Source organism: Actinoplanes sp. CA-015351, assembly GCF_050955685.1.
Lineage (GTDB): Bacteria > Actinomycetota > Actinomycetes > Mycobacteriales > Micromonosporaceae > Actinoplanes.
The window spans coordinates 738,872-796,542 of sequence record NZ_CP192102.1; the positions used below are offsets into that span (position 1 = coordinate 738,872).

At 69.3% G+C, this 57,671-nt stretch carries 45 protein-coding genes (2 of these 45 running past the window's edge); 20 read left to right on the forward strand and 25 right to left on the reverse strand.

Annotated elements, in window-relative coordinates:
• Window positions 1-341, reverse strand: partial view of a chorismate mutase gene (locus tag ACQP2E_RS03380; protein ID WP_433828411.1) — the 5' portion only. The gene continues 22 nt to the left of window position 1, outside the view; only the first 341 of its 363 coding nucleotides appear in the window; its start codon is at window positions 339-341; the stop codon falls past the left edge of the window.
• Between the two features lie 407 nt (window positions 342-748).
• A complete protein-coding gene (locus tag ACQP2E_RS03385) occupies window positions 749-2,578 on the reverse strand; it encodes a bifunctional metallophosphatase/5'-nucleotidase (RefSeq protein WP_433828412.1) in 1,830 nt (609 codons plus the stop codon).
• A 204-nt stretch (window positions 2,579-2,782) separates the two neighbouring features.
• Between ACQP2E_RS03385 and pcrA the strand changes: the two genes are divergently transcribed.
• A complete protein-coding gene (gene pcrA / locus ACQP2E_RS03390) occupies window positions 2,783-5,233 on the forward strand; it encodes a DNA helicase PcrA (RefSeq protein WP_433828413.1) in 2,451 nt (816 codons plus the stop codon).
• Here pcrA and ACQP2E_RS03395 read toward each other — a convergent pair.
• Together ACQP2E_RS03395 and ACQP2E_RS03400 are read right to left on the reverse strand one after the other, a co-directional pair.
• Entirely contained in the window at window positions 5,230-6,126 is an 897-nt protein-coding gene (locus ACQP2E_RS03395; protein WP_433828414.1) for a M23 family metallopeptidase, read from the reverse strand. The genes pcrA and ACQP2E_RS03395 overlap by 4 nt on opposite strands.
• Before the next feature lie 157 nt (window positions 6,127-6,283).
• The gene (locus ACQP2E_RS03400) at window positions 6,284-7,030 is read right to left on the reverse strand and encodes a M23 family metallopeptidase (RefSeq protein WP_433833750.1); all 747 of its coding nucleotides are present in this window, start codon (window positions 7,028-7,030) and stop codon (window positions 6,284-6,286) included.
• Window positions 7,031-7,440: 410 nt separating this feature from the next.
• Here ACQP2E_RS03400 and ACQP2E_RS03405 point away from each other — a divergent pair, with 410 nt between their 5' ends.
• From ACQP2E_RS03405 to ACQP2E_RS03420, 4 genes are all read left to right on the forward strand, one after another.
• Window positions 7,441-7,845 (forward strand): cobalamin B12-binding domain-containing protein, encoded by a 405-nt coding sequence (locus ACQP2E_RS03405; protein ID WP_433828415.1) that lies wholly within the window; start codon window positions 7,441-7,443, stop codon window positions 7,843-7,845.
• A gap of 560 nt (window positions 7,846-8,405) precedes the next feature.
• Window positions 8,406-9,584, forward strand: a complete 1,179-nt coding sequence (gene sucC, locus ACQP2E_RS03410; RefSeq protein WP_433828416.1) for an ADP-forming succinate--CoA ligase subunit beta — start codon at window positions 8,406-8,408, stop codon at window positions 9,582-9,584.
• Window positions 9,585-9,588: 4 nt separating this feature from the next.
• Window positions 9,589-10,470, forward strand: a complete 882-nt coding sequence (gene sucD, locus ACQP2E_RS03415; protein WP_433828417.1) for a succinate--CoA ligase subunit alpha — start codon at window positions 9,589-9,591, stop codon at window positions 10,468-10,470.
• Window positions 10,471-10,575: 105 nt separating this feature from the next.
• Window positions 10,576-11,985 carry a cell division protein PerM gene (locus tag ACQP2E_RS03420; RefSeq protein WP_433828418.1) on the forward strand — a complete coding sequence of 470 codons (1,410 nt, stop codon included), beginning with the start codon at window positions 10,576-10,578 and terminating at the stop codon, window positions 11,983-11,985.
• Between the two features lie 5 nt (window positions 11,986-11,990).
• Here the strand turns inward: ACQP2E_RS03420 and ACQP2E_RS03425 are convergent, their stop codons facing one another.
• Window positions 11,991-12,323 carry a DUF4190 domain-containing protein gene (locus ACQP2E_RS03425; protein WP_433828419.1) on the reverse strand — a complete coding sequence of 111 codons (333 nt, stop codon included), beginning with the start codon at window positions 12,321-12,323 and terminating at the stop codon, window positions 11,991-11,993.
• A 105-nt stretch (window positions 12,324-12,428) separates the two neighbouring features.
• Between ACQP2E_RS03425 and purN the strand changes: the two genes are divergently transcribed.
• On the forward strand, window positions 12,429-13,046 hold the full coding sequence (gene purN, locus ACQP2E_RS03430; protein WP_433828420.1) for a phosphoribosylglycinamide formyltransferase: 618 nt from the start codon (window positions 12,429-12,431) through the stop codon (window positions 13,044-13,046).
• Window positions 13,043-14,608 (forward strand): bifunctional phosphoribosylaminoimidazolecarboxamide formyltransferase/IMP cyclohydrolase, encoded by a 1,566-nt coding sequence (gene purH / locus ACQP2E_RS03435; protein WP_433828421.1) that lies wholly within the window; start codon window positions 13,043-13,045, stop codon window positions 14,606-14,608. The genes purN and purH overlap by 4 nt, the downstream gene beginning before the upstream one ends.
• 116 nt (window positions 14,609-14,724) lie before the next feature.
• Here purH and ACQP2E_RS03440 read toward each other — a convergent pair whose 3' ends face one another.
• Entirely contained in the window at window positions 14,725-15,654 is a 930-nt protein-coding gene (locus tag ACQP2E_RS03440) for a type IV toxin-antitoxin system AbiEi family antitoxin (RefSeq protein ID WP_433828422.1), read from the reverse strand.
• A 195-nt stretch (window positions 15,655-15,849) separates the two neighbouring features.
• Between ACQP2E_RS03440 and ACQP2E_RS03445 the strand changes: the two genes are divergently transcribed.
• Window positions 15,850-16,182 carry a hypothetical protein gene (locus tag ACQP2E_RS03445; RefSeq protein WP_433828423.1) on the forward strand — a complete coding sequence of 111 codons (333 nt, stop codon included), beginning with the start codon at window positions 15,850-15,852 and terminating at the stop codon, window positions 16,180-16,182.
• On the opposite strand, the gene ACQP2E_RS03450 is transcribed toward ACQP2E_RS03445, so the two are convergent.
• Entirely contained in the window at window positions 16,183-17,838 is a 1,656-nt protein-coding gene (locus ACQP2E_RS03450; protein WP_433828424.1) for an alkaline phosphatase D family protein, read from the reverse strand.
• Window positions 17,839-18,058: 220 nt separating this feature from the next.
• Here ACQP2E_RS03450 and ACQP2E_RS03455 point away from each other — a divergent pair, with 220 nt between their 5' ends.
• Window positions 18,059-19,273: an NADP-dependent isocitrate dehydrogenase gene (locus ACQP2E_RS03455; RefSeq protein WP_433828425.1), complete on the forward strand. Its 1,215-nt coding sequence runs from the start codon at window positions 18,059-18,061 to the stop codon at window positions 19,271-19,273.
• A gap of 45 nt (window positions 19,274-19,318) precedes the next feature.
• On the opposite strand, the gene galT is transcribed toward ACQP2E_RS03455, so the two are convergent.
• From galT to ACQP2E_RS03475, 4 genes are all read right to left on the reverse strand, one after another.
• Complete coding sequence (gene galT, locus ACQP2E_RS03460) at window positions 19,319-20,410, reverse strand: galactose-1-phosphate uridylyltransferase (RefSeq protein ID WP_433828426.1); 1,092 nt, start codon at window positions 20,408-20,410, stop codon at window positions 19,319-19,321.
• Window positions 20,407-21,183 carry a DeoR/GlpR family DNA-binding transcription regulator gene (locus ACQP2E_RS03465; protein ID WP_433828427.1) on the reverse strand — a complete coding sequence of 259 codons (777 nt, stop codon included), beginning with the start codon at window positions 21,181-21,183 and terminating at the stop codon, window positions 20,407-20,409. The genes galT and ACQP2E_RS03465 overlap by 4 nt, the downstream gene beginning before the upstream one ends.
• Before the next feature lie 70 nt (window positions 21,184-21,253).
• Window positions 21,254-22,186 carry a glycosyltransferase family 2 protein gene (locus ACQP2E_RS03470; protein ID WP_433828428.1) on the reverse strand — a complete coding sequence of 311 codons (933 nt, stop codon included), beginning with the start codon at window positions 22,184-22,186 and terminating at the stop codon, window positions 21,254-21,256.
• Window positions 22,183-23,118, reverse strand: coding sequence for a sulfotransferase (locus ACQP2E_RS03475; RefSeq protein ID WP_433828429.1), 936 nt, complete (start codon window positions 23,116-23,118; stop codon window positions 22,183-22,185). The genes ACQP2E_RS03470 and ACQP2E_RS03475 overlap by 4 nt, the downstream gene beginning before the upstream one ends.
• A 62-nt stretch (window positions 23,119-23,180) precedes the next feature.
• On the opposite strand from ACQP2E_RS03475, the gene ACQP2E_RS03480 reads away from it, so the two are divergent.
• Entirely contained in the window at window positions 23,181-23,978 is a 798-nt protein-coding gene (locus ACQP2E_RS03480) for a WecB/TagA/CpsF family glycosyltransferase (protein ID WP_433828430.1), read from the forward strand.
• On the opposite strand, the gene ACQP2E_RS03485 is transcribed toward ACQP2E_RS03480, so the two are convergent.
• From ACQP2E_RS03485 to cysC, 9 genes are all read right to left on the reverse strand, one after another.
• Window positions 23,948-24,478, reverse strand: coding sequence for a DUF4262 domain-containing protein (locus ACQP2E_RS03485; RefSeq protein WP_433828431.1), 531 nt, complete (start codon window positions 24,476-24,478; stop codon window positions 23,948-23,950). The genes ACQP2E_RS03480 and ACQP2E_RS03485 overlap by 31 nt on opposite strands.
• A 39-nt stretch (window positions 24,479-24,517) precedes the next feature.
• Window positions 24,518-25,510: a glycosyl hydrolase gene (locus ACQP2E_RS03490; protein WP_433828432.1), complete on the reverse strand. Its 993-nt coding sequence runs from the start codon at window positions 25,508-25,510 to the stop codon at window positions 24,518-24,520.
• On the reverse strand, window positions 25,503-26,237 hold the full coding sequence (locus ACQP2E_RS03495; RefSeq protein WP_433828433.1) for a methyltransferase domain-containing protein: 735 nt from the start codon (window positions 26,235-26,237) through the stop codon (window positions 25,503-25,505). The genes ACQP2E_RS03490 and ACQP2E_RS03495 overlap by 8 nt, the downstream gene beginning before the upstream one ends.
• Entirely contained in the window at window positions 26,234-27,775 is a 1,542-nt protein-coding gene (locus tag ACQP2E_RS03500; RefSeq protein WP_433828434.1) for a lipopolysaccharide biosynthesis protein, read from the reverse strand. Before ACQP2E_RS03500 ends, ACQP2E_RS03495 begins: the two co-directional genes overlap by 4 nt.
• Window positions 27,772-28,650: a sulfotransferase family protein gene (locus ACQP2E_RS03505; protein WP_433828435.1), complete on the reverse strand. Its 879-nt coding sequence runs from the start codon at window positions 28,648-28,650 to the stop codon at window positions 27,772-27,774. Before ACQP2E_RS03505 ends, ACQP2E_RS03500 begins: the two co-directional genes overlap by 4 nt.
• Before the next feature lie 4 nt (window positions 28,651-28,654).
• Window positions 28,655-29,884 carry a hypothetical protein gene (locus ACQP2E_RS03510; protein WP_433828436.1) on the reverse strand — a complete coding sequence of 410 codons (1,230 nt, stop codon included), beginning with the start codon at window positions 29,882-29,884 and terminating at the stop codon, window positions 28,655-28,657.
• Window positions 29,881-31,248 (reverse strand): hypothetical protein, encoded by a 1,368-nt coding sequence (locus tag ACQP2E_RS03515; protein ID WP_433828437.1) that lies wholly within the window; start codon window positions 31,246-31,248, stop codon window positions 29,881-29,883. Before ACQP2E_RS03515 ends, ACQP2E_RS03510 begins: the two co-directional genes overlap by 4 nt.
• Window positions 31,245-32,921: a Wzz/FepE/Etk N-terminal domain-containing protein gene (locus tag ACQP2E_RS03520; RefSeq protein ID WP_433828438.1), complete on the reverse strand. Its 1,677-nt coding sequence runs from the start codon at window positions 32,919-32,921 to the stop codon at window positions 31,245-31,247. Before ACQP2E_RS03520 ends, ACQP2E_RS03515 begins: the two co-directional genes overlap by 4 nt.
• A gap of 89 nt (window positions 32,922-33,010) precedes the next feature.
• Window positions 33,011-34,531, reverse strand: coding sequence for an adenylyl-sulfate kinase (cysC, locus tag ACQP2E_RS03525; RefSeq protein ID WP_433828439.1), 1,521 nt, complete (start codon window positions 34,529-34,531; stop codon window positions 33,011-33,013).
• Window positions 34,532-34,766: 235 nt separating this feature from the next.
• Here cysC and ACQP2E_RS03530 point away from each other — a divergent pair, with 235 nt between their 5' ends.
• From ACQP2E_RS03530 to ACQP2E_RS03560, 7 genes are all read left to right on the forward strand, one after another.
• Window positions 34,767-36,104, forward strand: coding sequence for a glycosyl hydrolase (locus tag ACQP2E_RS03530; RefSeq protein ID WP_433828440.1), 1,338 nt, complete (start codon window positions 34,767-34,769; stop codon window positions 36,102-36,104).
• Window positions 36,105-36,192: 88 nt separating this feature from the next.
• Window positions 36,193-37,107 (forward strand): ABC transporter ATP-binding protein, encoded by a 915-nt coding sequence (locus tag ACQP2E_RS03535; RefSeq protein WP_111648392.1) that lies wholly within the window; start codon window positions 36,193-36,195, stop codon window positions 37,105-37,107.
• Window positions 37,100-37,969, forward strand: a complete 870-nt coding sequence (locus ACQP2E_RS03540) for an ABC transporter permease (protein ID WP_433828441.1) — start codon at window positions 37,100-37,102, stop codon at window positions 37,967-37,969. The genes ACQP2E_RS03535 and ACQP2E_RS03540 overlap by 8 nt, the downstream gene beginning before the upstream one ends.
• Window positions 37,966-38,916 (forward strand): ABC transporter ATP-binding protein, encoded by a 951-nt coding sequence (locus tag ACQP2E_RS03545; RefSeq protein ID WP_433828442.1) that lies wholly within the window; start codon window positions 37,966-37,968, stop codon window positions 38,914-38,916. The genes ACQP2E_RS03540 and ACQP2E_RS03545 overlap by 4 nt, the downstream gene beginning before the upstream one ends.
• On the forward strand, window positions 38,916-39,626 hold the full coding sequence (locus ACQP2E_RS03550; protein ID WP_433828443.1) for an ABC transporter permease: 711 nt from the start codon (window positions 38,916-38,918) through the stop codon (window positions 39,624-39,626). Before ACQP2E_RS03545 ends, ACQP2E_RS03550 begins: the two co-directional genes overlap by 1 nt.
• A gap of 339 nt (window positions 39,627-39,965) precedes the next feature.
• Entirely contained in the window at window positions 39,966-41,288 is a 1,323-nt protein-coding gene (locus tag ACQP2E_RS03555; protein ID WP_433825281.1) for a hypothetical protein, read from the forward strand.
• A gap of 104 nt (window positions 41,289-41,392) precedes the next feature.
• Window positions 41,393-42,040: an SMI1/KNR4 family protein gene (locus ACQP2E_RS03560; RefSeq protein ID WP_433828444.1), complete on the forward strand. Its 648-nt coding sequence runs from the start codon at window positions 41,393-41,395 to the stop codon at window positions 42,038-42,040.
• Window positions 42,041-42,697: 657 nt separating this feature from the next.
• On the opposite strand, the gene ppc is transcribed toward ACQP2E_RS03560, so the two are convergent.
• The 5 genes from ppc to ACQP2E_RS03585 all read right to left on the reverse strand — a co-directional run bounded on the left by ppc (window position 42,698) and on the right by ACQP2E_RS03585 (window position 52,200).
• Window positions 42,698-45,493 carry a phosphoenolpyruvate carboxylase gene (ppc, locus tag ACQP2E_RS03565; protein ID WP_433828445.1) on the reverse strand — a complete coding sequence of 932 codons (2,796 nt, stop codon included), beginning with the start codon at window positions 45,491-45,493 and terminating at the stop codon, window positions 42,698-42,700.
• Window positions 45,494-45,619: 126 nt separating this feature from the next.
• Complete coding sequence (locus ACQP2E_RS03570; RefSeq protein ID WP_433828446.1) at window positions 45,620-46,636, reverse strand: glycoside hydrolase family 6 protein; 1,017 nt, start codon at window positions 46,634-46,636, stop codon at window positions 45,620-45,622.
• 3 nt (window positions 46,637-46,639) lie between these two features.
• On the reverse strand, window positions 46,640-48,589 hold the full coding sequence (locus ACQP2E_RS03575) for a galactose oxidase-like domain-containing protein (RefSeq protein WP_433828447.1): 1,950 nt from the start codon (window positions 48,587-48,589) through the stop codon (window positions 46,640-46,642).
• Window positions 48,586-50,286: a glycosyltransferase family 2 protein gene (locus ACQP2E_RS03580; protein ID WP_433828448.1), complete on the reverse strand. Its 1,701-nt coding sequence runs from the start codon at window positions 50,284-50,286 to the stop codon at window positions 48,586-48,588. Before ACQP2E_RS03580 ends, ACQP2E_RS03575 begins: the two co-directional genes overlap by 4 nt.
• Before the next feature lie 99 nt (window positions 50,287-50,385).
• Entirely contained in the window at window positions 50,386-52,200 is a 1,815-nt protein-coding gene (locus ACQP2E_RS03585; RefSeq protein WP_433828449.1) for a hydrogenase maturation protein, read from the reverse strand.
• Between the two features lie 208 nt (window positions 52,201-52,408).
• Here ACQP2E_RS03585 and mfd point away from each other — a divergent pair, with 208 nt between their 5' ends.
• The 3 genes in view from mfd to ACQP2E_RS03600 are tightly spaced (at most 38 nt apart) and all read left to right on the forward strand, a layout consistent with a single transcriptional unit that may run on beyond the window.
• Window positions 52,409-56,029, forward strand: a complete 3,621-nt coding sequence (gene mfd / locus ACQP2E_RS03590; RefSeq protein WP_433828450.1) for a transcription-repair coupling factor — start codon at window positions 52,409-52,411, stop codon at window positions 56,027-56,029.
• 38 nt (window positions 56,030-56,067) lie between these two features.
• Window positions 56,068-56,805 (forward strand): hypothetical protein, encoded by a 738-nt coding sequence (locus ACQP2E_RS03595; protein ID WP_433828451.1) that lies wholly within the window; start codon window positions 56,068-56,070, stop codon window positions 56,803-56,805.
• A protein-coding gene (locus tag ACQP2E_RS03600) for a nucleoside triphosphate pyrophosphohydrolase (protein WP_433828452.1) crosses the window boundary here: on the forward strand, window positions 56,802-57,671 show its 5' portion. Its footprint extends 90 nt past the window's final position; the window shows 870 of its 960 coding nt (coding positions 1-870); its start codon is at window positions 56,802-56,804; the stop codon falls past the right edge of the window. Before ACQP2E_RS03595 ends, ACQP2E_RS03600 begins: the two co-directional genes overlap by 4 nt.

Genomic DNA, 57,671 nt, shown 5'->3' on the forward strand with positions numbered 1-57,671 from the left:
CGCAGCAGCAGGAGTGCCACCTGGGTGCCGTCCGGGCCCAGTGCGCTGCGGAAACGCTCGACGATCTCGCGCTCGCGCGCCAGGACGAGGCGGGTGCCGCCGCTGGCCATGCGGGTCTTGCCGACCTCCTGAGAGAGGCTCGCGCGCTCCAGCCAGAGGTCGATGATCGCCTGATCGATCGCGTCGATGCGCTCACGTTTCGCGCGGATCTCCGCAGCGGCGGGCGCCGCGCCGGCGCCGGTCTTCTGGTCCAGATCCTCGCCGGTCGTCTGCCCAGCGGTCTGGCTGCTCTGCTGGCTGCCCGTCTGGCCGCTTTGCTGGTCCACCGTCTCGGCGGTCATGTCGTGCTCCTCGGGTGCTCGCGCCCCGGTCGACCCGGCCCGGGCAGCAGCAAGCCCCGAGCTGGAAGGCCCGGGGCTTGATGTAGGTCTGTGGATCAGACGCGACCTACGGCTGCCGGACTTCCGGTGCCGTAGTAAAAAAATCGCGCCCGCTGGATCACGAGCCGAGTATGCCCCGGTCGCGGACCAGCTCGCAAGGAAACCGCCCGAACCGTGGGACACCGTGCTCCGGGCGTACCGAAAAGAGCCGGAAGCAAGCCGCCCACCGCGACCAAAGGCACACGGTGGGCCCGCGGCTCGGCGGGATGAGGGCACACGGTGGGCCTGCGGCTCGGCGGGATGAGGGCACACGGTGGGCCCGCGGCCAAGGGGGATGGGAACCCACCGTGGGTTCCCATCCCCGTTGGTCAGGGCGTGGTGCTGATGCGGTTGGCAAGGCCGGGGGCGATCGGGCCGGTGGCGAGGTGCGCCACGAGGGCGTCCACGTCGAAGCCCGGAGCGGTGACCCGGCCGGTGCCCTGCGCGAGGTAGCTGAAGCCGTCGCCGCCGTTGGCCAGGAAGTCGTTCGTGGTGACCAGGTAGCTGGCGGCGGGGTCGATCGCCACGCCGTTGAGTGCCAGGTTGCTGATCTTCGAGCCGGCGGCGGCCGAGGCGCTCCAGGTGTATGTCAGGCCGGCCGAAACCTGGAGGATGCGCTGGGCGGTCTGGCCGCTGAAGCCGACGAACTGCTGCTCCAGCACGTTCTTGATCTGCGCGCCGGTGAAGGTCTGTGTGACCACCAGGTTGTTGAACGGCTGGACGGTGAACGCTTCGCCGTAGGTGACCTGGCCGTACGCCTCACCGCCGGACGTCTGGTCGGCGTCCAGGTCGGCGCGGATGCCGCCCGGGTTCATCAGCGCGATCTGGGCCCCGCCGGCAGACGTGTACGCCAGCTGCGCGTCGGCGATCACGTCGCCGAGCGGGCTCTCGCCGGCCGGGGTGGTGGCCCGGACGATGTCCGCGCTGATGCTGCCGACGATCTTGTTGGCGATCGGGGCGACGGCGGTGCGGTACTTGTCGGCCACCTTCTTCGCGGCGGCGTCGACGGTGTCCGGGTTGCGCAGGTACGCCCCAGCCGCGTCACGCAACCAGCCACCCTTGCCGTCCGAGACGCCGTTCTCGACGATCACGTTCTTCGCGGTGATCTCGGTGAACCGGCCGGTCCGCTTGTCCAGCGAGTAGTCGATGTCGGTCACGATCTGGCCGTTGGTGCCGGCACTGGTGACGACCGTGTCGGCGCCCTTGCTGTTCGGCAGCTTGCACGAATAGAAGCGGTGCGTGTGCCCGGAGATCACGATGCTGATCTCGGGGTTGAGGCCCGCGACGATCGGCACGATCGGCCCGGTGAAGCCGGTGCAGTCCGAGACGCCCGGCGTCGGGGTGGCCGTGCCCTGCGAGCCACCCTCGTGCAGGAGCAGCACCTGGGCCTTCACGCCGAAGAGCTTGAGCAGGTTGCTCCACTTGTTCGCGGTCTCGACCTCGTCGGTGAAGCGCACGTTCTGGATGCCGGCCGGGTTGACGATGCCGGGGGTGCCCTCCAGGGTCATGCCGATGAAGCCGACCGGCACACCGCCGATGTACTTGATCTCGATCGGCGGCAGGATCGGCAGGTTCGTCTTCTTGTCGATCGTGTTCGCCGCGAGGTAGCTGAACTCGGCGCCCCCGAAACCGTCGCCGTCCTGGCAGCCGTCGGTCGGGTGGCAGCCGCCGCGCTGGATGCGCAGGAGCTCGGTCACGCCCTCGTCGAACTCGTGGTTGCCGACCGAGCTGACCTGCAGCCCGATCTCGTTCATCAACTCGATCGTCGGCTCGTCGTGGAACGCGGCGCTGACCAGCGGCGTCGCGCCGATCAGGTCACCGGCGCCGGCCGTGATCGTCTGACGGCCCTCGGCCGTCGCCTCGGCGCGCAGCTTCTTCAGCCAGGTCGCGAGGTATTCCACCCCGCCGGCCGGTGTGCTGGTGCCGCTCGCGTTCACCACCGCGCCGCTGCCGGTCGGTGGGTCGATCGCTCCGTGGAAGTCGTTATAGCTCAGGAACTGACCCTTTACGACCTTCCCCGTGGGTACGCCGAACGAGGCGGAAACCGGGTTGAACTCGGCCGGAGGGGCGGCGACCGCGACCGGGGCAGCCGGCAGCGCTGCGAGTGTGGCGACGGCGGCCAGCGCGGCCGCCGGTAGGGCGAGACGCAACCGTTTCATGGGGTCCCCCGATCGGAGTGATTTTTTGGCCGACCTGGACAGCCTGGTGGATCAGTTGATTCATCGCTACCACTTCGCGGTGACAAATAGATTGTTTGCGACCGATGCGACGGGCGGGTCGGCGGAGAATTCTTGTCGGGGGGTCGGCATACACTTGCTCCCGCGATGCGACCTTCCTCAGAACCTGCCGAAACCCTGTTCTCCATGCCTGCTGGCCGGGTGCCGGATGGGCCCGCTGGCCGGGTGCCGGATGGGCCCGCCGTGCGGGTGCCGGAGAAGCCTGCGCGGACGAGCGCCCAGCCCGCCGCGCGGCCGAGCCCACGCAGGCTCGACCCGGAGGCCCTGCTCGACGGGCTGAACGGTCCTCAGCGCGACGCCGTGACCCACTCCGGGACACCGCTGCTGATCGTGGCCGGCGCCGGCTCGGGTAAGACCCGGGTGCTGACGCACCGGATCGCGTACCTCTTGGCTGAGCGTGACGTGCATCCCGGGGAGATCATCGCGATCACCTTCACCAACAAGGCCGCCGGCGAGATGAAAGAGCGGGTGGCCGAGCTGGTCGGCCCGCGCGCCCGGCTCATGTGGGTGTCCACGTTCCACTCGGCGTGTGTGCGGATCCTGCGTGCCGAGCACGAGCACGTGGGTCTTAAGAGCACGTTCTCGATCTACGACGCCGACGACTCGCGCCGTTTGATGCAGCTCGTCGCCCGCGAGCTCGACCTGGACCCGAAGCGTTACACCGCCCGCGGCCTGGCCGCTCAGGTGTCCAACCTGAAAAACGAGCTGACCGACCCGCAGGAGTTCAAGGCCAAGGCGACCGGGCCCAACGAGCGGGCCGTCGCCGAGGCGTACGAGCTTTATCAGCGTCGGCTGGGCGAGGCGCACGCGCTGGACTTCGACGACATCATCATGACGACGGTGCACCTGTTCCAGTCGCACCCGCTGGTGGCCGAGGCTTACCGGCGGCGGTTCCGGCACGTGCTGGTCGACGAATACCAGGACACCAACCACGCCCAGTACACGCTGATCCGCGAGCTGGTCGGTCTCGACCAGTCGGCCGAGTTGCCGCCGTCCGAGCTCTGCGTGGTCGGTGACGCCGACCAGTCGATCTACGCGTTCCGTGGCGCGACCATCCGCAACATCCTGGAGTTCGAGCGCGACTACCCGGACGCCCGGACCATCCTGCTGGAGCAGAACTACCGCTCGACGCAGACCATCCTCTCCGCGGCGAACGCGGTGATCGACCGCAACACCTCCCGCAAGCCGAAACGGCTCTGGAGCGACCAGGGCGCCGGCGAGCAAATCGTCGGTTACGTGGCCGACACCGAGCACGCCGAGGCCGACTGGGTGGCCCGGGAAATCGACAGGCTCAGCGACAACCACGAGGTGCGCCCCGGTGACGTGGCGGTGTTCTACCGGACCAATGCGCAGTCGCGAGTGTTCGAAGAGGTGTTCATCCGCGTCGGCCTTCCCTACAAAGTGGTCGGCGGAGTGCGCTTCTACGAGCGCAAGGAGGTCCGGGACGCCCTGGGCTACCTGCGCGCGATCGTGAACGACGACGACACCGTCAGCATCCGCCGGGTGCTGAACACTCCTCGCCGCGGCATCGGCGACCGTGCCGAGGCCTGCGTCGAGGCACTGTCCTCACGCGACCGCGTCTCGTTCGGCCAGGCCCTGCGCCGGGCGAAAAACGCGCCGGGCATCTCGACCCGCTCGGCCAACAGCATCGCCGACTTCGTGCAGCTCCTGGACGACCTGCGGGAACTCGCGAAAACCGCCCCGCCCGAGGAGGTGCTGGAAGCGGTCCTGCAGCGCTCCGGCCTGCTCGGCGAGCTGGAGGAGAGCCTCGACCCGCAGGACCAGGGCCGGGTGGAGAACCTTCAGGAGCTGGTGAGCGTCGCCCGGGAGTACACCGAGCGCGTCGAGTCATTGGCCGAGGAGGAGGACGCGCAGGTGGCTACCCTCGCGGGCTTCCTGGAGCAGGTGGCCCTGGTCGCCGACGCCGACCAGATCCCCAGCGACGACCCCGACCACCAGGGCGTGGTCACCCTGATGACGCTGCACACGGCTAAAGGCCTGGAGTTCCCGGTGGTCTTCCTGACCGGGCTCGAGGACGGCGTCTTCCCGCACATGCGGGCGCTCGGCGACAACACCGAGCTGGAGGAGGAGCGCCGCCTCGCCTACGTGGGGATCACCCGCGCCCGGCAGCGGCTCTACCTCTCCCGGGCGGTGACCCGCTCGGCGTGGGGCCAGCCGCAGTACAACCCGCCCTCCCGCTTCACCGACGAGATGCCTCCCGAGTTGCTGCGGTGGGAGCGCACCGGAGGGTCGTACACGTCCTGGTCCGGCACCGGCGGGGGCGTGGGTGGTCGCGCTGGGGGAGACCGCCAGCGCGGCGGCGGCTTCGCCGGGGGTACGCCCAAAGCCCAGCGCATCGCCGAACGCCTCGGCATCGACGCCAGCAAACTCGCCACGGCCAGCGACCTGAAATCGGTGCCGAAGGTGGAGCCCGGCGAACGGGTCAACCACCAGCGGTACGGGTTGGGCCGGGTGCTCGCGGTGGAGGGGCACGGCCCGGGCGCCCGAGCCCAGATCGACTTCGGCGACCAGGTGATGTGGCTCGTGCTCCGGCACGCACCGATCGAAAAGATCTAGCCGGCGCAGCCGGAGATCTCGACGCCCTGTGCGTGCATCCAGGCGGTCGGCTCGATCGGGTTCTTGTAGTGCCCCTTGTGCACCTCGAAGTGCAGGTGCGGGCCGGTCGAGTGCCCGGTCGAGCCCTCCAGGCCGATCCGCTCGCCGGCCTTGACCTGCTGGCCGGCGACGACCAGGACCTCGGACATGTGACCGTAATGGGTCAGGTACCCGTTGGCGTGCTGGATCAGCACGGCGTTGCCGTACCCGCCCTCCGGTCCGGCGGTGATCACGACGCCCGCGCCGGCGGCGACGATCGTGGTGCCGAACGCCGCGGCCAGGTCGACACCGGCGTGCAGACGGCCCCAGCGGGGTCCGAAGCAGGAGGTGACCCCGGCCGAGGGGATCGGGTGCACCCACGCCGCATTGGAGCCGGTGCCGGTGCTGGCCGCGGCCCCGGTGATGGCGGCCTTCGCGACGACGGCGGGGCGCTTCTTGAGGCGGACTGCGGCCCCGGTCGGCGTGGCTGATTCCTCGGCCAGCCCGAGCCCGAGCCGGCCCGCGTGCCCGGAGCCGGGCTCGGTGCTGCGCGGGAACTGTTTGCCAGGGGCCTCGTCGCCGGGCGGCGCCACGATCGGCGCTTCGGCGTACGGATGTGAGGCGGTGACGTGGGCGATCGGGTTCGGCACAACGTTCGGCACGACGTTCGGCACGACGTTCGAAACGACACTTGGCACGACATTCGGCGCGGCTGATGCGGCGACACCGGCGGCGCCCACTCCGGCGACGATGGTGGCGCTCAGCGCGGTGACCGAGAGCGCGGTACGGCCCCGGGTGGCGAAGAGAGCGGGGAACGCGGGTGCGCGGTGACGATGCAGTCGTTCCTGACGGTGCCGTCCTGACTGCTGCCCCACGCGTGTGCCTCCCGACGGACGTGACTTTTTCCTGTCACGTTTCCTGTCGGCCTGGCGAGGCGGGTTCGTGAAGCCTGAGGGCGCTTTTCTACCGGAATGCAACCGGGCTGAGTTTGATCACCGGCTTGCCGGGTAGCAATCGATATGGCGGGGAAGGTCAGGAAGCCGCTTCGGCAGCTGCGAGGCCCGCGTACACCGATTCGATCTGAAGCTTGATGTCGACGCCGCGTTCCTTGAGGAAGACGATCGGGTCGACCGGGGTGCCCTTTTCGTGGATCTCGAGGTGAAGGTGCGTCCCGTACGAGTATCCGGTGTTGCCGACCTCGGCGATGACCTGGCCGGCTTTCACCTCGTCGCCCTTTTTCACCAGCAGGCGGCGCGAGTGCGCGTAGATGATCTCGGTGCCGTCGTCCTGCAGGACGGTGATCGAATAGCCGTAGCCGCCGTTGTAGCCGGCGCTGGTCACCGTGCCGGCGTGAACCGCCTTGTACGGCGTCCCGTCGGCGGCGGCCAGGTCGATGCCGGCGTGCAGCTTGCCGAAGCGAACCCCGTAGGCCGAGGTGAACTGGTAGTCGTCGAGGGGCAGAAGGTAGATGTCCTCCGCCGAGACATCGGCACTGACCTCTTCGGCGCCCTCTGACCGGTCGTTGCTCCGGGAGGCGCGGTTCGCGTCGTCGGTGCGGCTGTCCAGTGCGTCGGCCGCGATCTGCGAACTCTTGAGGTTCTGCAGGACCTCGGGGCTGACGTCTTTCGCGTCCGGGAGGTTCGAGGCGGCGCCGAGAGCGACGACACCGGCGCCGACGAATGCTGAAGTGACAACCGCGGCGTAACGGCTGCGGGGAGGGGTCGGAACACGGCGACGGCCGCGATATCGATCGGGCTCAGACGACAAGCGCTGGCGCACGAACAACCCTCCGGTCAGTGGCATTGCGGCGGCATCACGCACCAGGAACAACGGTGAACGGTGGCTTGCCGGGCCATCGCTTTGGAGTGAACCTGTGCGACAGCCGTGGGCCACGGTAACGAAACGGCAGCCGAGTCACAAGTCGCAGCGCCATTTTCCTGACAGTTCCTGGTCAGGGTTGATCAGTGATTGTCCGAATTGGTTACCTTTCCAGGTTGGTGATATGGCGACGGTGTGTAATGGCTCGGATTGCAGAAAGTAATGTGACCCGAGGAACTATTTCGTCAGCCACCCGCCCGGGCTGACCGCTACCCTGCTCCGGCGCTGGGGGGTTACCGTTCGTTCAGGTGACCGCGGGGGCTGCCCGTACCAGGCGCTCGGCACCGGGGTCGGAGCCCGAAGGGGTCAGGATGCAAGCACGGATCAGAGTCGTGGTGGCGAAGCCCGGACTGGACGGGCACGACCGCGGCGCCAAGGTTGTGGCGCGGGCGTTGCGTGATGCCGGCATGGAAGTCATCTACACCGGGCTGCATCAGACGCCCGAGCAGGTGGTGGAGACCGCGATTCAGGAGGACGCCGACGCGATCGGTCTCTCGATTCTCTCCGGGGCGCACATGACGCTCTTCCGGAGAGTAATTGAGCTGTTGGCGGAACGTGATGCACAGGACATCGTCGTTTTCGGCGGAGGCATCATTCCCGAGGACGACATCAAGGAATTGGAAACACTCGGCGTAGCGAAGCTATTTACTCCGGGTGCGACCACCGGATCCATCGTCGAATGGGTTCGCGCCAATGTCGCCACCCCGGTGTCCTGAACGACAGGACCCCTGGTGGCACCGGCTGCCACCGCAAGGGGAGAGGCCGGACGCACCCCTCACACGTCCGGCCCCTCTATGCGCGATGCCCCGCCGCCACCCCTCGACCGACAGGGCATCGGCCGCTTTCCTTGCGGGCGCCTGAGCGCTCCGACATCACACTCAACGACGTCCTTCTCAGCCGGGTTACGCACGGCAGCGTGGCTTTTTCCGTTCACTCTCCCGTGCATGCTGATCTTGATTGGATCGATCTACCGAGCCCCTGTGGACGACCTGTGGACAACGCTTCGCGAGTTCTCTGTGTGCACACCGTGCACGACCGTCCCAAGCGCCCAGGAGCTGCGTTTTCGTACCTCTGGTGTGTGGTCTTGCACACCGCGCACCCGCGCGCTCACAAGGGTCCAAACGGTCGCTAGTCTGCGGATGACGACCGTTCCGTAATCCTGCGGAAGGTCGAACGATCCTCACGCTGGCGGCGCAGCTGCGACGCGCCGCGCACACAGGTCGGGACGCAACGGTGCGGCTTGCCGGCGCTTGGCGTCGCGAGCGAAAGGAGACACGTGGACCTGTTCGAGTATCAGGGGCGCGACCTGTTCGAACGGCACGGGCTGCCCGTGCTGGGCGGCGGCGTCGCCGAGACCCCGCAGGAAGCCCGGGCCATCGCTGAGCGGCTGGGCGGCAAGGTCGTCGTCAAGGCGCAGGTGAAGGTCGGTGGCCGCGGCAAGGCCGGCGGCGTGAAGCTGGCCGACGGCGCGGACGAGGCCGAGGCCCGCGCGACCGACATCCTGGGCATGGACATCAAGGGCCACACGGTCCACAAGGTGATGCTGGCCGAGACGGCCGACATCAAGGAGGAGTACTACTTCTCCTACCTGCTGGACCGGGCCAACCGGACCTTCCTCTGCATCGCCAGCGTCGCCGGCGGCATGGAGATCGAGACCGTGGCCGAGACCGACCCGGACCGGGTCGCCAAGGTCGCCATCGATGCCAGCAAGGGCGTGGACGAGGCCAAGGCGCGGGAGATCGTCACCCTCGCCAAGTTCCCGGCCGACGTCGCCGAGCAGGTCGTCGACATCGCGGTGAAGCTGTGGCAGGCATTCGTGGCCGAGGACGCCCTGCTCGTCGAGGTCAACCCGCTGGCCAAGGTCGGCGACGGCCGCGTGCTGGCGCTCGACGCCAAGGTCACTCTGGACGAGAACGCCGGTTTCCGGCACCCCGACCACGAGGCTCTCGAGGACAAGTCCGCCGTCGACCCGATCGAGCAGGCGGCCAAGGACAAGAACCTCAACTACGTCAAGCTCGACGGCGAGGTCGGCATCATCGGCAACGGCGCGGGCCTGGTCATGTCGACCCTCGACGTGGTGGCGTACGCGGGCGAGCGGCACGGCAACGTGAAGCCCGCCAACTTCCTCGACATCGGTGGTGGCGCCAGCGCCCAGGTGATGGCGAACGGCCTGGAGATCGTCCTCGGCGACCCGGCCGTGAAGTCCGTCTTCGTCAACGTCTTCGGTGGCATCACCGCCTGTGACGCGGTCGCGAACGGCATCATCCAGGCTCTCGCCCTGCTCTCCGAGCGCGGCGAGGCCGTCACCAAGCCGCTCGTGGTCCGCCTCGACGGCAACAACGCCGAAGAGGGTCGTGCCATCCTCGACGGAGCGAACAACCCGCTCGTCACGCGGGTCGACACGATGGACGGAGCGGCAGAGAAGGCCGCCGAGCTCGCGGCTGCGGGGAAGTGAACTAATGGCTATCTGGCTCACCAAGGACTCCAAGGTCATCGTCCAGGGCATCACCGGTGGTGAGGGCTCCAAGCACACCAAGCGGATGCTCGCCGCGGGCACCAACGTGGTCGGCGGTGTGAACCCGCGCAAGGCGGGCACGAAGGTCGACTTCGACGGCACCGAGCTTCCGGTGTTCGCCACGGTCGCCGAGGCGATCAAGGAGACCGGCGCCGACGTATCGGTCATCTTCGTACCGCCGGCGTTCACCAAGGCCGCCGTGCTCGAGGCGATCGACGCCGAGATCCCGCTCGCCATCGTGATCACCGAGGGCGTGCCGGTTCAGGACTCGGCGGCTTTCTGGTCGTACAACGTCGCCAAGGGTGAGAAGACCCGGATCATCGGGCCGAACTGCCCCGGCATCGCCTCGCCGGGTGCGTCGAACGCCGGCATCATCCCGGCCGACATCACCCCGCAGGGCCGGATCGGCCTGGTCAGCAAGAGCGGCACGCTGACCTACCAGCTCATGTACGAGCTGCGCGAGTTCGGCTTCTCGACGGCCGTCGGCATCGGTGGCGACCCGATCATCGGAACCACGCACATCGACGCGCTGAAGGCGTTCCAGGAAGACCCGGACACCGACGCGATCGTCATGATCGGTGAGATCGGTGGCGACGCCGAGGAGCGTGCGGCCGAGTTCATCAAGGCCAACGTCACCAAGCCGGTCGTGGGCTACATCGCCGGCTTCACCGCGCCGCCCGGAAAGACGATGGGCCACGCCGGCGCCATCATCTCCGGCTCGGCCGGTACCGCCGACGCGAAGAAGACCGCTCTTGAGGCGGCCGGGGTCAAGGTCGGCAAGACGCCGAGCGAGACCGCTCGCCTCATGCGCGAGATCATGAGCTGAAGCAGCACAAATGGCGCGCCGCCGGACAGGTCGAGAAGACCCGATCGGCGGCGCGCCGCTGTTTCTGCATCGCCGGAACCGCCGCGGCGTGAAAAAGTAGTCGCGATGCCCAGCACAACCGACCGGCCTGATGGCTCGGAAGACCCCTTCGCGGTCGCCGAGGCGCTGCCGTCTGTCGTGCGGGACACCGAAGCCGTGGAGATCGACCGCGACAGACCAGCCCGGGACACCGTGATCGTCGACGACGAGCTGCTCGGCCGCCGGGACACGGTTCGCCTGCCCAGCCAGCGCCGTCCCGCCGCGCCGCCGAAACGGGCGCCGATGGCGGTGGCGGCAGCGTTCGCGACCCTCTGGGCGGCGCTGCTGAGCTATCTGCCGATCGCGGCCGTGATCGGCCTGGCTCGCACCGTCGAGGGCGCCGGTGGCCTCGGAGGCGCCGCCAAGGCCGGGCTGGCCGGCTGGCTGCTCGGGCACGGACTGCCGATCGGCACCTCGATCGGCCCGCTCGCGGTCACCCCGTTGCTGCTCACCCTTTTGATCATCTGGCGGCTCAACCGGGCCGGGCTGCACGTCACCCGCGCGGTGGGCGCCCGCCGGACCGGCTCGATCGGCAAGGCGCTTGCTGTCGCCGGTGCCATCGCTCTCGCGTACGCACTGGTGGGAGCGCTGGCAGCGGTCCTGGCTGACGGTCGCGGCACGCAGATCTCGGCCGGCCGGGCCGCGCTGCATTTCTTCGTCATCGGCATCGCCGGGGCGCTGATCGGCTCGCTGCGCGGCACCGACGCCCTCGTCGCGCTGGCCCGGCGCTCCCCGCCGGTCCTGCGGCACGCGCTGCGGGCCGGGCTGGTCGCCGCGTTCCTCATCCTCGGCGCCGGAGCGGTCGCCGGTGGGCTCTCGGTCGCGCTCGGCGGCGGCCAGGCAGCCGAGATGATCGCGGCCTATCAAACAGGGGTGGCCGGCCAGGCCGGCATCACGCTGATCAGCATCGGGTACGCGGTGAACGCCTCGGTCTGGGCGGCCGCATATCTGCTCGGGCCGGGATTCGCGCTCGGCACCTCGTCGGCGATCAGCATCACCGAGGTCTCGGTGGGCCCGCTGCCGATGCTGCCGCTCGTCGCCGGCCTGCCGGAAGGCCCGGTCGGCGCGGCCGGCACGGCGTTGCTGCTGCTGCCGGTGATCGCCGGCGCAGCCGCGGGCTGGCTGCTCACCCAGCGCCTGCGGCACGGGCGCGGAGACGCCCGGCGGACAGCCCGGCGCGGCGGCGGTTCCGCGGACGAGCCGCCGTGGTCGCTGCTGATCGGCGCAGGTGTGCTCGCCGGCCCGGTCGCCGGACTCACGCTCGGCGTCTTCGCCTGGCTCTCCGGCGGCTCGCTGGGTGCCGGACGGCTCTCTCAGATCGGCCCGGACCCTCTTGCCATGGGTGTCGTCGGCGCGATCGTTGCCGGTGTCTCGATCGTGATCGGCGCGGCGGTGGCCCGGATGTTCCGGCCGTCGTCCCGCCGCGCCAACCGCTGATCAGATCAGGAATTATCCTGGATGTACTGATTCCAGTCGAAGTCCGACGGGAATGTGAAGGCCAGGATCGCGAACGCGATGCTCAGCAGCAGGCCGGCGATGCTGGTGGCGAGGCCCGCGATGGCTATGCCCCGGTTGTTCGCCAGGCCGATGTCGGCCTTTTTCTTGCCGAGCACGCTGAAAACCAGGCCGACGATGCTGAGCAGAGCGCTGACCGGCCAGCAGCAGGAGATCGGGATCGAGATGATGCCGAGGATCATCCCGGTGAGGCCGAAGGCGTTCTGTGGCTGAGCCGGAGGCCCGGCCGGCGGTCCGTAGGAAGGGGGCGGATATGCCACGGTTCATCTCCTCCACGTTTCGCTGCGGGCGCAAGCGTAATGGCGAAAATCTATCCTCGCTGCCCTGCAAACGGCGGGTCCCGGCTGCGGCGATAGGGTGCACAGGTGACTGACCCCGCGCCCGCCCGCCTGGTCGTCCTCATCTCCGGATCGGGCAGCAACCTGCAAGCTCTTCTCGAAGCGACGAAGGACCCGGCGTACGGTGCCGAGGTGGTCGCCGTCGGCGCGGACCGGGACGGCATCGCCGGACTCGATCACGCTACCGCCGCCGGCGTTCCGGTTTTCGTGGACTCGGTGAAGGCGTACCCGACCCGCGACGACTGGGATGCCGCCCTGGCTGAACACGTCGCCGAGCACCGGCCCGACCTGGTCATCTCGGCCGGCTTCCTCAAGCTGGTCGGCAAGAAGTTCCTGGACGCGTTCGGCGATCGGTACATCAACACGCACAACGCGCTGCTGCCGGCGTTCCCGGGCATCCACGGCCCGCGGGACGCTCTCGCGTACGGCGTCAAGATCGCCGGGGCGACGCTCTTCTTCGTCGACGCCGGCGTCGACACCGGCCCGATCATCGCCCAGGTCAGCGTTCCCGTGCTCGACGACGACACGGAAGAGACACTCACCGAGCGGATCAAGGTGGCCGAACGAGCCCAGCTGGTGGATCACGTCGGCCGGCTGGTCCGGGACGGCTGGACCATCGAGGACAGAAAGGTACGGATCCCGTGAGCACGTCTTCTGACGAGGGACGTCGTCCGATCAAGCGGGCGCTGCTGAGCGTCTGGTACAAGGACGGCATCGTCGAACTCGCCCAGGCGCTGCACGCCGCCGGTGTGGAGATCGTCTCGACCGGTTCGACCGCCGCGACCGTGGAGAAGGCCGGCGTGCCGGTCACCCGGGTTGAGCAGCTCACCGGCTTCCCGGAGGTCCTGAGCGACCGGGTCAAGACGCTGCACCCGCGCGTGCACGCCGGTCTGCTGGCCGACCTGCGGCTCGAAGGCCACGTGCAGGAGCTGCGCGAACTCGACATCGAGCCGTTCGATCTGCTGGTCAGCAACCTCTACCCGTTCACCGAGACGGTCGCGTCCGGTGCCGGCGAAGAGGAGTGCATCGCCAAGATCGACATTGGCGGACCGGCGATGGTCCGGGCAGCCGCCAAGAACCATGCCTCTGTCGCTGTTGTCACGGCCGTTTCCGCGTACCCACTGGTCCTGGAGGCCTTGACGAACGGCGGCTTCTCGCTGACGCAGCGCAAGCTGCTGGCAGCTCGCGCTTTCGCGGACATCGCGGAGTACGACGTGGCGGTGGCGAACTGGTGTGCGACAGTGCTGGCGCCGTCCGAGTGGCCGGAGTTCGCCGGGCTCGCGCTGCGTCGGACCTCGGTTCTTCGGTACGGGGAAAACCCGCACCAGCAGGCCGCGCTGTACTCCGACGCCGAGGCGCCGGTCGGGCTCGCCCAGGCCGAGCAGCTGCACGGCAAGGAGATGTCCTACAACAACTACGTCGACGCGGACGCCGCGTGGCGCAGTGCGAACGACTTCACCGAACCGTGTGTGGCGATCATCAAGCACGCCAACCCGTGCGGCATCGCGATCGGGGCGGATGTGGCCGAGGCGCACCGGAAGGCGCACGCGTGCGACCCGGTGTCGGCCTTCGGTGGCGTGGTCGCGGTGAACCAGCTGGTCTCGCTGGAATTGGCGCAGCAGCTCTCCGAGATCTTCACCGAGGTGATCGTGGCGCCGGCCTTCGCTCCTGAGGCGCTCGCGCTCTTCAAGGAGAAGAAGAACCTGCGTGTGCTGGTCGCACCGGCCTGGAACCCGCCGCCCGCGGAGATCAAACAGGTCGGTGGCGGTGTGCTGGTGCAGATGGCCGACCGGATCGATGCTTCCGGGGACGACCCGGCGAACTGGACGCTGGCAACCGGCTCGCCGGCGTCACCCTCACTGCTGGCGGATCTTGCTTTTGCCTGGCGGGCGATTCGCAGCGTGAAGAGCAACGCGATCCTGCTGGCGTCCGGTGGGGCGACAGTGGGTGTGGGCATGGGGCAGGTGAACCGGGTCGACTCGGCTCGGCTCGCGGTGTCGCGGGCGGGTGCGGAGCGGGCTGTGGGGAGTGTGGCGGCTTCGGACGCGTTCTTCCCGTTCCCGGATGGGCTCGAGGTGTTGATCGAGGCCGGGGTCAAGGCTGTGGTGCAGCCGGGTGGCTCGATCCGGGACAACCTGGTGATCGAGGCGGCGGAGAAGGCTGGGTTGACGGTCTATTTGACGGGGACGCGGCACTTCTACCACTGACGAAGTCGCGGCTCGCGGTTTTGGCGAGCCGTAGCGTATGTAGGTCATCCGGCCCGATGACCTACGTGAGCTACGGCTCGCGCTTGGCGTTTTGGGCCGGCCGTAGCCCAGAGAGGTCATCCGGGCTGATGACCTCTCTGGGCTACGGCTCGTGCAGGGTTGAGGCCGGTGAGTGCGGCCTTGACCATCGCCGCTGTCCTGTCCGGCCGGCGCAGGACGTCGTCGGCGGTGAACCGCAGGACCGTCCACCCTGCCATGCGCAGTTTGTTGAACCGTTCCACGTCCTGACGGAACTGGTCCCGCTGCCGGTGGTGATCACCTTCGTACTCCGCGGCCAGCCGTAACTCCGGCCAGGCCAGGTCGGCCCGTCCCAGCAGCACACCACGCGCGTCGCGGATCTCGAACTGGGCGACCGGCGGCGGCACTCCCGCGTCGACGAGGACCAGCCGCAGCCGGGTCTCCATCGGTGACTCGCTGCGGGGTTCGGCCAGCGGAAGCAGTGCGCCGAGACGGGCCGTGCCGGGCCAGCGTTCTCGCCTGCCGATCATCTTTCGCAGCGCCGCCGGGTCGATCAGGTGGCGGTGCAGCATGGCGTCGAGCGTCACGAGCGCGTCGGCACGACCGGTCCGGCGACCAAGGTCGAAGATCGTCCGCTCAGGCGTGGTGAGCCGGAGTCCATTTCGTACGCACACATCGGCGGCGGCAAGCCCCGTGTAATGCACGACGATCCGCGGATCGCGGTGCAGCCGGATGCCGCGGGGCGCGACCACGTGCACCGTAGTGGGATCGAGTGGTGTGGAAACTCCCCACAGGCAGGCTGCGCTAGCTCCGCCGATGGCCGTGGATGCCGGTAAGGCCAGCATCGCCGCCGTGCACCAGCCGCGATGATCGAGTGCCAGGTCCTCATGTGCGTAGACGTCGCGGAACAGCCGGCGCCACACCGGCCCGGACAGCATCGCCCTGGTGATCAGGCCGGCTGCCACAGCCGACGAGGCGCGGAACGGTACGCCGATCAGTTCGGGCGGGATGCGGGACGCGATGGACACGGCGGCGAGCATGGCGGAGTTCGGCAGGATCCCGCTGGGGGCCTGTGGACAAGTGCCTGTTGTTTCGCGGGTTGTGGATATTGACGGTGATCCAACTGCGGGCTTACCGTGGGCCGCGGCGGAAAGCGCGTTCCTGCTGTCGGCAATTAGGCTGGTCAGTGCATCGGTTGGGCTGACGTGCCGTGGGGGGTCCCGATGGGCTACGAACTCTTCGTGTGGCACGAGGCGGCTCCGATCAGCGCGGACGCGGCCGAGGCGAAGGTGCGTGAGGGCACGTTTCACTCGCACCCGGCCGTGCCGGCGCTGCGTGCCGAGTTGCTCCGGCACTTTCCGCCGCAGCAGGCGCCCGGGGTCTGGGCCGCTACGCCGCAGGAGTCCGATTCGGTGCTGGAGCTCTCCTGTGTGTGGTCGCGCGCCGGCGAGTTCGGCGATGCGGTCCGCACCCTCGCCGCCCGGCACGGCCTGGTCTGTTACGAACCGGCGAACCGGCTTCTCGACCCCAATGCCCCGGCGTCCGGCGGGCGCTGATCACTTCCGAAGTGGATGGCTGTCCTCGTGGTCGTCCACGTCGTAGATCGGACCGTTCACCCGGCTCAGCGCGAGCGGTGACACCGATTCGGCCGAGACCTCGGCGATGCCCGGCCGTCCCGCCTCGACGGTGAACTGGGCAGCGGTCCGTACCGTCGCGGTCGGCGCCCAGACCGTGTCGACCAGGCGCAGGCTGCTCACCATCCGCTCGGCGGTGACCTCGCAGCGCACGTAACCGCGCTGGTTGTCGATGTACCGCCAATGCGGGCTCTCCGCCATGATCGGGTCGTAGGTCGCGTGGAACGACGCGACGTTCGGGTTGCCGCCGGACGTGATCGACGTCCCGGTGATCTCGGCACCGACGATCGGGCTGGAGAGGTCGTCGAAGTCCGGGCGCAGATCGGCGACCCAGGTGCAGTGCCGGTCGCCGGTGAGCACCACCGGGTTGTCCACCTGGCCGCTGCCGAAGAGTTCGAGCAGCCTGCGGCGCTGAGCGCGGTAACCGTCCCAGTTGTCCAGGTCGAAGACCTGCTCGGGGCCGGCCTTGCGGTCGTTCTGCGCCCACATCACCTGGTTGGCGAGCAGGTTCCAGCGGCCGCCACTGGTACGCAATCCGTTGACCAGCCAGCGTTCCTGCTCGGGGCCGGTCATGCTGAGCGCCGGGTTCTGCGCGTCGGCGAGGGTGGCCGGCTGGTCGCTGCGGTACTGCCGGGTGTCGAGGACGTGCACCGAGGCCAGGTTGCCGAACCGGAAACGCCGATACAGCTGAAGGTCCAAACCGGACGGCAGTGAGCTGCGGCGTAACGGCATGTGCTCGTAGTACGCCTGGAACGCGGCCATCCGCCGGGCACGGAACGCCTCCGGGGTCTGCAGCGCCGGGTCCTGCGGAATCTCGTCGGCCCAGTTGTTGTCGACCTCGTGATCGTCGAAGGTGACGATCCACGGGAACGCGGCATGCGCGGCCTGGAGATTCGGGTCGGTCTTGTACTGCGCGTGCCGGTTGCGGTACTCGGTCAGTGAGTACGGCTCACCGGTGCCCTCATGAAGCCGAGCCGCGGCCGGGTTCGGCGTGTTCTCGTAGATGTAGTCGCCGAGAAACGCCACGAACGCGAGATCCTCGTCGGCCAGATGCTGAAAGGCGGTGTAATGCCCGGCTTGGTAGTCCTGGCAGCTGGCGAACGCGAATTTCAGCTCCCGCGGCCGGGAGCGGGCTGCCGGCGCGGTCCGGGTGCGGCCCACCGGCGAGATCTGCCCGGCGACCCGGAACCGGTAGTGGTATCCGGTGCCCGGGCGCAGTCCGCGTACGTCGACGTGGACGGAATGGCTCAACTCCGGCCGGGCGAGGGCGACGCCGTGGCGGCGGCCCCGCCGGAACCGCTCGTCCTCGGCGATCTCCCATTCGACGGGTACTACGTGACCGGGCATGCCGCCGCCGGCCAGCGGGTCGGGTGCCAGCCGGGTCCAGAGGACCACCGCGTCGGCAAGCGGGTCCCCGGAAGCGACACCTAGGGTGAAGACTCCGGTGGGGACCGCAGGGCTTTGCGCGTACCCCTTCTCGGGGTTGAGAAGGAGCGGACCGGCCGCGGCCGCGGCAGCAGCGCCGGAGACCAGCAGGCGGCGGCTGATGGGTTGGTCGGAAATCCTTGGTAGTGACATTCTTCGATGCCACTACGGTGGGGTTGCCGGAATGCCAACACCGGCGGCCAATGCGGCGGAGGTCCCGTGACGGACGGGTATCGCCGATTTGCCCGTTCGGGCTCGGTGGCCTGAGATGGTGGGGGATGGACTGCTGACCCGGGGCCGCCCGGTGATCTTCTACGGGTGGGCAGTACGCTCGTACTGCTAAGCATGTGTTTCGGGAGAGGAGCGCCGGCCGATGGCGAAAATCAAGGTCAAAAACCCGGTCGTTGAGATCGACGGCGACGAGATGACCCGGATCATCTGGAAGCAGATCCGTGAGCAGCTGATCCTGCCGTACCTCGATGTGAACCTCGAGTACTACGACCTGTCGATCCAGTACCGCGACGAGACCGACGACCAGGTGACGATCGATTCGGCGAACGCCATCAAGCGTCACGGCGTCGGCGTCAAGTGTGCGACGATCACGCCGGACGAGGCCCGGGTGGACGAGTTCGGCCTCAAGAAGATGTGGCGGTCGCCGAACGGCACGATCCGCAACATCCTCGGCGGCGTCGTCTTCCGCGAGCCGATCATCATGAGCAACGTACCGCGCCTGGTACCGAGCTGGACCAAGCCGATCATCATCGGCCGTCACGCGCACGGTGACCAGTACAAGGCAACCGACTTCGTCGCGCCGAAGGCCGGCAAGTTCACCGTCACCTTCACGCCGGAGGACGGCTCCGAGCCGCTGGAATTCCACGTCGCGGACTTCCCGGCCGGTGGCGTCGGCATGGCGATGTACAACTTCGACGAGTCGATCCGCGACTTCGCGCGCGCCTCGTTCCGGTACGGCCTGGCCCGCAACTACCCGGTCTACCTCTCCACCAAGAACACGATCCTGAAGGCCTACGACGGCCGCTTCAAGGACCTGTTCGCGGAGATCTTCGAGACCGAGTTCGCGGACCAGTTCAAGGCCGCCGGCATCACCTACGAGCACCGCCTGATCGACGACATGGTCGCCGCCGCGATGAAGTGGGAGGGCGGCTACGTCTGGGCCTGCAAGAACTACGACGGCGACGTGCAGTCCGACACCGTGGCGCAGGGCTTCGGCTCGCTCGGCCTGATGACCTCGGTGCTGATGACCCCGGACGGCAAGACCGTCGAGGCCGAGGCCGCGCACGGCACTGTCACCCGGCACTACCGGCAGTGGCAGAAGGGCGAGAAGACCTCGACGAACCCGATCGCGTCGATCTTCGCCTGGACCGGTGGCCTCAAGCACCGCGGCAAGCTGGACGGCACCCCCGAGGTGACCGAGTTCGCCGAGACGCTGGAGCGGGTCTGCATCGAGACCGTCGAGGGCGGTCAGATGACCAAGGACCTCGCGCTGCTGATCAGCCGGGACGCCCCGTGGCTCTCGACCGACGAATTTATGAACGCGCTCGACGAGAACCTGTCGCGCAAGCTCAGCTGAAAAATGGGCCCGGGCGAAAGCCCGGGCCCATTTTTAATACGCGAGTCAGACAGCGTCGCGCAGCATCTGGGCCGCGATCTCCGGGACCACGTCGTTGACGAAGGCGCCCATCGCGGACTCCGAGCCGGCCAGGAACTTCAGCTTGTCGGCGGCCCGGCGGATGCTGAACAGCTGCAGGTGCAGATATCCCAGCTCACGGCCCTCGCCGACGACCGCCTGGTGCCATGCCGAGATGTACGGCATCGGCTTGCCGAACAGCCCGTCGAAACGCTTCAGTACGTCGAGGTAGAGCGGCCCGAACGCGTCTCGCTCGGCGTCGGTGAGCCCGGGCAGGTCGGGCACCTGCCGGTTCGGCGCCAGGTGAACCTCGAACGGCCACCGAGCCGCCGCCGGCACGTACGCGGTCCAGTGCTCGTTGGACGCGATGACGCGTACCTTCGCTGCCTGTTCCGCGGCCAGGACGTCCGCGTAGAGATTGCGCCCGCCGGTCTTTTCAAAGTGCTTCGATGCGGCCCGCAGCATCGCAGCGGTGCGCGGCGGCACGGTGGGGTAGGCATAGATCTGGCCGTGCGGGTGGTGCAGGGTCACGCCGATCTCGACGCCGCGGTTCTCGAACGGGAAGACCTGCGCGACGCCCGGCATCTGCGAGATCTCGGTGGTCCGGTCGGCGAGAGCGTCGATCACGGTACGCACCCGCGACGGCGGCAGTGAACCGAACGCGCTGTTGTGATCGCTGGTGAAGCAGACCACCTCGCAGCGGCCAAGGCCAGGCTTGACCGGTACGAGATCGGTCAGCTGAGTGATCTCGTCGGGCGAGATCCGGTCGCTGAACGAGGGGAACTGGTTCTCGAAGACGGCCACGTCGTAACTTGGCGCCGGGATCTCGCTCGCGAAGTGCTCGTTCGTCGGGCAGAGCGGGCAGGCGTCCGAGGGCGGCAGGAACGTCCGGGTGTTGCGGTGCGCGGCGATCGCGATCCACTCGTTGACAAGCGGGTCGTAGCGCAGCTGCGAGGCGGGCGGGGGCGGGGGCAGGTGCCGGGTGTCGGCGTACGCCGACCGGCCACTGTCCGGGGTCTCGTCGTAATAGAAGAGGTCCCGGCCGTCGGAGAGCTGGACGGTCGAGCGGATGGGTGTCACTGGGGGGTCACCACCACGAGTTCAGGAACGGTTTCCGAGAGGAGGGATAACGCGTCCTCCTCCAGCCCGGCGTCCGTGATCAGGACATCCGCGCGGCTGAGGGGAACGATCGAGGAGATGCCGACGGTGCCCCACTTGGTGTGGTCGGCGAGCACAACGAGGCGCTCGGACGCCTCGACAAGTGCTCGGTTCGCGTCGGCTTCCATCAGGTTCGGTGTGGTGTATCCGGCGCGCTCGCTCATCCCGTGCACACCGAGGAAGAGCAGGTCGAGGTGCAGGGAACCGATCGCGGCCACCGCCACCGGGCCGACGAGCGCCTCGGACGGCGTACGCGTACCGCCGGTCAGCACCACTGTCTGGTCGGGCCGGCCGCCCCGGTAGAAGACGTCGGCGACCGGGATCGAGTTGGTCACCACGGTCAGCGCCGGCACGTCGACGAGACGCTGGGCGAGCTCGGCCGTGGTGGTGCCGGCGGAGAGCGCGATGGCGTCGCCGGGCGAGACCATGGCAGCTGCCCGCATCGCGATCGCGGTTTTCTCACCACGCTGGCGCACCGATTTCGCCGCGAAGCCGGGCTCGTGCGCCGAACCTGGGCTGACGGTGGTCGCTCCGCCGTGTACTTTCGCGAGCAAGCCCCGGTCGGCGAGAGCCTCCAGGTCGCGGCGGATCGTCATGTCGGAGACGTTGTATTCCGCAGCGAGCTCGCTGACCCGGACGCCGCCGGTGGAGCGCACCCGATCGAGGATCGCGGACTGACGCTGCTGGGCCAACATCAGCGATACCGCACTAATTCGAACACACTCGAACACTACCGCGTGATCGGGTCAGTGCGAAAGGGTGAGCCTAGATACCTCGGCCGCGCCTGTGCAGGGCGGACAGCACGTTCTCCACCTTCACCGCGCCGGTCATCGCGGCCAGGGCGATCGCGGTACGCGGTTCCCGCCAGTTCGCGCGTACCGCCTCCTTGCTGTACTGCCAGGCCTGGCTGCGGTTGCCGGTCGCGGCCGACCAGCAGGCCAGCTGGCCGTAGACCCGGGCTGCACCGGGGCGGCAGCCACTGATCTCCGGGTGCCGGCGCATCATCCAGCGCAGCGAAGTGATCTTGGTGGCGTACTCGTAGGCGTAGTGCGAGGAGCGGCCCCACAGGACCTGGACCAGCGGTTCGTCGAGGTGCACGATCGGCGCCCGGCGGGCCGCCCGCAACAGCAGGTCCCAATCCTCGTTCTGGCTGCCCGGCGCGTCCTCGGCGACCAGGCCGACCGCGCCGTCGACCAGGGAATCCCGGCGGATCAGGAACGACGACGAGTGCAGCATCGCCATCCGGGACCGCGCCAGGTCGTCCACTGTCACCCGGCTGCGTCCGGCGAGGCGGGCGGTGGTGTGACCCTCGTACTCCACCTCGATCGCACACGTCGCGAACTCGGCGTCCGGGTCGGCCAGCAGTGCGGCGACCTGGCGGCGGAGCTTGTCCGGCAGCCAGCGGTCGTCGTCGTCGCAGAACGCCACCAGCTCGGTGTCGAGCGCCAGCAGGCCGGTGTTGCGGGCGCCGGCCAGGCCGGACGCGCGCCAGTTCGTCAGGACCAGCACCGGTACGCCCTCCGAGGAGGCGGCAGCCGGAGTGGAGGCGAGCAGGTAATCCGGCTCGGTCTGGTCGTACACCACGACGATCCGGATCTCGCCGGGGTACCGCTGTTCGCGTACCGCGGCGATCGCGCGGCGGACCAGCTCGGGGCGGTTGCGCGTCGGGATGACGACCCCGACGGACGGCCAGTTCATGGTGCCTCCGATGCGACGTTGATCGGGTAGCCGTAGGCGCGCAGCATCGGGCCGCAGACGGCGCCGACCAGCCGGCGCTGGGAGCTGGGCAGTGCGCGTACCCAGGCGTCGTCGTGGCGCAGCGGCAGGCGGCCGACGGTGAACCGCATCGGGTTGCCCGCGGCGCTGTGCCCGGGTCGCAGGTCCGCGTGCTCCGGGCGGAGGAAGTCCAGGTCCTCCGGGTGCAGCGAGACGCCGGCGAAGTCGGCGAGCCGGATCAGCCCGGCGCGCGGATCGGCGAGGAACTCCTCGTACCGGATCCGGCGTACCGGGACACCCCGGCGGGCGAGCAGCCCGAACGCGGCGTTGTGCGCGTTCCAGAGCAGCGCCGAGCGGCCGGGGGAGTACCGGGTCATCTCGTCGGTGCCGTCCGACTCGGGTCGGGACACCTTCTTGGTCCACGAGTACGCGACACCTCGCGCGTCCCGGACCACGTGCACGACGCGCAGATCGATGTCGTCGGCCCAGCGCAGGACATGGGCGAGAGCGGAGTGCTTGGACGAGTCGATGACCACCTGTGCACCGGAGACCTCGGCGGCGGCGGCGTAGACCTTGGAGTAGAAGGAGGCGTACTCGCGGACCTCGGCGCTCGCGGTGGTGGCCGAGGCCAGGCGAGGGATGTGCCGGGTACGTTCGACGGCCTCGCGCAGCCGGTGAACCCGGTCCACATCGACGTTGTCCCATCCGTCGAAGGCGCTCTTGCCGACCCGCTTCCAGAACTCGCAGGCGGAGAAGCGGTCGCCGCAGCCGCATCGCTCGTCGTCGCGAACATCGCGTTGCCACAGGTGAACGACCTCGCCAAGAGCGCACATCCCGGGCAGTTCGCCGAGCAGGCGTTCCACGAGCGTAGTTCCGCTTCGCCCTAATCCGCCCAGAAAAAGCACCTGTGCCACTTTGGCCTGCCTTCGCTCGTTTCGCTCTGGTAACGAGTGAAGCAGGCAAAAGGAGGCGTTACGTGTCTATCGAGGCTTTCGACCGCGTCCACCTGGACGGCACCGGGATCGACCGGATCACCGAGGACGAGGTCGTGGCCGTGGTGAGGGACGCTCTCGCGAACGGGCGAGGCGGCCGGATCATCACCCCGAACATCGACATCCTGCGTCGCGCGGCGGCCGACCCGAGGGCACGCCGCCATCTCGACGACGCCGATCTGATCGTGGCCGACGGCATGCCCCTGGTCTGGGCGAGCCGGCTCGGCGGCGCCCCGCTGCCCGAACGTGTCGCCGGCAGCAGCCTCATCTGGTCGCTGTCCCGGGGTCTCGGCCGTGACCAGCGGTCGATCTTCGTGATCGGCGGGTCTCCGGCCGGCGACGGTGTCGCCTGCGGCGCGACCCGTGCGGCGGCCCGGCTCGCTGCCGAATCGCCCGGCCTGCGGATCGCCGGGGCGGTCAGCCCGCCGTTCGGCTTCGAGCGGCGCGAGAGCGGGTACGCGCGATTCCGTACCGAAGTGATCGAAGCCCGCCCGGACCTGGTCTTCGTCGGCCTGGGTTTCCCCAAGCAGGAGCACGTGATCGAACGGCTCCGGACACAATTGCCGTCCACCTGGTTCATCGGGTGCGGTGCCGCGGTGAACTTCGTCGCCGGTGACGTGCACCGGGCGCCGCGCTGGATGCAGCGCACCGGCCTGGAATGGGCACACCGCCTCGGCGCCGAGCCACGCCGGCTGGCCGGGCGTTATCTGCGGCACGACGCGCCTTATGCCCTGCGGCTGCTGGCACGTTCTCAAAACCTCACACGGCGGGTGCGGCCCTGAGGGAAGCCACGGAAGCCGGCGCATCGGCGGGCCGCCCGGACGGGTGCCACGCCGATCGTCGGCTGCGGCCACTCCGCCATCTGGTAACCCAGCTGCCAGGGAAAACGGCCGTCCGGATCGGGCCAGACCACCTGGCAGAGGCGAACCCGGTCCTCGCCGTACCGATACATCGCGGCGCCGGGGAAGACCTCGTCGGTCGGCTCGCCGGCCACGACCAGCAGGTCGTGGCCGGCGATCAGGCCGGTGAGCCGCCGGCCGTGGCCCACCCGCAGACCCTCGTGGCGGATCTGCCAGGCCACCTCGTTCAGCAAGGTGCCGGTGACGTCGAGGGTGACCCCGGCGATGGCGATCTCGGGATGCCCGAGCTCGGTGAGGCCGACCGTGTAGCCGAACGGGGCCGTCTCGGGCGGATCCTCCTCGGTGGGCTCGACGTGCACGACGGTCCACCCGTATTTGTCGATCAGCCTGCTCTGCTCGTCAAAGAAGTCGTCCAGGTCCATGGGTTCATCTTGGAACAGGTGTACGACACTTTTCGAAGATCACGGGTTGAAGTACGGGTCCTTCACCATCGAGTGGAACGCCTTGAACGCCGGACCGTCCCCGGTCAGCTGGAAGTGCTGGTTCTCCTTGTTCCGATCCGGGTTCGACTCGAAGTACGCGATCGCCTTGATCTGCGGGTTCGCCTTGAAAGTGCGCTCGGCGTCCGCCAGCCACGCCGCCCGGCCCTTCGACCCCCACACCTTGGCGACACCGAACTCGCCGATCACGATCGGTTTCGGCCGCTTCGCCGCCCAGTCCAGGAACGGGCCCATCAGCGAGCCGATCGGCTGGAACTGCGCGCCCGCGTAAACGTCCACGCAGGTCCAGTCCACCTGGTCGTCGCCGGGGTAGAAGTCCGGCGCCTCGCCCCGCATGAACCCCTCGGCCGTCGGGCACCACACCCACGACACGTTGTTCGTCTTCTCCTCGCGGAAGATGTTCCGGACGTACTTCCAGGCCTCGATGTAATCGGCGCCGGACCACATGGTGGCCCGCAGGTTCGGCCGGTCCATCTCCCAGCGCATCCGCAGCATCACCGGCTTCTTGATCCGCCGGACCGCCCGGGCCTGCTTGCGGATCAGCTTGTCGTGATCACCGGCGAGGATCGACCGGTTGTCACCGGTCGCCCAGCTGATCATGAGGTTCGCGCCCTGTGCGAGAAACTCCTTGTCCGAAGGAGTGCCCATCATCTGATCGAAGCGACGGTACGTGTTGAGGAAGTCGAGCCGCCGGCCCAGCGACTCCTCCAGACCGCCGACCGCCGCGAGCCGGCCCACGTGGGTCAGCTCGTCCGGCTTGATCCAGGCACCCAGGTACGCGCCCTTCTCCGGCGGCTCGAAGGGCCCGTTCTCGTACGGTCCCGGGTTCACCGCGACGGCCGCCGGCGGGCGCTTCAGATCCGGTGGCGCCGGCTCTGGCTTCCTCTTGTCGCCGCCGGTGCAGCCCGCCAGCAGCAGCGACAGCAGGACCACGGCGACCGCTCCCTTACGCATGGACCCGCCGAGCCGTGTAGAGCACGTTCACGGCGTAACCGTCGGTGCCGGGCAGCCTGCGGCCCACCGCGTCGGCGAACCGGGCCACCCGGTGATCGTGCAGCGACGGCGTCAGCATCGAGAAACCACGCCGCTCGACGATCTCGAAACCGTGCCGGGCCAGCAGCCGCTCGACCTGCTCGTGGGATAGCTCGGCGAACCAGCGCTCGCCGTTGTGCCGGCGGGCGCGCAGGTGCCGCAGCGAGCCGGCGTTGCCGTGGTTCTCCACGACGAGCAGGCCGGAGCCGCGGTGCGGCAGCGCTTTCGCGGCGAACGCGAGGGCGCGGTCGCGTACCCCGTCGTTGACGTTGAGCAGCAGCCGGAAGATGGTGACAAGCGACGGGAAACCGGCCGTCACCGGGCTCGGCACCGGGCCGTCCATCGGGATCTGGTGCCAGTACGCCCGGGATCCCACGTCAGCGGCCTTCGCCATCATCTCGGCCGAGGTGTCGTACCCGTGCGCCTCCCGGACCAGCCCGTGCAGCGCCCGGACCGCCCGCCCGGTGCCACATGCGAAGTCGTGCTGGACCGGTGGATGTTCGGGAAACTCGCGGCGCACGAGCGTACGCAGGTAGTTCCGCTGTCGTTCGTTGATCCGCGACGCGTAACTGTCCGGTGCGTAGGTGACCGTCTCGTACTTCTCGACCGCGTCGGTGTCCTGGAACACCTGGGTGTAATCGCTTGTCAACTCTCCTCCAAATGAGATCGTCGGGCGAACGCGGCGAGGCACAGCTCGCGGCGCAGCAACCAGGCGCCCACGCAGTAGGCCGGCACGGCCACCACCAGCACCGGCAGGAGACCGGTCAGAGGGCCGGCCACCGCCGGCAGCACTCCGAAACAGCCGAGTGAAAGCAGCGCGGCGGCACGGGTGCCGGGTCCGAAGGGGTGCAGGCGCGCGCTGCGATAGATCTGGGTGAGCGGCAACAGGTTGTTCACGACCATGGCGCAGGCCAGGCCGGTGGCCGCGCCGAGCGCACCCCAGCGGGGAATCAGCAGCAGGTCGATGCCGACCATCACGATCAGCGCGGCCAGCACGTTTCCCAGGTTCAGCGAGGTGCGGCCGGCCATCGCGAGCACCATGTCGACCATCCCGCAGCCGGTCGCCACCAGCATCGCGCCGGCCAGCACCCGCACCACCTGCTGCCCGGCGGCATAACCGTCGCCGAAGAGCCGCAGGTACCAGGGCGCGCACGCGATCACCAGCAGGTTGATCGGCCAGGTGACCAGCACCAGCCAGCCGGTCGCGGTCTGGTACAGCCGGTTCGCGGCCACCTGGTCACCGGTGCTCAGCGCCTCGGCCAGCCGTGGCTGCACCGACTGGGACAGACCCTGATTGGCGAACTGGATCAGCACCACGAACCGGCCCGCGACCGCGTAGACCGCCGCCGGCGCGAGGCCGCCGAGAGCGGCCACCAGCAGCACATCGACCCGCTGCAGGGCGAGCTGCGCGACCGCCGCGACCGCGCGCGGCCCGGTGAAGAGCCAGAACTCCCGGCGCAGCCGGCGGCGTTCCTCCGGGCGGGTGGTCACCGTTTCCGGACGACCCTCACGGTACGCACGACGAGCGGCCCACCCGGCGAGGATCGCCACCGGAAGGTACGGCGCCGCCCAGGCCAGCGCGAAGACCGGAAGCGACGCGGTGATCCAGAGTGTGGCCACCCCGGCCGCCGTGACGGCCAGCAGTTGCAGCCCGCTGCGCAGCACCCGATCCAGCAGCACGGTCGGTCGCATGATGCGGTAACCACGGGTCACCGTCAGCAGCACGTCGGTCATCGCCTGCAACGGAATGAAGACGGCAAGCACCCGCAGACCGGCGGAGTGGTCGGCCACCACGTGCGGCGACTCGGCCGCGGTGAGCCGGGCGATCTCCGGGGCGGCGTACCACATCACCACGGCCAGCAGCAGCGAGAACACGGCCACCGGCGGGATTCCGGTGCGCAGGCAGGCGCCGAGCAGATGGCTGCGCCCGGTCGCGCGCAGTTGGGCCGGCCAGTACACCAGGCCGGTCTGTGTCCCCAGTTTCGCCAGACCGCCGGCCAGCACGAACGCGGCGGTGGCAGCGAAGAACGCACCGGCCGGTTCGGGCCCGAGGGTACGGGCGACGATCCAGGTGACGACCACGCCGGTGCCGCCGGCCAGCGCCGAACCCGCCATGTTCGCGAGCCCGCCCCGCGCCGCGCCCCGAGCCGCCCGGTCCGGATCCCGGGATCGGACTGTCACCGTCACGCGCGGCGCCAGATCGGAGTGTGCCCGAGCCAGCTCGCCAGCGCCTCGTCGTGCGGCTGGTAGTACGCGCTCAGCTCCCGGCGCAGGCCGGGATCCATGTCGCCGGCCCGGGGACGGGCGTTGTGCCGCTCGAACGCCGGCTTCTCCAACCCGGCGGGCAGGCCGAGGAACGCGCAGATCTCGTCGTAGACCGGCTCCGGGTCGGTGAAGAAACGCTCGCTCTCCACCACGTGGATGCGCTCGCGCCCGACGTGCTGGGCCATCACGCTCAGGTAGCGGGCGTACTCGCCGCGAGCCCGGTACGCGTGGTGCTGGTGGGCGAAGCTGTAGTAACCCGGGTCGATCGTGAGCCGCTCCTCCTGGCGGTGCAGCCGGGCCGGCTCCAGGGCCAGCGCGGCGCCGAAGTCGCGTTCCGTCTCGAACGCCCGCGCCACCTCGTGATGGTGCTGCGAGTACGCGCGCTCGACCGGGTCGCGGACCAGCACGAGCAGCCGTGCGTACGGCAGATCGCCGGCGATCCGGGCGGCCGCCTGCGGGTGGTACATGTAGTACGGGCTCGACTCGAAGGTGCGTGCCGGTACCCCGTACCGTTCGGCGATCTTCTCGGCGCTGCGCAGCAGTGGGAAGTGCGCGCGATACCAGTCGAGCCCCCGGCGATAACCGGTGTCGAAGTAGTGCACGCCCTTGTGCAGCACCGCCTTGAGCACCACCGGGTGCGCGGCGAGAGCGCGGTACAGCGAGGTGGTGCCGGCCCGCTGACCGCCGCAGATCAGGAACGACGGAAGCATCCGGTTCTCTGAGGTGAGCCGGCCGTACGAGCGGGAGCCCAGATGGACGACCCGCTTCATCGGTGCGGGCAGTTTGCGTACGTCCATTGTCTTAGAGCTCCTCTACACGGCGGATGAGCACCGGCAGCAGCCACGTGCCGAGCACGCCGAGTCGCGCACCGGCCTCCGCCTGCCGGTCGGTCAGGTAACGGACGGCCAGGTCGACGAGGTAGAGCAGCGCGGTGATCTCCCGGGACACCGGCGCGACGCCGAACGGGGCCAGCAACGCATCGCTGCTGTGCACTGTCGCCTCGACCGCGGCCCGGGCATCGCCTGTCGACTGGATGCGGCGCTGCAGCTCGTGGTGCACGGCGTCGAATCCGGCCGGCACACCGGTGGCGAACCGTTCCCAGTCCCAGACCAGCAGCGCGTTCTCGAGGTTCGCCATGTTCCACGGTGCCCAGTCGCCGTGCCATGCGCCGTACCGCAGCGTGGTGTCGCCGGAGTGCGCGGCGAGCACGTCCACCGCCGCCGCCAGCCCGGCGCCCTCCGGCCGGTCCGCCACGGCGGCCAGCCGCGCCCGCAGCTTCTGCCAGTAAGCGCTGCCGGTCAGCGGCCCGGACGTGAATCCCTGGCAGCCGGCCACGTCGATCATCGCGGCGGTCAGGCGTTTCGAGGTGAGCGGCGCCCGGGGCAGCCAGACCGGCAACGCCGACTGGACCAGCACTTCGAGGCCACGCCACTGCCCGGCGTGCAGGACGCGCGGCACGGCCAGTTTGGTCAGCTCGCAGTCGTTCAGGAGGGAGAGGGCGGTGGTCTCGGCACGTACCAGGCCCTGGGTCAGCGGCCCGGTGCCGATCTTGCCGAAGGCGAACGTCTCGCCCTCGGTGCTGAGCAGCTGGAGAACCGGTTTGCGGTTGGCACGGGCCGGACCGATGTGGATGCTCACCGCCAGGTCGCGCCGCAGGGCGTCGCTCAGGTACCCGTCGATGCCGGCTGACGACGGTCCGGTGATCTTGATCCGGTCGCGGAAGAAGAGGCCGGTGGCGCGGGTGTGCACGGCGGCCACCACGGCGTCACGTTTGAGCCGGGCCAGGCGGGACTGCGGTTCGGCGTACCTGCGGACGGCTGCCGCCGCGACAGCGGGGTTCAGCGACGGTACGAGCAGCCGGGGCCGGCGGGCGTTCGGGACCACCAGATATTCGGTGATCACCGGTCCGCCTCCGCCGCCGGTGTCGCACGGCGCCGGGTACAGGAGCCCGAGCACCTCGTTCAGGTACTGGGTCCGCAGCGCGGCGTCGCCCGCGCTCAACTCCGCCGGTGCCGTCCTCACTGGACTCATGTTCGGTCGATCCCCTCGATCCAGTCGCGCCAGAGCAGCGCGTACGCCAGAACCATGAAGGCAAGGGGGGTGACCAGGGAGTTGTACCAGAGCATCGCCGAGAACGAGGTGACGATCGCGCCGCTCGCGGCCACCCCGATCGGGCTCCGGTCGCGGCGGAAGCGCCATAGGCCGTACCCGAAGAAGCCGAGATATCCGACCGTGCCCACCGCGCCGTGCGAGTAGAGCAACTGCCAGATCTGTCCGTTGCCGCCCACCGTGAAGTTGCCGCAGCGCTCGCATCCGGCGCTCTCGCCGACCGTGATCGAGTTGCGCCCGCCCAGGGTGTTCCGGGTTCCGCCGTACCCGATCACCGGTGACGCGACGAAACCCTCGACGGCCTTCTCGATGAGGAACGAGCGGACCCCGTTGGACTTGCCGTTGTCGAGACGGGCCTGCACGGTGCCGCCGAGCGGGGTGGCGACCATGGCGGCCCACAGCGCGCCGCCCGCCACCAGCACCGCTGCGATGATCCAGAGCCGGCCGGCCAGGACGTACCGGATCGCGACGTACGCGACAAGCACGCCGATGCCGATCCAGAGGCCCCGGTTGAGCGACGCCACCGCCGGGACGATCGAGATCGCCACGCAGAGCAGCGCGAGGGTCTTCTTGCCGGCGCTGCGGCTCGCCCAGGCGGCCACCAGCATGAATCCGGCAAGCAGGCAGAAGTTGTTGCCCCAGGTGTTTGTGTAACCCCAGGGCGCGGCCGGTCGCGGTTTCTCGCCGCCGACCAGGTCCATGATCTGCGCGGCGTACGGGTGCACCAGCGACCGCACGAATCCCTTGCTCCGGACACCCGAGGGCAGCAGCCACTCGACCGGCGAGGTGAACTCGAAATTGCCGGCCACCATGCCGAGCAGGCCGCCGGCCACGGTCAGGACGAACATGCCGCCGAGAAGGCGTACCAAACGGTGGCGGGACAATTCCGCCTCGGTGAGGTTGCCGGCGTAGATCAGCAGAACGGTGAGCGAGAGGTACATCGAAAGCTTGTAGGCGACGGCCGGCAGCCGGGCACTCGCCCGTTCGGCCACCGTGCCGGCCGGATCGGCGCCGAGCGCGGCGATGCTCACCACCACCGCGATCAGGAAGATCGCCCACCAGGCGAAGCCGGGTGGCAGACGCACCGGACGGCCGGCCGCACGGCGGCGCACCAGCATGAACAGCATCGGCGCCGCCATCAGCGGAAAGATCAGCACGCCCAGCCCGAGCGCCCACCAGAGCGGGTAGAGCAGCAGGATGCCGGCCACCGGCCAGGCCGGCAGAGAGCGATTCTTGACGCTGCGTGGGGCCGGCCCGGCGAATGGAACCGCCGCGACCGCTGTCACTTCTCGTCGCCGTCCGCGGAGCCCGGAATACGTTCGATGATGGCTGTCTCGTCCATGGCGCTCTCGGCGGGGCGCTGGCGGGGCGAGCCGACGAACTGCAGCCGCTGGGTATGGCCCTCCTCCGGCGTCAGGGTCACCGCCGGGGCCACGAAGTCACCAGGCTTCATCGGAGCGAGCCTCGGCATGACGACCGCGCCGAGCAGGCGAGTGCCGACCCGCTGCAGCTGCTCGGTCGCGTCGATCAAGGCGGGATTGCGCGACCGGCGCAGCTCGACCGCGAGGATTGCCGCGTCGGCCAGGCTGGCCAGGCTCTGCGCGTCGGCGCTGCTGCTTGTCGACGGCGCCTCGATCACCACGTACCCGCCCTGCTGGCGCAGCGCCGACAGGGTGTCCCTGAGCCGCTGCGACTGCATCAGCCCGGCGGCGGTGGCGGCGCCACCGGTGGTGATCACCCGCAGCGACGGGATGCGCGGCGTGCGTTGCAGCACCCGGGCCAGCGTGACCCGGCCGGCCAGCAGGTCGGAGAGGCCCGGCATGGCGGAGACCCCGAGCATCCGCGCCAGCGGCGCGGCGTCCACCACGCTGTCCGGCAGGTGCGCCCCGATCAGGATCACATCACTTCCGGTACGCGCCAGCGCGGCAGCCAGGTTCGCGGCGACAAGCGTGCTCGCCGATCCACGGCTGATGCCGGTGACCACGATGATCTGGTCACCCTCGCGCAGGCTCGCCAGCACCTCGTTGCGGAGCCGGTTGAAGACCCGGCCGCCCGGACCGTACGGCTGCACCACGTCGTCGAAGTGCGGGGTGCTCCGGTCGTCCAGAGCCGCCAGCACCGGCACCCGGCCCCGATCCCGCACGTCCGCCGCGGTGACCAGGCGCCTGTCGAAGCGCTCCCGCAGGTACGCCAGACAGAGCCCGATCAGCAGCCCGATCATCCCGCCGGTACCGATGTTGATCATCGTGTTCGGGCTGGTCGGGCGGTCCGGAAGCCGGGCGTCGCTGATGATGCTGCCGCCGCCGACCATCGTGGTGGTCAGCTCGTTCAGGCGGCCGGTCAGCGAGTTCAGCTGGTTCTGCGAGTTGTTCCGCAGGCTCAGCAGGTTGCTCTCGGTGGAACTGCCCGCAGCGGCGGCCGCCAGCTTCGTGTTGATCCCGGTGAGCGCGCCGGTCAGCTGCTTGACCTTGAGGTTCAGCGACTTGATCTGCCGGTCCAGCTGGGCCCGCGCGGTCTCCTCCCGGTTTCGCAGGTACGCCTCAGCGAACGCGTGCGACCCGAACTGAGCGTTCTGCGGGCTCTCCGCCTTGAAGGTGATCACCAGAACCGTGGTGTTCGCCGGCACCTGCACCGACACCGAGCGGGCCAGCTCGATCGGTGACAGGCCGGAGCGCATCAGGGTGGCCGCCTTCACGGCCACCGCCCCGGAACCGACCAGCTGTGCCTCGGTGTCCAGGTTGACCGCGCCCTTGGTGCGGCCGCCCTGGGCGTTGGTGTCCTGGTCGACGGACTGGACGAGCACGGAGGTCGATGACTCGTAGACCTTGGGCATGGTCTGTGACAGGGCGGTGCCCGCGCCCAGTCCCGCACCCGTGGCCACCAGGGCGATCCACCAGTGCCGGCGGAACGCTCCCAGGTACTGAGAGACATCGGTGGATGCAGGACGAGACGCTTCCATCAGAGTTCGGCGGCCCTTCCGGGTATAGGAGTGTTTCGGGCGTTTCGCCCCAGGGGGCTAACGTCACACTCCTGCCGCGAGTGATGGGTTTACGCCAGTTTCGGCTCCACCCAGCCGTTCTCCACCAGGTGCGCCAGCACGACCTCGACCGCCTCCGGGACGGTCATGGTGGTGGTGTCGATGGTCAACTCGGCGTTGCCGGGCTCCTCGTACGGGTCGTCGATCCCGGTCATCCCGCGCAGCTGACCGGCACGTGCCCGGGCGTAAAGGCCCTTGCGGTCGCGTCGCTCGCAGACCTCCAGCGGGGTGGCCACGTGCACCAGGACGAACCCGGCACCGGCCTCCACCGCCATCCGGCGGGCCGCCGCGCGCGCCGCTTCGTACGGCGCGATCGGGCAGGCCACGGCCATGCCCCGGTGCCGGCCCACCTCGGCCGCGACCCAGCCGATCCGGCGCACGTTCGCGTCCCGGTCGGCCTTGCTGAAGCCGAGGCCGGCGGTCAGCTCGCGGCGCACCACGTCACCGTCGAGCAGGGTGATGGTCCGATCGCCGTTCTCCCGCATGGCGTCGGCCAGGTTGCGGGCGATCGTCGACTTGCCGGAGCCGGAGAGGCCGGTGAAGAAGACCACCAGGCCGCGGTGCCGGCGCGGCGGGCGAACCCGGGCCAGCTCCTTCGCGACGGCCGGCGGGGTGTGCCACTCGGGCAGCGGGAAACCGCGGTCCAGCAGGTCGTCGATCTCGGCCGGCGTCATCGCGAGGCGGCGGTTGCGCGGCGGGATGTCGTCGCGCCAGCGCCACTGACCGTCCCGGTTGTCGTACGCCAGCTCCCGGGGCACCAGCACCCGCACCCCGGCGCCGGAAAGGGTGTGCTCGGTGGAGAGGACGTGGGTCACTCCGTACGCCTGAGCGACCTTGGCGCGCAGCAGAGCGTCACGCATCTCGTCGCCGCGGGTCAGCAGCGGCACCGCCACGATCGTCGCCGGGGGCATCCGGTCGCGGGCCGCGAAAACCGAGCGGACCAGTGACTCCGGCGGCAGGCCGTCCGGTCCGGGTCCGCTCACCGGAACGAGGATCAGCAGGTGCGCGGCGAGGGTCTTGGCCGCGTGCGCGATCTGCGCCAGCTGTGGCCGGTGCAGCGGCCGGTCGGCGATCACGCCGAGCACCCGGCCCGGCGGGAGCAGCGCGATCACCTCTTCGGGCGTACGCCGCAGGCGCTGGAACGGGCCGTGCCCGCCGTCGCCCATCCGGCGCACCTGGCCGCCGACGCCGAACCGGTTGACGCCCGTCTGCCAGGCGTCGCTCACCTCGATCGCCGCGACCGGTGCGCCCTCCGGGTCGGTCAGCACGACCGTGCGCCGCCGCGGGTCACCCGGATCCAGCGTCTGTGCCAGCTCGCCGGGGATCTCCAGCGTGACCGGAACCGGCCACGGCGTGCCGTCCGCCAGCCGGCCGGTGCGGGACAAGGACACCAGGTCAGCGCGTCCGAGAAAGCCGGTCAGCGGTGTGTAGGCACCGGAGAGCAGCAGTTCGAGGTCCGCCAACTCGTACGGACGTGGTGTGAAGGACGGAGCGTCCCTCAGCACGTCCTCGGGCAGTACCGAACCATTCACCTTCGCATCCCCCTGCTCCCGACTTGGGGGACAGTTTCGCAGCCTCGATCGAGTCGGTCGAGATGGGCTCTCCACCTTCTGCGGATCTTCTTGACCAGAAGCCGGGCAGGGGCAGTGAAAACGACTTAAACCAAATAACACGTTATTTCGCGTCATATCTGGACAAGATGGGGCGATCGTTTGATACTGCGTGGTTGTGAAACCCAACCGCTCCCGGCTCGCGCATCTTGCCGTGATGACCACGGCCTTCGCCATGTCGGTGACCGTCACGCTCTCCTGGGCTTGGACCGGTGGCATCGACCAGCTCGGCCTCCGGGACCACCCACCCGGCGACCCGACCGTCAGCGTCCCGGCAGTCAGTGCTCCGGCAGTCAGTGCTCCGGCGGTCAGTGCTCCGGCGGTCAGTGCTCCGGCTGGCAGTGCTCCGGCCGATGATGTGCGGCTCCCCGACATGCTGGCCCCGCTGGAGGCGCCGTACGCCCCACTGCCGGATGGGTACGGCGGATTCGGCCCGGACTCGGCCGGCTTGCCCGGCGCGGGTCCACGGCCGTTCCAGGCCCCCGTGCCGCAGGGGCGGGACGCCCGAGCAGGTGTCCGGAACGTGGCTGACCGGCTTGAGGGGCGGCGCTGCCAGACCGGCCCGAAACTCGTGCCGACCTGCGGCGTGCTGTGGGGCGTCGCCCCGGGTGCCAAGACCGAGTCGCGGGGGCTTCAGGCGCTGCGTCAGTTCGAGCGCAAGACCGGGCGGCATCAGGCGGTGTTCCACGCGTACCACCGGGGGATCAACGGGGTCTTCCCGACCGAGCAGGAGATCTCGATCTCCCGTGAGCCGGGTCGTAAGCGGATCCTGCTGCTGAACTGGAAGCCGGAGAGCACGACCTGGGCACGGATCGCGCGGGGCGATCGGCGTACCGATGCCTTTCTTGATCGTCTCGCTGTTCATCTGCGGAAGAACTATCGGGAACGGTTCTTCTTCGCGATCCACCACGAGGCCGAGGACCAGGTACGCGAGAGGCCCGGCTCCGGTTACACGGCACGCGATTACGCGGCGATGTTCCGGCACGTGGTGAACCGGCTGCGGGCCAGGGGAGCGACGAACGTGGTGACCGTGCTGATCCACATGGCGTACGTCCCGCACACCACGAAGAGCTGGTTCACCCAGATGTACCCGGGTGACGACGTGGTCGACTGGATCGGGTTCGACACGTACTCGTACAGCGACCCCGGTTACGGACACGGCGGTTTCGAGGAACTGCTCAACCGCCGGTCGGCGAGCAAGCCGGGCTGGCCCGGCTTCTACAACTGGGTCCGCGCCAAGCATCCTGGCAAACCGGTGATGGTCGCCGAGTGGGGCGTCTGGTTCTCGAAGCGGAACCCGGGGCACATGGCCCGGTTCTATCGCGAGGTGGGCCGGGGGATCACCCGGTACCCAGGAATCAAGGCGATGGTGCACTTCGAGACCCCGCACAATCACAAGGGGCAGAACTCGTCGGTCGACAGCACCCCGGCCGCCCTGCGTGAATACCGCAAACTGGGCAAGTTGCCGGTCTTCCAGGTGGCGGTCGGTGGTTAGCTTTGCTGTGAGGAGCCTGAGAGACCCTGAGAGCGCTCAGGGTTACTTCCGGATCCATTGGGGTGCGATGCCTTTCTAGGCTGAGGCCGTGACCATCATCGCTACAGAGGCGCTGACCAAGACGTACGGCGGCGGGGTGACCGCCCTCGCCGACCTGACCGTCTCCGTCGATGCAGGAGTCATCGGGCTCGTCGGCGCCAACGGCGCCGGCAAGAGCACCTTCATCAAGATCATGCTGGGGCTGATCGCGCCCAGCTCGGGCTCGGTCCGGGTCTTCGACCTGGACCCGGTCGTCCAGACCGACCAGGTCCGTGCGCGCGTCGGATACATGCCGGAAAATGACTGCCTGCCACAGGACGTCTCGGCCGCCGAGTTCGTCACCCACCTGGGGCGGATGAGCGGGCTGCCACGCACGGCAGCCCGCGAGCGCGCCTCCGAGGCGCTGCGCCACGTCGGGCTCTACGAGGAGCGGTACCGTCAGATCGGCGGTTACTCGACAGGCATGAAACAGCGGGTGAAGCTGGCCCAGGCGCTGGTGCACGACCCCGACCTGCTGCTGCTCGACGAGCCGACGAACGGCCTCGACCCGGCCGGCCGCGACGCCATGCTGGCGCTCATTCACCGCATCGGCACCGAGTTCGGCATCTCCGTGGTCGTCTGTTCGCACCTGCTCGGCGAGGTCGAGCGCATCTGCGATTCGCTCATCGCGATCGAAGGCGGCCGGCTGCTTCGCGCCGACCGCATCTCGAGCATGACCGAGGCCTCCGACGTTCTCGCGGTCGAGGTCAGCGAGGGTACGGACGAACTGGCCGCAGCCCTCAGCGAAAGGGGCATGGCCGTGACCCGTGACGGGCGGATGCTGCTCGTCCCGCTGGACTCGGACGCCGCTTACGACCAGATCCTGCGCGCGGTGAGCGACCTCGATCTGTCCCTGCACCGCCTGGACCAGCGCCGGCACCGGGTGGCCGAGCTCTTCACCACGAAGGAGACGGCCGATGTCTGATACCGGCGTCATCCACGACATTGGATACCAGCGGTACGACGGGCCACGGCTGGGCCGCAGCGCCGCCGTGCTCGCTCTTTACGTGCACGGCTTGCGTGCCTCGTTCGGTTTCGGCCGCTCGGCCAAGGCGAAGATCTTCCCCTGGATGGTGGCCGGCATCATGCTGCTGGTCGCGGTGATCCTGGCGGCCGTCCGCTCGCAGACCGGCCAGACGATCTTCACGTACGTGCAGTTCGACGACCAGATGGCCTGGCTGATCATCTTCTTCGTGGCGATCCTCGGGCCGGAGCTGATGTCCCGCGACATCGGGTCGAACACGCTGCCGCTCTACTTCAGCCGTCCGTTGCGCGCCGCCGATTACGTGGCTGCCAAGTTCGCCGCGATGGTGACCGCCGTCTGGCTCCTGCTCGGCGTTCCCCAGCTGATCATGTTCCTGGGTGCCGCGTTCACCACCGACGACGGCGCGAAAGGCGTGTGGAACGAGTTCCTCGACCTGGCCCCCGGCTGGGGTTACAGCCTGCTCTGGGCGTTGCTGTTCAGCAGCATCGGCCTGCTGGTCGCGTCACTGACCGGCAAGCGGGCGTTCGCCGCCGGCGGCATCGTCGCGATCTTCCTGCTCACCACGCCCGTCGTGGTGGTGCTCAGCGTGCTGCCGTCCAGCGCCGCGAACCACATGGCCGGCCTGGCCAGCCCGATGTCGCTGATCGCCGGCGTCGGCCAGTGGCTCTCCAACGAGCCGGAGACCATGTCCGGCCTCGACCTCGGCCGCTTCGGCCCGATCTACGGCATCGAGGCGGTCTGCCTGATCGCCGCCTGCCTCCTGCTGCTGCTCGCCCGTTACCGGAAGGTGGCCGCGCTGTGACGACCGAAACTCTCACCGCCGAGACCGGCACCGGCACCGACGTCGTCAATCTGACGAACGTGACCCGCTGGTACGGCAACGTCGTCGCGGTCAACGACATCACCATGTCGCTGGGCAGCGGCGTGACCGGTCTGCTCGGCCCGAACGGCGCCGGCAAGACCACCGTGCTGCACATGATGGCCGGATTCCTGGCGCCGTCGCGCGGCACCGTCACCATCGACGGCAAGCCGACCTGGCGCAACCCGTCCGTCTACCGCGACCTCGGCCTGGTCACCGAGCGCGAGGCGGTCCACTCGTTCCTCACCGCCGAGCAGTTCGTGCTGGCCTGCGCCAAGATGCAGAAGCTGAAGGACCCGGCCGGCGCCGCCCGCAAGGCCCTGGAACTGGTCGAGATGACCGGCGCCGCGAACCGGCGGATCGGCACGTTCTCGAAGGGCATGCGGCAGCGCACCCGGGTTGCCGCCGCGCTCGTGCACGACCCTCGGGTGCTGCTGCTCGACGAGCCGTTCAACGGCATGGACCCGCGTCAGCGGATGCACATGATGGAGCTGCTGCACTCGCTCGGCGACCGCGGCCACACCATCCTGTTCAGCTCGCACATCCTGGAAGAGGTCGAGCAGGTCGCCGGCCTGGTCCAGGTGATCGTGGCGGGCCGCCTCGCCGCCTCCGGCGACTACCGCAAGATCCGTCGCCTGATGACGAACCGGCCGCACGTGTTCGCCGTGCGCAGCTCCGACGACCGCCGGCTCGCGGTCGCGCTCATCGGTGAGAAATCGGTGAGCGGTATCGAGATGGAGGCCGGCGGCATGACCGTCCGGGCCTCCGATTACGGCAGCTTCACTCGCGCGCTGCCGCGCATCGCCCTGGAGCAGGGCATCCGGCTGCACAAACTGGTGCCGTCCGACGAATCCCTGGAGAGCGTCTTCTCCTATCTGCTGGAGGCCTGATGTCGACCGTCGCACTCATCACGGCGCGCGGCCTCTTCGGCCGGCGCCGGGCACTGATCCTGCTGCCACTGCCCCTGCTGCTGATCGGCCTCGCGGCGATCTGCCGGGCGTACGACCTGCCCGGCGACCAGTGGGGCGAAGCGGTCATCGTGGGCCTCGGCTTCGCCGTGGTGCTGCCGGTGGTCTCGCTGATCGTCGGCACCGGCGTCCTCGGGTCGGAGGTGGACGACGGCACGCTGGTCCACATCCTCACGAAGCCGTTGCCCCGCCGGGACATCATCCTGGCGAAATACGCGGTGGCCGCCGGCGCCTCCGCGGTGACCTCAGCCGTACCGCTCTTCGTGGCCGGCGTTCTGGCCGACTCGGCCACATTCGGAGCGGCCCTGGCCGTGGCGGCGGTGGTCGGCGCTTTCGCGTACTCGGCCCTGTTCGTCCTGCTCAGCCTGGTGACCCGGCGCCCGGTCCTGCTGGGCCTGGTCTACATCCTGGTCTGGGAGGGCCTGCTGGGCCGCTTCCTGAGCGGCACCAGGGTCCTCTCCATCGAGCAGTACGTCATCACCATCGCCAACAAGATCGACCCGTCGACCATCCTCGATGCCGAGGTGGGCCTGGGCACAGCGGTGGTCATGAGCGCCGTCTTCGTCATCGGCTGCACCCTGGCCGCCATCAACCGCCTGGGCAGCTTCAGCCTCGCCGGCGAAACCAGCTGACCCACGCCACCACCACCACCCGCTGCCGCCACCACCATCACCCGCTGCTGCCGCTGCCGCTGCCGCTGCTGCTGCCGCCGCCCCGCCGCAGATCTTGAGCGATCCTCCACTCCAAGGAGTCTTCTTCTTGAGGGCTGGTGGGGTTGTTGTCGATGCCTTGTTGGGGTGGTTTCGGGTCCCTCGTTGGGGTGGTGGGGTGGGAAGTGGTGGGTGTGAGGGCGTAGAGCGGCAGGTATGGGACGTCGTTTTCGTGGGCCTGAGCAGCCGGTGTCTGAGCAGGTGCGGGGGTGGGCGGATCCGGAGATCTTCCGGTTTCTCGCGTTGGCGCAGCGTGTTGACATGTCGGGGTTCGAGCAGGATTACCGGGCTGATGGGGTGGGCGGGTTGCCGTATGACCCGCGGTTGATGCTGGTCACGGTGTGGTGGTGTTACCGCCGGCAGTGGCGTAGTCCGCAGGACATGGCCCGGGCGTGTCGGGAACAAGCGTCGTTGCGGGTGGTGTGGCAGCGCGAGCAGGTGCCGTCGGCGGCGTGTCTGCGCCGGTTCGTGCAAGGTCATCGCCGGGGCTGGCAGACGGTCGCGGACTCGCTGATCAGGGTCTCTGGTCAGGCGGGACTGGTCGATGTATCGGTGACCGCGACGGATAGCACTCCGGTGATCGCGCCGGCCGCGTTGTCGAAGACGATGACGGCCCCGCTGATCACTACCCGTATCGACGCGGCGCGTCGTGAGCTGGCCGGGTTGCAGCAACGCCGTCAGGACATGCTCGACGATCCTGATCTGGCGAGGTTCCTCGAGCACGGCTACGCAGAGATGATCCGCGCGGAGCAGTTGCTGCTGGTCCGGTTACGGCGTCTGGAACAGGCCGAGGCCGAGGCCCGCGAACGCGGACGGCCGGCGGCCGCACGACATGACGAGCAGATCACCCGTTGGCAGGCCCGCGTCGATCGGCATACCGCTGAACTGGCCGAGATGACCCGCCGCCAGCAGGACAAGTACGACACCTATCAAGCGCGAGCCGCCGCCGGGCAGCCGCCGCGCGGCGGGCCGCCGTGTCTGCCCGAGCAGCACATCCGTATCCGCGGCAAGCAGCAGGCTCTGGCCCGGGCTCGGAGCCGGCTCACTCAAGCCCAGGCCGGCTCCGGTACCGCTCGCGACGGCCCGGCCGCCCGGGCCAACCTCACCGACCGGTCCGCCCGGATCCTGAAAGGCAAAGCGAACACACCCGCCTGGATTCTCGGCTGGCTACTGACCATCACCGTGATCAGCGGACAGTTCATCATCGCCGGGCTGCTGTCGCAACACGGCAACGACGCCCACGGGCTGCTGCCCAACCTCACCGCCGCTGCCGGCACCTGCCGCCAAGCCGGGATCATCGAGCCCTTCGGCCACCACCTCGCCGACGGCGCTTTCCTCGCCCCCGCAGTACCCGCGACCATCACCGGCATCCCACTAACTGGCGTGACCAGCAAAGACAGCGACACCGACCAGCAGCTCTACACCCGCCGCAGCCCGATGATCGAACCCGTCTTCGCGCACCTGCTCCGCACCGACCGGCGCCTACACTCCCGCGGCGACGCCGCCCACACCGAAGTCATCGCCATCACCACCGCCTACAACGCCACCAAATACCTCCGGAAAACCACCCGAACTAAAACTTGACAACCACATCCCAACAAACCAAGAAGAAGACTCCAAGGGGTCGGAAATCGCTCAAGATCCTGCGGCGAAGCGCATTGTCGGAGGGTGGCGTTAGCCTGCGCGCTGTGACTGAGATCGATTGGTCGGATGTCCGGCCGCGCGTTGCCGCCCTCGTTGCCCGTCCCGACCTGAGCCGGGCGTTCGGCTGGGATTCCCACCAGGGTGTGCTGGAGCCCAGGCTCACCGCTGATGAGCTCGCCGAGTTGGAGGCGCAGCTCGGCGTCGAGCTGCCGGGGGAGTACCGCTCGTTTCTACGTGAGGTGAGCCGCGGCGGCGCCGGTCCCGCCTACGGCCTCTTCCCGCTGCGCGGGGTCGACGGTCTCTGGGAGTGGGTGGGTGACGGGGCGAGCCTCACGGCGCGGGAGGCGCTCGGGCGGCCGTTTCCGCATACCGAGGCCTTCAACCCGGCCGACGGGCTGCCCGAGCAGCCGGACGAGGAGGAGGGCGAGGACGCCGAGGACGCCTGGTGGGAGCTGCACGACAGGTTGGTGTTCAACCCGGCGCATTCGATCGGGTTGCTCTACCTCTGCCACATGGGTTGTGCGTTACGCGAGGCTTTGGTCGTCAGCGGCCCGGCCCGAGGCCAAATGTGGGCCGATGACACCGCCGACGGCAGCGGCTTCTACCCGGTGCTGGACGACGACGGCAAGCCGATGGGCTTCGCCCGCTGGTACCGCAGGTGGCTGGACGAGTCCGAGCAGACCCTCACCTGACGCGCGCGACGTTCGCGGCCAGCAATGCGCCGGTCCCCGATCAGCGTCCGCGGGACGGCGATCCCCGGCGTGAACGGCGCGAACAACGTTGACGAGATCCCACGCAACCACTCCGTGTGCGTCCATCAACGCCATAGCCGAGACCCGAGCCCACGCAAGCGTTACGTGTGCGCTGACCCACGTTGGCGAGCTCCTCCGTGCGCGCTCATCACCGCTGAACGATCACTCCGTGCGCCGCCGTCCCGGCGCCCGATCTTCCAGGGCAGGATCAACTTCAGCCGAATGACCGGCGGGCCAGCCGTAGGCCAGGTCGGTCGTCAGGCTGCGATGCCTGAGGTGCCTGAGGTGCCTGAGGTGCCTGAGGTGCCTGAGGTACCTGAGGTGCGGCCGCGTGAAGCGAGTCGCGCGTTTGTGTCGAGTTCGGGTGCGCGTCGAACTGTGCGCGTCGAACTGTGCGCGTCGAACTGTGCGCGTCGAACTGTGCGCCTCGAACTGTGCGCCTCGAACTAACTGTGTGCGTCGCACCCCCGTCGACAGGGTGGCCTCGCCGGCTCGGGCTGAGTGACAAGCCGCCAGCGATCGGTCACCGCAAGTCACCGCCAGACGGAAATGGCCGGGCCACGCAGGGCCCGGCCGTTCACTGTGACGTGGAAATGATCAGCCGGTGTTGCGCATGCCGGCGGCGATGCCGTTGACGGTGGTGAGGAGGGCTCGTTCCAGGGCTGTCGAGTCCGACGGGCCTCGGCGGGCGCCCGGGGCGGTCGGCATCTGGCGGCCGGATTCGCCGAGTTCGCGGTACTGGCGGAGCAGCGCGACCTGGAGGTGGTGCAGCGGCTCCAGGTACGTGTCGCGGACGCCCAGGGTGCGGTTCAGCTCCGGCTGGGACGACAGCAGCTCGGTGTGGCCGGTGATGGCGAGGACCTCTTGGACGGTCAGTTCGTATTCGCGCTCGATCGAGTTGAAGATCGGGTGGAGTTCTTCGGGGACCAGGGTCTCCACATACCGGCGGGCGATCGACAGGTCGGTCTTGGCCAGCATCATCTCGACGTTCGAGAGGAACGTGCGGAAGAACTGCCAGTTCTCGTGCATGGCGTCGAGTTCGCCGCCCTGGCCGGCTGCGCGGACCGCGGCCAGGCCGGTGCCGACGCCGAACCAGCCGGGGACGATCTGGCGGGTCTGCGTCCAGCCGAACACCCACGGGATGGCCCGCAGGCCGCTCAGGCCGGCGTCCGCGTTGGGGCGCTTCGCCGGGCGGGAGCCGATGTTGAGGGCGCCGAGCAGCTCGGTCGGTGTGGCCGCCCAGAAGTACGCGGCCAGGTTCGGGTCCTCGACGAGCGTGCGGTACCGCGCGAATGCGGCGTCCGAGGCGGTGTCCATGACCGTGTCCCAGACCTTCAGGCGCACCGGGTCGACCTGGATGTTGGTGTGCAGCAGGGTCGCCTGGAGCACCGCGGCGACGGTGAGTTCCAGGTTTTCCCGGGCCAGCGCCGGCACCGTGTACTTGTCGGAGATGACCTCGCCCTGCTCGGTGACCTTGATGGCGCCGTCCAGGGTGCCGTACGGCTGAGCCAGGATCGCCTCGTGCGTGGGGCCGCCACCACGGCCGACAGTGCCGCCCCGGCCGTGGAAGAGGCGCAGCCGGACACCGTGCCGGGCGGCCACGTCACGCAGCGACCGCTGGGCCTTGTGGATCCGCCACTGGCTCGTGGTGATGCCGGCCTCCTTGTTGGAGTCCGAATATCCGAGCATGACCTCCTGCACGTCACCGCGTGCCCGGACGATCTCCCGGTACGCCGGAAGCGACAGCATCTCGTCGAGCAGGTCACCACCGGCGTCGAGCTCGGCCGGCGTCTCCAGCAGCGGCACGATGTTGACCCGCGCGCGACCGGTGTGGATGTCGACGAGGCCGGCCTCGCGGGCCAGCACGGCCGCCGCGAGCACGTCGTCGACGCCGAGGGTCATCGAGATGATGTAGGTCTCGATGACGTCCGGGCCGAAGGTGTCCTGCGCCTCGCGGATCGTGTGGAACACGTCGAAGGTCTTGCGCGCCGAGTCGGTGAGCGGGGTGTCGGCGCTGGAGAGCGGCCGCCGCCCGGTCAGCTCGGTGGCGAGCAGCTTGGTGCGCTCGGCCCGGTCCAGCGTCGCGTAATCGTCGATCTCGCCGACCTGCGTGTACATCTGCTGGAGCACCTCGTGGTGCTTCTCGGCGTGCTCACGCACGTCGAGGGTGGCCAGCTGGAGGCCGAACGCGGAGGCCTGCCGGATCGCGGTGGCGACGATGCCGATGGCCGGGAGCTGGCCGGAGTTGCGGGCCAGCGAGGCACGCATCAGCTCCAGGTCGGAGATCAGCTCGTCGCTGCCGAGGTAGTCGCGGCCGGGCACGTGCGGGGTGTTGCTGGTGAGCCGGGCCCGGGTGTTCGCCAGCTTCGCCTTCACCGACCGCACCTTGAGGCGGTACGGCTCCTCGGCGTTGACCCGGCGGAACCGGTCGGCGATCTCCGGCAGGTTGTCCATGTCCTGCGCGAGGCTCGCCGAGAGGTCCAGCGAGACGCCGCGAAGCCGGCGGGAGACGCTCAGCTCGTCGATCAGCTTGTCCATGGCCCGCTCGGTGGCCTGGATGCCGTGCTCATGCTGGATCAGCAGGACGTCGCGGGTGACCTTCGGGGTGACGAACGGGTTGCCGTCGCGGTCGCCACCGATCCAGGTGCCGAACGTGAGCGGCCGCGAGGTGGGCGCGGTCTCCACGCCGAGCCGGCGCAGCGTCTCGGCCAGGTCGTCGAGGACCTGCGGGGCCGCTTCGGCGTACAGATCCTTGAGGTAGTAGACCGCGTTGCGTGCCTCGTCGGTCGGGTCCGGCCGGTCCAGGCGCAGCTCGTCGGTCTGCCAGAGCAGGTCGATCAGCTCGGCGAACCGCTTCGTGGAGACCGTCGTGTCGGTCGCGCCGTACAGCGCCGCGGCGGCGGATTCGGCGTCGAGCGAGTCGGCAACCTGGCGCAGCTTCGACAGGATCGAGCGGCGGGCGGCCTCGGTCGGGTGCGCGGTGAAGACCGGGCGGACCGCGAGGCGGCGGGCGGCCGCGGCGATCTCGTCGGCCGGCACACCCTTCTCGGCGATCCGCTCGGCGGCCTGGTCCAGCCAGCCACCGTCGCGGGCGCGGCGTCGCTGCAGGTCACGGGCGCGGTGCACCTGCTCGGTGATGTTGGCGAGGTGGAAGTACGTGGAGAAGGCGCGCGCCAGCTTCGTGCCGGTGGTGATGTCCATGGCCGAGAGCCGGTCGGCGGCGGCCGGGGCGTCCTGGCGAACCAGCGCGCGGATCTCCTCGACGAGGTCGAGGAGAGGCCGGCCTTCCTGGCGGGCCAGGGTCTGACCGAGCAGCGTGCCGATCCGGCGGATGTCGGCACGGAGTGCTGCGTCGGAACCCTCTCGATCGAGTTGGGCAGGCTGCTCTGTCATCGGGGCGCTCCTTAGAAACGGATGGCTCCAGGACGGCGCTGTCCCGACTTCGCCGATCGTATCGGCGTACCCCCGACCGGGGGTGGATTGAGTCAAGAGTCTCATGCGTGGTTCGGGCTCGTGCCATCACCTGGCAAGTGCGAATGCGTAAGCCGGGTACCACTGACCTGCGCGCGGGGCTCCGGCGCCGCAGGCGCCGTCCGACTCTCCAGGCCGTTTCACCCAGAGGTACGCGTCGACGAGCGGGTGCCCGGTGGACATCGTCGGAGCGGCGCCGAGCCGGCGGCCGGGCGGATTGCACCAGCGTCGCTCGGCGCTGCCACGTCTCAGCGGTCCGGCGCCGTTACGGCTCGTGTCGACCACGAAGTGCCGGCCGCCGAGCAGACGGGAGAGCTCATTCCCGTACCCAAGGTTGTCGGTCGTGGTCTGGAAGTTGGCGACGTTGAGCGCGAGTCCGTGCGCGCGCATGGCACCGGCGCTGCGCAGAGCGGGAGCGATGCGCGCGGCCGGGACCCATCCGGGGTTGCCGGCGTCGAGGTAGACGCGCACGCCGGGCTGGGTGCGCAGCGTCGCGACCGCCCAGCTCAGCAGCGCGAGACGCTGCTGAGCGGCCTTGCCTTTCAGGCAACCGCGGACCGTGTGGGCGACCGCGTCCGGTTCGAGGATCACCAGTGCGCGCGTGTTGCGCATCGCGAGGGTCAAGGCCGAGACCCATCTTTTGTACGCCTCAGCGCTGCTCGCGCCGCCCCTGGAGTGATTCGAGCAGTCCCGCTGCGGGATGTAGTAGAGCGCGAGCACCGGCATCCGGCCGGCCTGGGTGGCGGCGACGACGAGCCGGCGGGCCCGATCGGCATATCCCGGCGCCGAGTCGGTGAACCAGGTGGCGGCGGGCCGGTCCGCGATCCGCCGGATGATCGCCGCGTCGGCCCGGCGACCGGCCCGTTCCAGCCGGCGGACATAGGTGGCGGCAGCGCCCTGCGGGTCGACGTAGAGAGCCGGGGTGCCGATGGTCGCCGCCTCCGGCACCCGGACCGCCGGCGCCGGCTCCCGGTCCTTGAGCAGGACACCGGTCGCCACCAGCGCCAGCGCGGTGATCATCGCGGCACGTCGGCGACGACCGGTCACCTTGAGGTGCCGGGGCATCTCTCAGGACACCCGCACCCAGCGGGCCACCGACGGCACACCCTTGTTGTCCACGAGGAACAGCATGTACCACCCAGATGGCACCAAACCGGCCTTTTCCGGAACGGTCACCTCCACGGCGCCGGCCGAGCGCTTCAGGGCGAGCGCGACCGACCGCTGATCGGTGTCGGTCACGTGGGTGACCGAACTCGGCTTGAGCAGCCGGGCCGTGGCGATCCGGGCGGTGTCCGGCGTGCTGAACCGGGCCTTCTCTCCGCGGGTGAGCTGCTCCGGGCCACCGGTCACGACCGGTCGTTTGCCGCCGAAGAGGTACGGCGGGCTGAACACCTCGATGCGCTGCTCGAACGTTCCGGCGTTCTTGCCGGTCCGGTCGTAGAGCGGGTCGCCACCCATGGTGATCACCCGGCCGTCCGGCAGCAGGATCGCCTCGGAGTGGTAATTGCGGCCCACTGTGGATTCGGCCGTCGTGACGAACGCGTTGTCGGCCGGCCGGTAGATCTGCGAGTTGAACAGTTCGCTGCGCTCACGCCCTCGGTATTTCCCGCCGCGATAGCCGGAGGACCCGCCCGTGGTGAGCACGGTGTCGTCCGGCAGCACGACCGTGGACAGGTACCGGGCCGGCCGCGGCAGGTCGGGTCCGGGGAGATACGCGGGCGACTTCACATCCAGATCAACGATCGCGGTACGCCGGGTCGACTCCTCCGACTCGCCGATACCACCCCCGCCGAGGAGCATCACCCTCTGATCCTGTGCCGGTGGCAGCATCACCGACGAGCTGGTCTCGGTCATCCGCGGGTCACGCAGGCCGGGCACCTCACGGAACCTGTTGCGCTTGACGTCCCAGATCCCCGGGATGCGGCCCTCGGTGTCCGAGCCGTACCCCGAGTTGGAACCGGAGTAGAAGACCTTGCCGTCGGCCATCAGGTGCAGGCCCGGATAGGTGGGGAAGTACCGCTTCAGCTCGGGCGCGGCCACCCAGCGCTTCTCCTTCGGCAGGTACCGCTCGTTGCGCCCGGGCAGGATCCGGCCGAACTCGTCCAGGCCGGAGACGGCGAGGATGTCGCCGCTGGTCAGCCCGACCAGGCTCGGGTACCAGCGGTGGTCACGCATGTCACCGGTGCGGACGTACTTCTGGAGTACCGGATCGAACTCGTACGACGTCTTGTCGCCGCCGTACTCCTGCTTCTCTCGGGTGATCTTGTCGGCGACGCCGTACAGATTGCGGGCGTCGATGCCGGAGAGTCCCTGGAGGGTGTACTGGGCCGGCTCGCGGACGATCGCGCGGTCGCCCTTGATCGCCGCGTCCACCCAGACCTCGGCCTCACCGGCGTGGACCGTCGTGGTGCTGCCGTGCGTCATCTTCTTCGCGGCCGGAACGGTCACGTCGGTACGGGTCCGGTAGACGTATCCGGTGGCCGAGACCAGCGGGGTGCCCTTCGCGAACTTGCGGGGACCGCCGTCCGGCGACTCGTTCTTGATCTTCATGACCCCGGCCGGGTGCTCGACGTCGGCTTCGAGCACCTCGTACGACTTCGTGCCGCCGGCGATCAGCAGATTGCCGTTCGGCAGGAACGTGTGACCGGCGCAGAAGACGTCGGTCGGTGTCTCCACCTCGGTGAACTTCTCGGTGGCCGGGTCGTAGATCACCGTCCGGAAGGACTCCTGCTCGAACGCGTCCCGGTTGTTGCCGCTGCCCGCGACGATCAGCACCTTGCCGGTGTGCAGCAGCGCGGCGTGAATGGCGTTGACCCGGAACCCGTGCGGCACCGAGAGACGAGCCCAATGCCCGAACTTCTCCTTGTACGCCTGCCGGTTGATCTGGTACGTGTGCAGCGCCTCGGAACCGGCCGCGACCATCGGCCGGTTTGCCACCACGACGACTGCCAGCACCACAAGCGTGGCCAGACCGCTCACCAGACGGCGAACGAGGGTGGGACGCGAGCGGGGCTTCATGCGGGCGGCTCCTTTGTGCGCTTGGAAAACCAGATGACGGTGGGTGTCAGGCAGATGACGAGGTTGAGGGCGGGCCAGGCGTACATGGCCGGGTCGACGTGGTCGAGGAACGGCGCGATCACCAGCAGCGCGGTGTAGAGGCCGGCCCAGCGCAGGCCCGGCCCGAACGTGGCGAGCCGGTCCGGGCTGGCCGAGTCGCCCTTCGGCGTGACCACGAACCCGGAACGCCGGCGCAGCACCGCGCTGAGGAACGACGAGACATACACCGGTGTGCACAACGTGGACGCCAGCATCCCGGCCAGGCCGGACGAGCCGGAACCTTCGTGCGGGCTCACGTTGTGCCGCCGGTTGAACAGGTAGAGCCCGACCTGGAAGAGCGCGGCGTCCACATAGAGCATCAGCCAGACCGACTGCGGCACCTGCACACCCTTCGCGCCGAGCAGCAGGAAACATGCCGCGTTCAGCGCACCGAGCAACCAGGCCGCCGCGGTCAGCGGGTAGTACGACATCAGCAGTGTGTAATGCAGCGCCCGGGCCGGTCCGAGGTGCCAGACGATCCTGGCGAAGCGGCGTACCGCCACCTCGTCGGTGCCCTGTGACCAGCGGTGCTGCTGGGTGAAGTAATCGGTCCAGGACGACGGGCCCTCGCCGACGGCCAGCACGTCCGGGGTGTAGACCGAACGCCAGCGCTTGCCGCTCGCCGGATTGCGGGTCGCATGTATCCGCAGGCTGGTCGCCATGTCCTCGGTGATCGAGTCCTGGAGACCGCCGATCGACTGCAGTGCTTTGATCCGGACCGCGTTGTTCGTGCCGACCAGCATGGCGATCCCGCGCCGGTTGCCGGCCCGCTGCAGCAGCGAGTGGAACAGGTACTGCTGTGACTCGGCCCAGCGGGTCACCAGGTTGTCGTAGTTGCCGTAGATTTGCGGTCCGACCACGAACGCCACGTCCGGGTCACGGAAGTAGCCGAGCAGCCGCTCGCAGAAGTTCGGCATCGGCACGTGGTCCGGGTCGACCGAGACGAACACGTCGTAGGATTCGCCGTTCGCGTCCAGCCAGGCGTTGTAGTTGCCGTGCTTGGTCTTCGCCTTGAACGCGCCGGTGCGGGTGTTGTACTCGTCGCGCCCGCGCCGGGAGAAGTGCCGCACACCCAGCCGCTTGCACATGAGCTTGACCACCGGGTCGTCACCCTCGTCGAGCAGCCACACGTCGAACGTGCCGCCGTACCGGATCTTCCGGGCCGCACGCAGGGTCTTCTCCACCATCGCGATCGGCTCCTTGCCGGGCACGATCGTGGTGAGAAACGCGACCCGGGTGCCGGTGTCCGGCACGACCGGCGCCGGATCACGGGCCCAGAGCGTTGCGAAACAGAGCGCCACCACGTTCACCAGACGGAACAGCTCGATCGTCGCTGTCGCGCCGATCATGAACAGGGTCGCGACGTACAGCGTCGTCTGCAGCCGCTGGTCGGGCAGCTCGATCGAGGTGAGCAGCCATCCGAAGAAGGTGCTTTCGAAGGCGAACGCGAACAGCGTGATCAGGACCGTCCGGATCGGGCGGCGGCGGGCCATCCGGCGCATCTGGACCCGGTAGCCGTCCGGTGGCGCCGGCTCGGCCGGCCCGGCGAGGACGCTGTACGCGCTGTACTCGTACTGCGCGTTGAACAGCAGGGTGCTGCCGAGCTCGTCGTCCGGCATGACCGCGCGGCCGATGGGCGGCCGCTGAGCGGGAACGCTGTTCCTAGTGGGGGCAGGACTGTTCGCCCCGGGATCCGGGGTGTGCAGCAAACTCATCCGTCAGGCCGACACCGGTACCGACGGGCGCAGGGCGGGACGTCGTTCGACGGCCGGTCCCGAGTTGTTCCGCTGCCGCCCGGCTGTCACCGGACCGCTGTTCACAGCCGTCCCGCCGCCCACCGCGCCGGCGTTCGCCGCGAAGAGCAGATGCCTCGGCGTCGCCTCCGGCGCGATCTTGCGGACGAACGCGTGCCGGGCCGCGGCGAATCCGGAACGGTCGGTGTAGATGTCCCGGCTCATCTCGGCGAGTTCGCGTGTCTCGTACACATCCAGGGGGATGCGCTCGGCGGCGAGCCGCCTCGCTTTCGCCGCACGTCGCTTGCGCGAGGCGCGCACGTCACCGTGCTTCTCGGCCAAGGCCGCGAGCCACCCTGAGTACGCCTCCGGGTGGCGCGGACCGACCTCGTCGACGAGCCCGATCCGGGCGGCCTCGGCCGTGCTCACCGGAAGCCGGTCGTCGATCAGTCGCTGGGCGGCATCCGCGCCGACCCGCCTGGGCAGCGAGAAGGTGTGCAGCTCGGAGCCGAAGAGCCCGATGTCGTAGTACGGGTTGAGCACGATCCCGTCCCGGGCCGCGATGATGTCCGCGCCCAGGCCGAGCATCACCCCGCCGGCGCCGGCGCTGCCCGCGTACGCGGCCACCACCACCTGACGGGTGCACGTGATGATCTCCCGGCACACCTCGTTGATGGCCCGGATGGCGGCCCACGCGGCGCCGGACGGATCCGACGACCCCTCGATCACGTTGAGGTGGATGCCGTTGCTGAACGCCTCGGTGCCACCGCGCAGCACGAGCGCGCGGGTGTCCTGCGCGACCGCGTGCCGCAGGCCGGCCAGCAGCCGCCGCGAGTGCCCGGGCGCCATCGCGCCGTTGTAGAAGTCGAAGTTCAGCCAGCCCACCGCCCCGGTACGCCGGTAACGGACCTGGCGGTACGCGTACGGGGTCTCCGGGTCGTCGGCCGGGCCGGCCTGCGAGTGCGGCACACCGTGCAGCCGGGCGCCGAGCGCGGTCGTGGCGGGCAGCTTGATCCCGCCGTCTTCGGCTTGGCGCAGGTGCCCGATCCAGAGGCTGCCGTCGCCGGTGGCCACGAGCACGGCACCCTGGCGGCGCTTCAGGATCCGGCCGGGCCGGGCGCCACGGGTCATCCCGGGATGCGCGTCGTAGACGTACGCGTCCAGCCCACCGATCATGGCCCGCACCCCGGGGGAGCCGTCGCCGGCCCGGATCCGCCGCAGGATCGTCTCGGACGGCTCGGACCAGTCGAAGACACGGTCGGCCTGCCGCATCGGCGGCCGGGGCCGTGCGCCGGGCGCCTGGGCCGGAGTGTCCTCCGCCGGCGCCGGCACGAAGCTGGGGTCGCCGGCTTTCGCCACCACTTCGAAGACGCACTCCAGGGCGGCGTCCGAGACCGGGCCGGCATAGAGCGCCGACTTGCGCGGCGCGGCGGCCGGCATCGGGAACGTCCGGGTGGCCCAGATCGGCCCGCCGTCCAGCTCCTCGACGGCCTGGATGGCGGTCACGCCCCAGGACGGCGCGCTCTCGCTGATCGCCCAGTCGAGTGAGGACGGCCCGCGGTCGCCGACCGGTCCCGGGTGCAGCACGACGGTCCGCCACCGCTGCCAGACCTGGTCCGGGATCCGTTCCTTGAGGTACGGGCAGAGAACCAGGTCCGGATTGGCGGCGGCCACCCCGTCGACGGCGTCGCGGTCGCTGGTCGCCAGCAGCACTCCGACCTCGTGTCCCGCCTCACGCAGGGCACACCAGACCCGCTGGCTCAAGCCGTTGAACGCTGACACGAGCAGCAGAATCCGCACGTTGCCCTCTCCCCCTTGCAGTGGCACCGCATTTCGGCACGAAAAGCAGTGGGGACTCTCGCTGACACCTCGCTGCCTAAGTCGGACATGCTGTGCGATAAGGCGCACGGTCCCGGAAGTGTCAGCGGGTCGGACTAAGCTGGACGCGTTACCCCCCGCCCTCCAGGCGTTCGGGGTCGTTCGTCGTGCCCTCAGGGGGATCTTCGTAATGCAGCTCGCCGGTCTGATTCCTGCCGCCCTGCGTGACCGTGGCCTGGCCCGGGCACGCGATCTGGCTCGTCGGAGCTTCACCGACTCCGATTCGCTGGATCTGACCGCGCCGGCGTCGCTGCGCCCGTTCGTGGTCGCTTCCGTGGCCGGTGCCACTGAAGTCGGTGGCGCGCAGCGCCCGGTGCTCGCCGTCACCGCGACCTCACGGGAGGCCGACGACCTGGCCGACGCGCTCGGTTGCCTGATCGACGCCGACCGGATCGCGGTCTACCCGTCGTGGGAGACGCTGCCGCACGAGCGGCTCTCACCCCGCTCGGACACGGTCGGCAAACGCCTCGCCGTGCTGCGCCGCCTCGCCCACCCCGATGAGAAACCACTGCAGGTCATCGTGGCGCCGGTCCGCTCGCTGCTTCAGCCGCAGCTCAAGGGCCTCGGCGACCTGGAGCCGGTGGAGCTGGTCACCGGGCGCGGCGCCGAGCTGGAGGACGTGGCCCGCCGCCTGTCCGACATGGCGTACGCGCGGGTCGACCTGGTCACCAAGCGTGGCGAGTTCGCGGTCCGCGGCGGCATTCTGGACGTCTTCCCGCCCACCGACGAGCACCCGTCCCGGGTCGAGTTCTGGGGCGACGACGTCGAGGAGATCCGCACCTTCGCGGTCGCCGACCAGCGGACCATCGACAAGGTGGAGCGGCTCTGGGCGCCGCCCTGCCGCGAGCTGCTGCTGACCCCGGACGTCCGGGACAGAGCGGCCGAGCTGGCCGCCGAGCACCCCGAGCTCGCCGAGATCCTGGACAAGCTGGCCGAGGGAATTCCGGTCGAGGGCATGGAGTCGCTGGCGCCGGCGCTGTTGCACGGCACCGACAGCATGGAGCTGCTGATCGACTGCATGCCGGCCGGCACCCACGTGCTGCTCTGCGACCCGGAGCGGATCCGGACCCGGGCGCATGACCTCACGCGTACCTCGGATGAGTTCCTCGAAGCGTCCTGGGCCGCGGCCGCCGTCGGCGGCCAGGCGCCGATCGACGTCGGCGCGGTGGCCTTCCGCACCCTCGCCGAGATCCGGGCGCACGCTGCCACCCTGAAACAGCCCTGGTGGACGCTGTCGCCGTTCGGCCTGGTCGCCGCCGAGAGCGCGGCGGAGAGTCTGCCGTGGGAGGACTCGTCCGAGGCGGTGGAGGTCTCGCCGGACGCCGGTGACGCGATCGCTCTCGCGGCGCAGCCGGTGCCTCTCTACCACGGCGACACCGGGAAACTGGCCGGTGACCTGGCCGAGTGGGCACGGGCCGGCTGGGCGATCGCGCTGGTCTTCGAGGGCAAGGGGACCGCGCAGCGGGCCACCGAGCTGCTCCGCGACGCCGGCCTCGGCGTGACACCTGTCGACTCGATCGAGAAACCGATCGAGGACGGCCAGCTGCTGGTCACCTGCGGCGGGCTCAACCACGGTTTCGTCGACGAGGCGTCCCGGCTCGCGGTGATCACCGGCAACGACATCTCCGGCGGCCGTGGCGCGTCCACGAAGGACATGCGCAAGATGCCGGCCCGGCGGCGCAACACGATCGACCCGCTGGAGCTCAAGACCGGCGACTTCGTGGTGCACGAGCAGCACGGCATCGGGCGATACGTCGAGCTGGTGCAGCGCACGGTCAACGGCGCCGACCGGGAATACCTGGTCATCGAGTACGCCGCGTCCAAGCGCGGCCAGCCCGGCGACCGCCTCTATGTGCCGACCGACCAGCTCGACCAGCTCTCCCGGTACGTCGGCGGCGAGTCGCCCAGCCTGCACAAGATGGGCGGCGCCGACTGGCAGAAGAGCAAGGCCCGCGCGAAGAAGGCGGTCAAGGAGATCGCGGCCCAGCTGATCCAGCTGTACGCCGCCCGGCAGGCGTCCCAGGGCCACTCGTTCGGCCCGGACACCCCGTGGCAGCAGGAGCTGGAGGACGCCTTCCCGTACACCGAGACCCCGGACCAGATGGCCGCGATCATCGAGGTCAAGCACGACATGGAGTTGCAGGTCCCGATGGACCGGCTGATCTGCGGCGACGTCGGTTACGGCAAGACCGAGATCGCGGTACGCGCGGCGTTCAAGGCGGTGCAGGACGGCAAGCAGGTGGCCGTGCTGGTGCCGACCACGCTGCTGGCCCAGCAGCACTTCAACACGTTCACCGAGCGGATGAGCCAGTTCCCGGTGCAGATCAAGCAGCTGTCCCGGTTCCAGACGCCGAAAGAGGCGGCACTCACCCTGGAGCACGCCGCCGACGGCACCGCCGACATCGTGATCGGCACGCACCGGCTGCTCGCCAAGTCGACCCGTTTCAAGAACCTCGGCCTGATCATCGTGGACGAGGAGCAGCGGTTCGGCGTCGAGCACAAGGAGCAGCTCAAGGCGCTGCGGGCCTCGGTGGACGTGCTGACCATGTCGGCCACCCCGATCCCGCGGACCCTGGAGATGGCGATCACCGGCATCCGGGAGATGTCGACGATCGCCACCCCGCCGGAGGAACGGCACCCGGTGCTCACCTACGTCGGCGCACAGGACGACAAGCAGGTGGCCGCCTCGATCCACCGCGAGCTGCTCCGCGACGGCCAGGTCTTCTACCTGCACAACCGGGTCGAGTCGATCGACCGGGCGGCGCGCAAGCTGCGGGAGCTGGTCCCCGAGGCCCGGGTCGCGGTGGCGCACGGCCAGATGAGCGAGGAACAGCTGGAAAAGGTGATGGTCGGCTTCTGGGAGAAGGAGTTCGACGTCCTGGTCTGCACCACGATCGTCGAGTCCGGCATCGACATCCCGAACGCGAACACGCTCATCGTCGAGCGCGCCGACCTGCTCGGCCTGGCCCAGTTGCACCAGATCCGCGGCCGGGTCGGCCGTGGCCGCGAGCGGGCGTACGCGTACTTCCTCTACCCGCGGGAGAAACCGCTCACCGAGCACGCCCACGAGCGGCTCGCCACCATCGCCCAGCACACCGAGCTCGGCGCCGGCATGTACGTCGCGATGAAGGACCTGGAGATCCGCGGCGCCGGCAACCTGCTCGGCGGCGAGCAGTCCGGCCACATCGAGGGTGTCGGGTTCGACCTTTACGTCCGGATGGTCGGCGAGGCGGTTGCCCAGTTCAAGGGCGAGCGGCCGGAGGAGGAGCCCGAGGTCAAGATCGACCTGCCGATCGACGCGCACCTGCCCACCGAATACATCGCCGTCGAGCGCCTGCGCCTGGAGATGTACCGCAAGCTGGCCGAGGCGCGCGACGACGCCCGGCTCACCGAGGTCGTCGCCGAGATGACCGACCGGTACGGCGAGCCGCCGGCCCCGGTCGCCAACCTGATCGCGGTGGCCCGGTTCCGTCAGGTGGCTAGGGCATATGGGCTGACCGACGTGACGATGCAGGGCAAGCACATCCGCTTCTCGCCGCTGCCGCTGCCGGACTCGAAGCAGATGCGGCTCAAGCGGTACCACCCGGACTCGGTCTACAAGTCGGTGAACGACCAGGTCAGCGTGCCCCGGCCGAGCACCCGCCGGGTGGGTGGCGAGCCGCTGCGCGACCAGGCCCTGCTGGAGTGGTGCGCCCAGCTGCTCAAGGATGTCCTCGGCGATGTTCCGGCTCCGGCCGGCGCGACACGCTGAGGGCGGGCGACCTAGATCACATTGACCATGAGACAGTCATGACCATGATGCGTGCCCGCTCACTCGTCTCCGTCGTCGTTGCCGCTTCTCTCGCCGCCGGCGGGCTGGCCGGCTGCCGGTCCCAGCCGGCCGTCGCCGTCTACATCGGGCAGAGTGGTCACATCACCGAGCGTCACGTCCAGCAGATCTGGGACGAGACCAGTGAGCTGGTCACCAGCGCTGCCGCCGGCCAGGCCGCGCGGATGCCGATCGCCCGCGTCGACATCGTCGGCCTGCTGCTCACCAACGAGCTGTACGACCGGGTCGCCGCCAAGCAGAAGGTCACCCTGCCGGCCACCATGCCGTACGCGGAGGTGGCCCAGCAGATCGGCCTGCCCGAGTCGGCCGAGCTGACCCGGGTCTACACGCAGAACCTGGTCCTGCGGCAGAACCTGCTGCAGAGCACGGCCGGCACCGCCACCGCCGAGCCCAGCGACGAGGATCTGCGCGGTGTCTACCAGCAGTTCGCCGACAACCAGGCGATCAATCTGGATTTCGCGGGGTTCAAGAACAGCTTGCAGGCCGCTGACAAGAAGGAACTCCAGGGCGCCTTCACGCTGCGCGACGATGTGGAGACCCTGGTCGACGAGCTCGACGTGAAGATCAGCCCGCGGTACGAGGACGTCGTGCTGGGCATCTCCTCCTACACCGATCAGGCCAGCGGGCGGTCGTTCCCGATCGTGAGCGTGCCGTTCGGTGACCCGGACGCCAAGCCGCTGGTGGTGGACGTCGCTTGACCAGCAGGATCCTCCTTCTCGTCACGTCGCCACGGCTGCCCGCGGGGCTGCTCACCGCCGAGGCCTGGGATGCGGTTCGCGCGTACCCGGTCTTTGCTCATGCGGAGAGTGAGCAGGCCGCGGCGCTGCGGATGGCGGGGGTCGGGGTGACGGTGCTGGACACCGACGCGCAGGGTCTGCTCGACGCGATCGGGGCCGGTCCGGGTGCGGTCTGGCTCGCCGGTCCGACGGGTGACCAGGCGTTCGCCCGGCAGCTCGGTCTGCGGCTGGCCCGCGAGCCGGGGCTGGCCGAGCTGGAGCTGATCTATGGGTCCTGGGATCCGCCCGGCGCCCGGCTGCTGGACGCGGTCGCCGTGATGGACCGGCTTGCCTCGCCCGGCGGCGACCCGTGGAAACGGGCGCAGACGCACCAGACGCTCGCGCCTTACCTGCTGGAGGAGAGCTACGAGGCGTACGACGCGATAGTGGCGGACGACCTGGAAGCGCTGCGTGAGGAGCTCGGTGACGTGCTGCTCCAGGTGGTTCTGCACGCGCGGCTCGCCGAGGAACTGCCGGACGGGCGTGGTTGGAGCATCGACGACGTGGCCGGTGGGCTGGTCGAGAAGATGGTCCGGCGTAACCCGCACGTGTTCGCCGGCGAGCAGGTGCAGGACATCGAGGAGATCACCGCCAACTGGGAGCGGATCAAGCAGGCGGAGAAGGAGCGGGAGTCGGTTCTGGACGGGATCGCGCTCAGCCAGCCCGCTCTCGCGCTGGCGGCCAAGATCCTGCACCGGGTGGAGCGGGGCTCTTTGTCCGTACCTTTGCCTGAGGCTCTTGATCTTGGTTCTTCGCTCTTGAAGGTCGTGGCCGACGCGCGTGCCGCC

Bases quoted from the DNA above. Each gene is read 5' to 3' on its own strand.
- ACQP2E_RS03450 (WP_433828424.1), bottom strand. From the start codon at position 17,838: ATGTCACTACCAAGGATTTCCGACCAACCCATCAGCCGCCGCCTGCTG.
- ACQP2E_RS03570 (WP_433828446.1), bottom strand. From the start codon at position 46,636: ATGCCCCGGCACCTCAAGGTGACCGGTCGTCGCCGACGTGCCGCGATG.
- ACQP2E_RS03555 (WP_433825281.1), top strand. From the start codon at position 39,966: ATGTCGGGGTTCGAGCAGGATTACCGGGCTGATGGGGTGGGCGGGTTG.
- ACQP2E_RS03520 (WP_433828438.1), bottom strand. From the start codon at position 32,921: ATGGAAGCGTCTCGTCCTGCATCCACCGATGTCTCTCAGTACCTGGGA.
- sucD (WP_433828417.1), top strand. From the start codon at position 9,589: ATGGCTATCTGGCTCACCAAGGACTCCAAGGTCATCGTCCAGGGCATC.
- ACQP2E_RS03510 (WP_433828436.1), bottom strand. From the start codon at position 29,884: ATGAGTCCAGTGAGGACGGCACCGGCGGAGTTGAGCGCGGGCGACGCC.
- ACQP2E_RS03445 (WP_433828423.1), top strand. From the start codon at position 15,850: ATGGGCTACGAACTCTTCGTGTGGCACGAGGCGGCTCCGATCAGCGCG.
- ACQP2E_RS03540 (WP_433828441.1), top strand. From the start codon at position 37,100: ATGTCTGATACCGGCGTCATCCACGACATTGGATACCAGCGGTACGAC.
- ACQP2E_RS03385 (WP_433828412.1), bottom strand. From the start codon at position 2,578: ATGAAACGGTTGCGTCTCGCCCTACCGGCGGCCGCGCTGGCCGCCGTC.
- ACQP2E_RS03485 (WP_433828431.1), bottom strand. From the start codon at position 24,478: ATGGACCTGGACGACTTCTTTGACGAGCAGAGCAGGCTGATCGACAAA.
- ACQP2E_RS03505 (WP_433828435.1), bottom strand. From the start codon at position 28,650: ATGGACGTACGCAAACTGCCCGCACCGATGAAGCGGGTCGTCCATCTG.
- ACQP2E_RS03465 (WP_433828427.1), bottom strand. From the start codon at position 21,183: ATGTTGGCCCAGCAGCGTCAGTCCGCGATCCTCGATCGGGTGCGCTCC.
- ACQP2E_RS03575 (WP_433828447.1), bottom strand. From the start codon at position 48,589: ATGAAGCCCCGCTCGCGTCCCACCCTCGTTCGCCGTCTGGTGAGCGGT.
- ACQP2E_RS03595 (WP_433828451.1), top strand. From the start codon at position 56,068: ATGACCATGATGCGTGCCCGCTCACTCGTCTCCGTCGTCGTTGCCGCT.
- ACQP2E_RS03490 (WP_433828432.1), bottom strand. From the start codon at position 25,510: ATGCGTAAGGGAGCGGTCGCCGTGGTCCTGCTGTCGCTGCTGCTGGCG.
- ACQP2E_RS03470 (WP_433828428.1), bottom strand. From the start codon at position 22,186: ATGAACTGGCCGTCCGTCGGGGTCGTCATCCCGACGCGCAACCGCCCC.
- ACQP2E_RS03550 (WP_433828443.1), top strand. From the start codon at position 38,916: ATGTCGACCGTCGCACTCATCACGGCGCGCGGCCTCTTCGGCCGGCGC.
- ppc (WP_433828445.1), bottom strand. From the start codon at position 45,493: ATGACAGAGCAGCCTGCCCAACTCGATCGAGAGGGTTCCGACGCAGCA.
- ACQP2E_RS03530 (WP_433828440.1), top strand. From the start codon at position 34,767: ATGACCACGGCCTTCGCCATGTCGGTGACCGTCACGCTCTCCTGGGCT.
- ACQP2E_RS03405 (WP_433828415.1), top strand. From the start codon at position 7,441: ATGCAAGCACGGATCAGAGTCGTGGTGGCGAAGCCCGGACTGGACGGG.
- mfd (WP_433828450.1), top strand. From the start codon at position 52,409: ATGCAGCTCGCCGGTCTGATTCCTGCCGCCCTGCGTGACCGTGGCCTG.
- ACQP2E_RS03420 (WP_433828418.1), top strand. From the start codon at position 10,576: ATGCCCAGCACAACCGACCGGCCTGATGGCTCGGAAGACCCCTTCGCG.
- ACQP2E_RS03580 (WP_433828448.1), bottom strand. From the start codon at position 50,286: ATGCCGGACGACGAGCTCGGCAGCACCCTGCTGTTCAACGCGCAGTAC.
- ACQP2E_RS03455 (WP_433828425.1), top strand. From the start codon at position 18,059: ATGGCGAAAATCAAGGTCAAAAACCCGGTCGTTGAGATCGACGGCGAC.
- pcrA (WP_433828413.1), top strand. From the start codon at position 2,783: ATGCCTGCTGGCCGGGTGCCGGATGGGCCCGCTGGCCGGGTGCCGGAT.